The 56,831-nt window shown below is 71.8% G+C and carries 48 protein-coding genes and 1 riboswitch (1 of these 49 running past the window's edge); of the genes, 26 read left to right on the top strand and 22 right to left on the bottom strand.

Translation table 11 applies throughout. From position 1 onward, the window contains the following. Together ACZ5VQ_RS04215 and ACZ5VQ_RS04210 are read left to right on the top strand one after the other, a co-directional pair. Positions 1-481, top strand: the 3' portion of a protein-coding gene (locus tag ACZ5VQ_RS04215; RefSeq protein WP_469103620.1) for an FHA domain-containing protein. It extends 284 nt beyond the left edge of the window; the window shows 481 of its 765 coding nt (coding positions 285-765); its start codon lies off the left edge, out of view; it ends in the stop codon at positions 479-481. Further along, positions 478-2,124 carry a protein kinase domain-containing protein gene (locus ACZ5VQ_RS04210; protein WP_469103619.1) on the top strand — a complete coding sequence of 549 codons (1,647 nt, stop codon included), beginning with the start codon at positions 478-480 and terminating at the stop codon, positions 2,122-2,124. Before ACZ5VQ_RS04215 ends, ACZ5VQ_RS04210 begins: the two co-directional genes overlap by 4 nt. A 14-nt stretch (positions 2,125-2,138) precedes the next feature. On the opposite strand, the gene ACZ5VQ_RS04205 is transcribed toward ACZ5VQ_RS04210, so the two are convergent. Together ACZ5VQ_RS04205 and ACZ5VQ_RS04200 are read right to left on the bottom strand one after the other, a co-directional pair. After that, the gene (locus ACZ5VQ_RS04205) at positions 2,139-2,435 is read right to left on the bottom strand and encodes a DUF397 domain-containing protein (protein WP_469103618.1); all 297 of its coding nucleotides are present in this window, start codon (positions 2,433-2,435) and stop codon (positions 2,139-2,141) included. Beyond that, positions 2,416-3,270, bottom strand: coding sequence for a helix-turn-helix domain-containing protein (locus ACZ5VQ_RS04200; RefSeq protein ID WP_469103617.1), 855 nt, complete (start codon positions 3,268-3,270; stop codon positions 2,416-2,418). The genes ACZ5VQ_RS04205 and ACZ5VQ_RS04200 overlap by 20 nt, the downstream gene beginning before the upstream one ends. 115 nt (positions 3,271-3,385) lie before the next feature. Here ACZ5VQ_RS04200 and ACZ5VQ_RS04195 point away from each other — a divergent pair, with 115 nt between their 5' ends. From ACZ5VQ_RS04195 to ACZ5VQ_RS04165, 7 genes are all read left to right on the top strand, one after another. Continuing rightward, positions 3,386-3,598, top strand: coding sequence for a hypothetical protein (locus ACZ5VQ_RS04195; protein WP_269651203.1), 213 nt, complete (start codon positions 3,386-3,388; stop codon positions 3,596-3,598). Further along, entirely contained in the window at positions 3,595-4,044 is a 450-nt protein-coding gene (locus tag ACZ5VQ_RS04190; RefSeq protein WP_469103616.1) for an ATP-binding protein, read from the top strand. Before ACZ5VQ_RS04195 ends, ACZ5VQ_RS04190 begins: the two co-directional genes overlap by 4 nt. 38 nt (positions 4,045-4,082) lie before the next feature. Continuing rightward, complete coding sequence (locus tag ACZ5VQ_RS04185) at positions 4,083-4,529, top strand: peptidoglycan-binding domain-containing protein (protein ID WP_469103615.1); 447 nt, start codon at positions 4,083-4,085, stop codon at positions 4,527-4,529. A 76-nt stretch (positions 4,530-4,605) separates the two neighbouring features. Beyond that, positions 4,606-5,034: a peptidoglycan-binding domain-containing protein gene (locus ACZ5VQ_RS04180; protein WP_469103614.1), complete on the top strand. Its 429-nt coding sequence runs from the start codon at positions 4,606-4,608 to the stop codon at positions 5,032-5,034. A 67-nt stretch (positions 5,035-5,101) separates the two neighbouring features. Then, positions 5,102-5,533 carry a peptidoglycan-binding domain-containing protein gene (locus ACZ5VQ_RS04175; protein ID WP_266759497.1) on the top strand — a complete coding sequence of 144 codons (432 nt, stop codon included), beginning with the start codon at positions 5,102-5,104 and terminating at the stop codon, positions 5,531-5,533. A gap of 154 nt (positions 5,534-5,687) precedes the next feature. Further along, entirely contained in the window at positions 5,688-6,131 is a 444-nt protein-coding gene (locus ACZ5VQ_RS04170) for a peptidoglycan-binding domain-containing protein (protein ID WP_469103613.1), read from the top strand. A 237-nt stretch (positions 6,132-6,368) separates the two neighbouring features. Continuing rightward, complete coding sequence (locus ACZ5VQ_RS04165) at positions 6,369-8,297, top strand: protein kinase domain-containing protein (protein WP_469103612.1); 1,929 nt, start codon at positions 6,369-6,371, stop codon at positions 8,295-8,297. 81 nt (positions 8,298-8,378) lie between these two features. Here the strand turns inward: ACZ5VQ_RS04165 and purH are convergent, their stop codons facing one another. Both purH and purN read right to left on the bottom strand, forming a co-directional pair. Further along, a complete protein-coding gene (gene purH / locus ACZ5VQ_RS04160) occupies positions 8,379-9,959 on the bottom strand; it encodes a bifunctional phosphoribosylaminoimidazolecarboxamide formyltransferase/IMP cyclohydrolase (protein WP_469103611.1) in 1,581 nt (526 codons plus the stop codon). Beyond that, a complete protein-coding gene (gene purN / locus ACZ5VQ_RS04155; RefSeq protein WP_469103610.1) occupies positions 9,956-10,576 on the bottom strand; it encodes a phosphoribosylglycinamide formyltransferase in 621 nt (206 codons plus the stop codon). The genes purH and purN overlap by 4 nt, the downstream gene beginning before the upstream one ends. A gap of 388 nt (positions 10,577-10,964) precedes the next feature. Here purN and ACZ5VQ_RS04150 point away from each other — a divergent pair, with 388 nt between their 5' ends. After that, the gene (locus tag ACZ5VQ_RS04150; protein ID WP_469103609.1) at positions 10,965-11,867 is read left to right on the top strand and encodes a hypothetical protein; all 903 of its coding nucleotides are present in this window, start codon (positions 10,965-10,967) and stop codon (positions 11,865-11,867) included. Positions 11,868-12,000: 133 nt separating this feature from the next. Continuing rightward, the gene (locus ACZ5VQ_RS04145; protein WP_469103608.1) at positions 12,001-12,987 is read left to right on the top strand and encodes an aldo/keto reductase; all 987 of its coding nucleotides are present in this window, start codon (positions 12,001-12,003) and stop codon (positions 12,985-12,987) included. 6 nt (positions 12,988-12,993) lie between these two features. On the opposite strand, the gene ACZ5VQ_RS04140 is transcribed toward ACZ5VQ_RS04145, so the two are convergent. Next, complete coding sequence (locus ACZ5VQ_RS04140; RefSeq protein WP_469103607.1) at positions 12,994-15,192, bottom strand: cell division protein PerM; 2,199 nt, start codon at positions 15,190-15,192, stop codon at positions 12,994-12,996. A gap of 105 nt (positions 15,193-15,297) precedes the next feature. On the opposite strand from ACZ5VQ_RS04140, the gene ACZ5VQ_RS04135 reads away from it, so the two are divergent. Beyond that, positions 15,298-16,305: a SigE family RNA polymerase sigma factor gene (locus ACZ5VQ_RS04135; RefSeq protein ID WP_469103606.1), complete on the top strand. Its 1,008-nt coding sequence runs from the start codon at positions 15,298-15,300 to the stop codon at positions 16,303-16,305. A gap of 153 nt (positions 16,306-16,458) precedes the next feature. Here the strand turns inward: ACZ5VQ_RS04135 and sucD are convergent, their stop codons facing one another. The 7 genes from sucD to ACZ5VQ_RS04100 all read right to left on the bottom strand — a co-directional run bounded on the left by sucD (position 16,459) and on the right by ACZ5VQ_RS04100 (position 27,786). Continuing rightward, entirely contained in the window at positions 16,459-17,343 is an 885-nt protein-coding gene (sucD, locus tag ACZ5VQ_RS04130) for a succinate--CoA ligase subunit alpha (protein ID WP_200396307.1), read from the bottom strand. A gap of 22 nt (positions 17,344-17,365) precedes the next feature. Further along, a complete protein-coding gene (gene sucC / locus ACZ5VQ_RS04125) occupies positions 17,366-18,544 on the bottom strand; it encodes an ADP-forming succinate--CoA ligase subunit beta (RefSeq protein WP_469103605.1) in 1,179 nt (392 codons plus the stop codon). A 441-nt stretch (positions 18,545-18,985) separates the two neighbouring features. After that, on the bottom strand, positions 18,986-21,004 hold the full coding sequence (locus ACZ5VQ_RS04120) for a phage tail family protein (RefSeq protein WP_469103604.1): 2,019 nt from the start codon (positions 21,002-21,004) through the stop codon (positions 18,986-18,988). Between the two features lie 248 nt (positions 21,005-21,252). Beyond that, positions 21,253-22,374, bottom strand: a complete 1,122-nt coding sequence (locus ACZ5VQ_RS04115) for a hypothetical protein (protein ID WP_469103603.1) — start codon at positions 22,372-22,374, stop codon at positions 21,253-21,255. 278 nt (positions 22,375-22,652) lie between these two features. After that, on the bottom strand, positions 22,653-23,906 hold the full coding sequence (locus tag ACZ5VQ_RS04110; RefSeq protein ID WP_469103602.1) for a VWA domain-containing protein: 1,254 nt from the start codon (positions 23,904-23,906) through the stop codon (positions 22,653-22,655). Next, positions 23,903-26,635: a DUF5682 family protein gene (locus ACZ5VQ_RS04105; protein ID WP_469103601.1), complete on the bottom strand. Its 2,733-nt coding sequence runs from the start codon at positions 26,633-26,635 to the stop codon at positions 23,903-23,905. The genes ACZ5VQ_RS04110 and ACZ5VQ_RS04105 overlap by 4 nt, the downstream gene beginning before the upstream one ends. After that, positions 26,632-27,786 carry an ATP-binding protein gene (locus ACZ5VQ_RS04100; RefSeq protein WP_362072351.1) on the bottom strand — a complete coding sequence of 385 codons (1,155 nt, stop codon included), beginning with the start codon at positions 27,784-27,786 and terminating at the stop codon, positions 26,632-26,634. Before ACZ5VQ_RS04100 ends, ACZ5VQ_RS04105 begins: the two co-directional genes overlap by 4 nt. Positions 27,787-27,920: 134 nt before the next feature. Between ACZ5VQ_RS04100 and ACZ5VQ_RS04095 the strand changes: the two genes are divergently transcribed. The 3 genes from ACZ5VQ_RS04095 to ACZ5VQ_RS04085 are packed head-to-tail and all read left to right on the top strand — an operon-like array spanning position 27,921 to position 31,080. Continuing rightward, positions 27,921-29,273, top strand: a complete 1,353-nt coding sequence (locus ACZ5VQ_RS04095; RefSeq protein ID WP_469103600.1) for an SWIM zinc finger family protein — start codon at positions 27,921-27,923, stop codon at positions 29,271-29,273. Next, positions 29,267-29,428 (top strand): hypothetical protein, encoded by a 162-nt coding sequence (locus ACZ5VQ_RS04090; protein WP_469103599.1) that lies wholly within the window; start codon positions 29,267-29,269, stop codon positions 29,426-29,428. The genes ACZ5VQ_RS04095 and ACZ5VQ_RS04090 overlap by 7 nt, the downstream gene beginning before the upstream one ends. Continuing rightward, positions 29,425-31,080 (top strand): DUF5691 domain-containing protein, encoded by a 1,656-nt coding sequence (locus tag ACZ5VQ_RS04085; protein ID WP_469103598.1) that lies wholly within the window; start codon positions 29,425-29,427, stop codon positions 31,078-31,080. The genes ACZ5VQ_RS04090 and ACZ5VQ_RS04085 overlap by 4 nt, the downstream gene beginning before the upstream one ends. A 162-nt stretch (positions 31,081-31,242) precedes the next feature. Here ACZ5VQ_RS04085 and ACZ5VQ_RS04080 read toward each other — a convergent pair whose 3' ends face one another. Beyond that, positions 31,243-31,644: a cobalamin B12-binding domain-containing protein gene (locus ACZ5VQ_RS04080; protein WP_362072357.1), complete on the bottom strand. Its 402-nt coding sequence runs from the start codon at positions 31,642-31,644 to the stop codon at positions 31,243-31,245. A 611-nt stretch (positions 31,645-32,255) separates the two neighbouring features. Between ACZ5VQ_RS04080 and ACZ5VQ_RS04075 the strand changes: the two genes are divergently transcribed. Beyond that, positions 32,256-33,227, top strand: a complete 972-nt coding sequence (locus tag ACZ5VQ_RS04075) for an esterase/lipase family protein (protein WP_469104049.1) — start codon at positions 32,256-32,258, stop codon at positions 33,225-33,227. A gap of 325 nt (positions 33,228-33,552) precedes the next feature. Beyond that, a complete protein-coding gene (locus ACZ5VQ_RS04070; RefSeq protein WP_469103597.1) occupies positions 33,553-35,274 on the top strand; it encodes a M23 family metallopeptidase in 1,722 nt (573 codons plus the stop codon). Between the two features lie 166 nt (positions 35,275-35,440). Here the strand turns inward: ACZ5VQ_RS04070 and pcrA are convergent, their stop codons facing one another. Continuing rightward, on the bottom strand, positions 35,441-37,954 hold the full coding sequence (gene pcrA / locus ACZ5VQ_RS04065; RefSeq protein ID WP_469103596.1) for a DNA helicase PcrA: 2,514 nt from the start codon (positions 37,952-37,954) through the stop codon (positions 35,441-35,443). A 439-nt stretch (positions 37,955-38,393) separates the two neighbouring features. Further along, positions 38,394-38,565, top strand: a riboswitch (cyclic di-AMP (ydaO/yuaA leader). Between the two features lie 7 nt (positions 38,566-38,572). Here pcrA and ACZ5VQ_RS04060 point away from each other — a divergent pair. Next, positions 38,573-39,724 carry a C40 family peptidase gene (locus ACZ5VQ_RS04060; RefSeq protein WP_469103595.1) on the top strand — a complete coding sequence of 384 codons (1,152 nt, stop codon included), beginning with the start codon at positions 38,573-38,575 and terminating at the stop codon, positions 39,722-39,724. A gap of 44 nt (positions 39,725-39,768) precedes the next feature. Here the strand turns inward: ACZ5VQ_RS04060 and ACZ5VQ_RS04055 are convergent, their stop codons facing one another. Then, complete coding sequence (locus tag ACZ5VQ_RS04055) at positions 39,769-40,122, bottom strand: hypothetical protein (protein WP_469103594.1); 354 nt, start codon at positions 40,120-40,122, stop codon at positions 39,769-39,771. 525 nt (positions 40,123-40,647) lie between these two features. On the opposite strand from ACZ5VQ_RS04055, the gene ACZ5VQ_RS04050 reads away from it, so the two are divergent. After that, the gene (locus ACZ5VQ_RS04050) at positions 40,648-41,715 is read left to right on the top strand and encodes a C40 family peptidase (protein WP_469103593.1); all 1,068 of its coding nucleotides are present in this window, start codon (positions 40,648-40,650) and stop codon (positions 41,713-41,715) included. Positions 41,716-41,956: 241 nt separating this feature from the next. After that, entirely contained in the window at positions 41,957-42,649 is a 693-nt protein-coding gene (locus ACZ5VQ_RS04045) for a hypothetical protein (protein WP_469103592.1), read from the top strand. On the opposite strand, the gene ACZ5VQ_RS04040 is transcribed toward ACZ5VQ_RS04045, so the two are convergent. Then, the gene (locus tag ACZ5VQ_RS04040; protein ID WP_469104048.1) at positions 42,535-44,277 is read right to left on the bottom strand and encodes an aminotransferase-like domain-containing protein; all 1,743 of its coding nucleotides are present in this window, start codon (positions 44,275-44,277) and stop codon (positions 42,535-42,537) included. The two genes, ACZ5VQ_RS04045 and ACZ5VQ_RS04040, sit on opposite strands and share 115 nt — an antisense overlap. A gap of 83 nt (positions 44,278-44,360) precedes the next feature. On the opposite strand from ACZ5VQ_RS04040, the gene ACZ5VQ_RS04035 reads away from it, so the two are divergent. Continuing rightward, complete coding sequence (locus tag ACZ5VQ_RS04035; RefSeq protein WP_469103591.1) at positions 44,361-45,239, top strand: L-histidine N(alpha)-methyltransferase; 879 nt, start codon at positions 44,361-44,363, stop codon at positions 45,237-45,239. A 2-nt stretch (positions 45,240-45,241) separates the two neighbouring features. On the opposite strand, the gene ACZ5VQ_RS04030 is transcribed toward ACZ5VQ_RS04035, so the two are convergent. Beyond that, positions 45,242-46,105 (bottom strand): LuxR C-terminal-related transcriptional regulator, encoded by an 864-nt coding sequence (locus tag ACZ5VQ_RS04030; RefSeq protein ID WP_469103590.1) that lies wholly within the window; start codon positions 46,103-46,105, stop codon positions 45,242-45,244. Beyond that, a complete protein-coding gene (locus tag ACZ5VQ_RS04025) occupies positions 46,102-47,385 on the bottom strand; it encodes an ATP-binding protein (RefSeq protein ID WP_469103589.1) in 1,284 nt (427 codons plus the stop codon). Before ACZ5VQ_RS04025 ends, ACZ5VQ_RS04030 begins: the two co-directional genes overlap by 4 nt. A 211-nt stretch (positions 47,386-47,596) precedes the next feature. Between ACZ5VQ_RS04025 and ACZ5VQ_RS04020 the strand changes: the two genes are divergently transcribed. Together ACZ5VQ_RS04020 and ACZ5VQ_RS04015 are read left to right on the top strand one after the other, a co-directional pair. Further along, a complete protein-coding gene (locus ACZ5VQ_RS04020) occupies positions 47,597-49,063 on the top strand; it encodes a PspC domain-containing protein (RefSeq protein ID WP_469103588.1) in 1,467 nt (488 codons plus the stop codon). Continuing rightward, positions 49,050-49,307, top strand: a complete 258-nt coding sequence (locus ACZ5VQ_RS04015) for a hypothetical protein (RefSeq protein ID WP_362072379.1) — start codon at positions 49,050-49,052, stop codon at positions 49,305-49,307. Before ACZ5VQ_RS04020 ends, ACZ5VQ_RS04015 begins: the two co-directional genes overlap by 14 nt. A gap of 229 nt (positions 49,308-49,536) precedes the next feature. Here the strand turns inward: ACZ5VQ_RS04015 and ACZ5VQ_RS04010 are convergent, their stop codons facing one another. Together ACZ5VQ_RS04010 and ACZ5VQ_RS04005 are read right to left on the bottom strand one after the other, a co-directional pair. Next, positions 49,537-50,070, bottom strand: coding sequence for a DoxX family protein (locus ACZ5VQ_RS04010; protein WP_362072380.1), 534 nt, complete (start codon positions 50,068-50,070; stop codon positions 49,537-49,539). 229 nt (positions 50,071-50,299) lie between these two features. Next, positions 50,300-51,601 (bottom strand): hypothetical protein, encoded by a 1,302-nt coding sequence (locus tag ACZ5VQ_RS04005; RefSeq protein WP_469103587.1) that lies wholly within the window; start codon positions 51,599-51,601, stop codon positions 50,300-50,302. Between the two features lie 302 nt (positions 51,602-51,903). Between ACZ5VQ_RS04005 and ACZ5VQ_RS04000 the strand changes: the two genes are divergently transcribed. Beyond that, complete coding sequence (locus ACZ5VQ_RS04000) at positions 51,904-52,809, top strand: DUF4429 domain-containing protein (RefSeq protein WP_469103586.1); 906 nt, start codon at positions 51,904-51,906, stop codon at positions 52,807-52,809. A gap of 73 nt (positions 52,810-52,882) precedes the next feature. On the opposite strand, the gene ACZ5VQ_RS03995 is transcribed toward ACZ5VQ_RS04000, so the two are convergent. Continuing rightward, complete coding sequence (locus ACZ5VQ_RS03995) at positions 52,883-53,677, bottom strand: class II aldolase/adducin family protein (protein WP_469103585.1); 795 nt, start codon at positions 53,675-53,677, stop codon at positions 52,883-52,885. A 279-nt stretch (positions 53,678-53,956) separates the two neighbouring features. Here ACZ5VQ_RS03995 and ACZ5VQ_RS03990 point away from each other — a divergent pair, with 279 nt between their 5' ends. After that, positions 53,957-54,475, top strand: coding sequence for a hypothetical protein (locus tag ACZ5VQ_RS03990; RefSeq protein ID WP_469103584.1), 519 nt, complete (start codon positions 53,957-53,959; stop codon positions 54,473-54,475). Between the two features lie 70 nt (positions 54,476-54,545). Next, complete coding sequence (locus ACZ5VQ_RS03985) at positions 54,546-55,028, top strand: pyridoxamine 5'-phosphate oxidase family protein (RefSeq protein WP_362072388.1); 483 nt, start codon at positions 54,546-54,548, stop codon at positions 55,026-55,028. Between the two features lie 19 nt (positions 55,029-55,047). Here the strand turns inward: ACZ5VQ_RS03985 and guaA are convergent, their stop codons facing one another. After that, positions 55,048-56,622, bottom strand: coding sequence for a glutamine-hydrolyzing GMP synthase (gene guaA / locus ACZ5VQ_RS03980; RefSeq protein WP_362072389.1), 1,575 nt, complete (start codon positions 56,620-56,622; stop codon positions 55,048-55,050). Positions 56,623-56,831: the final 209 nt, after the last annotated feature.

The raw sequence follows: 56,831 nt of genomic DNA, 5'->3' as shown, positions 1-56,831 counted from the left end.
CCTGGACGCGCCCGTGTCGTTCGAGTTCTCCCGTGTCGTCCTGCCCGCGGCGGGCGAGCTGCTCAGCTTCGACGTGTGGGCGCCGCGCCACAGCTACGGCGCCGCGGCCCGCTCCGGGCTCTCCGGCACCGCCACGGCACCGGCGTTCACCCTCGACCGTACGAAGCGGTACTTCGCCGTGCTCACGGCCCTGTGCGAGCCCCGGCTGCGCGGCGAACCGCACGCCCCGCTGCCCACCGTCGACCAGCTCGTGGAACGCCTGCGCCCCGGCTGGCCCGCGGCGAACCGCTCCTCCGTCTACTGGAACATCGACTACCTGGCGGTCAAACTCCGGCTGCGGCCCGGCCCGGACGCGGCGGAGCCCGGCCCGCGCCTCTACGGCAAGAAGGAGTCGCTGGTCTCCCTGGCCCTGCGTTTCAACCTGGTGCGGGAGGACGATCTGGTCGTTCTCGCGGCGGCCCCGAGCGAGGTGGCGCAGTGAACGGAGGCCCCACCGTCCCCGTTCCGAAGGGCTACCGGGTGGGGCCCTGGGAGGTACGGGAGCTCCTGGCGTCCGGCGCGTTCGGCAGTGTGTACGCGGCCAGGCTCGCGGGTGAGGGCGGCGAGGCGGCGGACCGGACCGCCGGGGCCCGGGAGGGGCCTGCCGGGACCGGGGAAAGGTCCCCCGAGCCCGGCGAGACGTCCCCCGGGGCCGGGGGAAGGCCCCCCGAGGCCGGGGATCGGCCCCCCGAGGCCGGCGAGAGGCCCGCCGAGGCCGGGGACAGCTCCCCCAAGGCCGGGGCGAGGCCCGGCGAGACTGGGGCGAGGTCCGGCGAAGCCGGGGCAAGGCGGCCCGCCGAGGAGACCGCCGCCGACCAAGGCACCGGTCCACTCCCCCGCCACGCGGCGCTGAAGTTCCTGCCCACCGGCACCCGTACCCCGCGTCAACTCCACCACCTGCGGGAACTGGCCCACCGTGAGCAGGAGTTGCTGAGCCGTCTGCGCTCGCCGCGGCTGATCCGGATGTACGACGCCCTCACCGTCGACGACCCGGACCACCCCGAACTCGACGGCGCCACCGTCCTCGTACTGGAACGGGCCGAGGGCTCCATGGCCACCCTGCTGGACCGCTCCCCACGCCCGCCGCACGGCCCCGCCCTGCTGGCCCAGGTCTGCGGGGGCCTGCACCAGCTGCACCACGCGGGCTGGGTGCACGGCGACCTCAAGCCCGCCAACGTCCTGCTGATGAAGGACGGTTCGGCCCGCCTCGGCGACTTCAACATGGCGGCGGAGATGGAGGGCACCCACGCGTACGCGCCCGCCTTCGCCACCCCCGACTACACCGCACCGGAACTCCTCTGGTCCGAGGTCAGCGAACGCGGCACGCAGATCCGCCCGACCGCCGACGTCTGGTCCTTCGGCGTACTGGCCCACCTCGTCCTGACCGGTACGTTCCCGCTGCCCGGCGGCACCACGGAGGCCCGCTGCGACGCGGCGGTGCGGTACGCGCGCGGCACCGAGGAACTGCGCCTGTCCCCCGAACTGCCCGCCGCCTGGCGGGAGATCGTCACCGACTGCCTGGCCCGTACGCACGAGGCGCGTGCCGCCCACGACACCGGCTCGCTGCTGCGCCGGGTGGAGCGGGCCGCGGGCACCTCCCGCTCGGCCCGCCTGCCGCGACTGCGGCCCCGACGCCGGTGGCGCCCGGCGCTGGTGGGAACCCTCGCGGCGGCGGCGCTGATCGTGGCGACGACGGCGCTGGTGTACGCGACGCGGGAGGACGACCAGGGTCTGCCGTACGGCTACCACCGCTGCCCGGCCGACTCCGTCTGCTTCTTCAGCGAGCCCAACGGCTCGGGCGAGATGTGCAGTTGGGACGAGGACGACACGGACTGGCTGTCGGGCCCGGACACCTGCGAGTGGACCGGCAACCAACCGGTGAAGTCCATCTTCAACAACAGCAGCGACGACGAGAACGGCCTCGGCGCGGTGGCGTACTTCCGTGGCCGCGACTTCACCCCGGTCGGCGCGGACGTCACCCGGAAGAACGCCCGCAACCGCACGGGCTGCACGTCCCAACGAAACCAGGGAAACCTGGCAGGCACATACGCCCCGCTGTCCCACAGGTGGATCGCGCGGTGCTGATGCTCGGGTGCCGGCTAACTCGTCGGCGCGCCAGCACCCTTGAGCGCCCCGACGAAGGGGGCCCAGGCGCTCGCGGGGAAGACGAGGGCGGGGCCGGCGGGGGTCTTGGAGTCCCGTACGGGGACGACACCGGGGAGGTCGTCGCGGACTTCGACGCAGTTGCCGCCGTCACCGTTGCTGTAGCTGCTCTTGCGCCAGCGGGCTGCGCCGACGAAGCCCTCGGCAACCTCGACGCAGTCCCCGCCGTCACCGTTGCTGTAACTGCTCTTGCGCCAGACGGCGGCACCCAAGTCAATCTGCCTGCTTGCCATTTCGATAGTCCTCTGCCGCATCCTCGATCATGGCGAGGGACGCCTCAGGCGGCAGTGCGGCGGCCCTGAGCAGATCGTACGACTTGCGGTACTGCTTCACGAGGGCCGGATCGTCGATGGTGTCGCCGCTGTAGGAGGACTCGGTGTACACCAGCGGCGGTGCGTCCGGGAAGGTCATGACCTTGGCGCCGCCGAGCATGAGCGGATACGCCCCGCTGTTCCACGGCAGGACCTGTGGAAGGATCCGCCGACGCCGCGCCAACGCGGCGATGCGGTCGAGCTGTTCGGCCATCTCCTCGGGCGGGAGGATGGGGTGGCGCAGGATCGACTCGTGCAGGATCGCCCAGTACTCGGGGAGCTTGTGATCGTCCTCGAAGAGCCGCGCCCGCGCCATCCGGGCGTTGACCTTCTCCTCCACCTCCTCGTCCGACGCGCTCGGGTGCGCCGCCTGCACCAGCGTCCGCGCGTACGTGGGCGTCTGCAGCAAGCCGGGGAGAACGGCGGGGCACCATTCCTCGATGGCCTCCGCGTGCTTCTCCGCCTCCAGAATCCGCTCAAAGTACCCGGCGTGCCCCTTCCTCTTCGCCTTCCGCACGTCCTCGCACCGTCGCCCGAAGAACCCGTCGGTCTTCAGCACCCGGTCGACGTGATGCGCCAAGTCCTCCGGCATGCGCCGCTGCCCGCGCTCGATCTCGCTCAGATAGGTCGGCGCGTAGAACGAGCCCTCCACCGCCCCCTCCAACGTGAGCCCAACCTCCTCCCGCTTCCACCGCAACTCCTTGCCGTAGAACTCCGGCACGCTCGCCGAACCGTCGATGTCCTTGCGCGCAGCCACCGTTGACCACCTGCTTCCACACCCGGTGCCGTGGACCCCAAAACCCTTCTACGGTACGCCGACCGACGCCAGAGTGTGACGAGTTCGTCACGCAAAGCACAGGAAGGCGTTCCCCATGGCCGACTCCGCCCCCGACGACGTGCACGTCTGCGTAGAACAACTCCGCACCGCACTGGTAGCGAACGGAATCACTCTGCCGTCCCTCGGTGTCGAGTCGATGTCCTTCGCCGCCGCGTACGCCGCTCCGCATCTCGTCGCTCTCGGCAACTGCAACCTGGCCACCGCCCACGCCCTGGCCGCCGCCCTCCACAAGGCGGCAGACCGTTGAAACCGCTCACCCTCGACCTGCTCGCGGTGCCCAAGGCCGTGCCGGAGGTCCGCCGGGCCGTACGTGAACACCTCGGTGTCCCCTGCCCCGAAGTGCAGCTCTGTGTAAGCGAGTTACTGACGAACGTGATCGTCCACGTCGGTGAGGAAACGCCCGTCTCCGTGCGGCTCTCCCACGAGGGCGGCCGTACCCGTTTGGAAGTCACCGACTCGAGCCCTCACGCCTGGCTCATCCTCCGCCGGGCCGACGCCGACGACGAGACCGGCCGTGGCCTCGTCCTGCTCGACGCGATCGCGGTGCGCTGGGGCGTGGAACAGAGCCACCGCGGCAAGACGGTGTGGTGCGAATTTCGCTGTGCCACAAGCGACTTCGGGGCCGACCCTGAAACTTTTGAGGTATGCCGCGGCGCGGCTGCCCCCGAGACTCGTGCTGGCAGGTGCGGCTGAAACACCCACGCCCCACCGCGAACAAGGGGGAGCAACGCATGAAGAAGGTTCATCCGCTGCGTGCCAAGGCGGGGGTCACGGCTGGGCTCATGCTGGTCGCCGGGCTGGGCGTTGCCGCTACGGCCTCTCCGGCGGCGGCTGCCGGCTACTGCGACACCGGCAAGTCGATCATGAAGGGCAGCTCCAACCACATCTTCGTTCCGGCCAACGGCACCAGCACCAGCTGCACCATGGCCCAGGGTGCCGGCGGCAACCATGTCAAGGCGCTGCAGCGGGCGTTGAAGGACTGCTACGACGTGGGTCTGGAATCGGAGAAGGACGTCGACGGGATCTTCGGCCCGAAGACCTACTCGGCCCTGTGGGCCGCGCAGGGAAAGGCCGGCACCAAGCAGGACGGGATCTACGGTCCCAACACCCGCGACGCGTTGAAGTGGCCGCGATACAAGAAGCTGGACGGCAGCTATCAGGGCTGTGGGGCGTTCTGAGCACCGCCCCGCGCTCTTGCATGAGCGCCGGGCCCTCCGGCCCAAATCCATTCACAGCCAACGGGGAGAGTGACGTATGAAGAGGATTCGCACGAGACGCGCCAAGGCGAGCGTAGTAGCGGGATTCATGCTGCTGTCCGGGCTGGGTGTGGTCGGCACGGCGACTCCGGCCGCGGCGGCGAGTTGGTGCAACACCACACAGGGCGACTTCGTCAGCGGCGGCGACCACAGCCTGGCCCAGATCCCCGCCTACAACGCGAATCGGGACTGCATCACCGCCCGGGGAGCATCCGGTTCTCATGTGAAGGCGATCCAGCGCTCGCTGCGTTACTGCCACGGGCGGAGCAGTGTGGCCGTCGACGGCCACTTCGGGGAGATCACCGAAACGCAGCTGAAGATCGTGCAGCGCGCTCTGGGCCTCGATGACGACGGTGTGTATGGCCCGAAGACCCGCGACAAGCTGAGGTGGCGGGCCAGCGACGGCGTCTGCGGGACCCTTCCGTAACACCCCGCAGGTACGTCAGGCAGCAGAACGAGAACGAATGGGGGACTAAAACGTGCAACATACTCGTGTGCGAGCCAAGGTCGGCATCTCCGCCGCAGCCGTTCTACTGTCCGGCGCCGGGCTCGGCCTGGCCACCGCGACTCCCGCCGCCGCCTACGCGGGCTACTGCAACGGGCAGATCGACAAGACGATCTCCAACTCCGGCTTCCACGCGAAGATTCCGGCCTACAACGGCAACGTCGACTGCTACATGAACAAGGGTGCGCAGAGCAAGGCCGTCTCGGCGCTGCAGACAACGCTGAACAAGTGTTACGGCCGCAGCCTGGACGTCGACGGCATCTTCGGCAACGCCACCAAGAACGCTCTGATGCACGCCCAGGACGTGGAGAACATCAGCGCGGACGGCGGCTACGGCACCCAGACGCGCACAAACATCGAGTGGGCCTTCCAGTACAGCGGCAACGGCCGCTGGTCCTGCTTCGACATCACCAATTGGTAGCGCGCTGTGGGGCAGCTTCGGCACAGCCGGCCCTGCCCCACAGCTGTACTGGCCCGCAGGGACAGTAATCCGGGCCGCGTGCTTGCGCCGCGGCCCGGCTCTGCTCAAGCACACGCGCCGGACCGTCCGGTGCAGAAAAGAAAGAGGGGGGACCATGCGAAAGCTCCAAGGGCTGCGCGCCAAGGCGGGAGCCGTCACCGGCCTCATGCTGTTGTCCGGGCTCGGGCTCGGCATCACCACGGCCACCCCGGCCGCCGCGTACGCCGGCTGGTGCAACGACGGCTACGCGAGCAACACCAAGACGATCTCCAGCGTCACCTACACGGCATACCTCCCGGGCTACAACGGCAATGCTGACTGCTACATGAACCCAGGCGCGGACAGCCACTCCGTCGCCATGCTCCAGCGGTCGCTGAACGTGTGTTACGGCCGCAGCCTGGACGTCGACGGCATCTTCGGAACCAACACCAAGAACGCACTCATGTACGCACAGGGCAAGGAGAACATCAGCGCGGACGGCGGCTACGGCGCACAGTCCCGCAAGAGCCTGAAGTGGGAGTACACGCGGGGCGGCTCCTTCAGGTGTGTACGACTCTGAGACACCTCGTCCGCCACTCCGACGAGCACGCTCCGGTCGTCCGGCGCCACGACAGGGAAACCACACCTGCCGCCGCCTTCGCGGATTACTGCAACACCTCGCTGTCCAAAGCGATTTCACTCCATACGCTTCAAGGCAGCGGGACGCAGGACACCGCGATAGCCTCATGGCAACCGAGGGGACGCAGCAGACCTCTGCGAAGGAACGGCTGCGAAAGAACAGCGCATCGGGGGACCCATGCCAGACCAGCGGCCCACGCCGCCGTACTCTCCGGCGTCCGGTGACGCCGCGCTGGCGCAGGCGGGGGCGAGCCCTTTACAGCCGAAGGACCCGGCACGCATCGGACCGTACGTGTCGCTCGGGCTGCTCGGCAAGGGCGGGATGGGGCGGGTCTATCTGGCTCGGCCCGCCGACGACAGCCCGGGGCTCGCCGCGGTGAAGGTGATCCGGCCCGAGTACGCCGAGGACGCCGACTTCCGGCGGCGGTTCGAGCGCGAGGCCGCCGTACACGGTCGGGTTCGTACCCCGCACGCGCCGCGATTGCTGGGCACAGGGTTCCAGGACGAGCTGCTGTGGATGGCCACGCAGTACGTGCCCGGCCTCAACCTGGCGGAGGCCACCCGTGAGTGCGGCGGGCTCGAACCGGCGGGCGTGTGGCGGCTGGTCGGCGAACTCGGGCAGGCCCTCTCCGCGCTGGCCACCGCCGGGATCGTGCACCGGGACCTCAAGCCGTCGAACGTGATCCTTTCCACGTGGGGCGCGCACGTGATCGACTTCGGCATCTCGCAGGCCGCCGACAGCAGCGCGATCACCACCACCGGGAGCCGGGTCGGCACCCCCGCCTTCATGTCCCCCGAATACCTCAGGGAAGGCCGCTGCGACACCGCCTCCGACGTGTTCTCGCTCGCGGGCACCCTCGTCTACGCGGCCACGGCTCGCGCCCCGTTCGGCGACGGCACCGGTGTGGACGTCATGCACCGCGTCGCCTTCGAGGAGCCCAGGTCCGAGATCATGGACGAGCTGTCGGAGGCCGATCCCCCGCTGGCCGCGCTGCTCCTCGCCTGTCTGTCCAAGGACCCGGACGGACGGCCCACGCCACAGCAACTGATCGACGCTGCCCCGGCGCATCCCCGTACGGCGTGCGAGCCGCTTGAGCCCCGTGAATCCGCGTGGCAGGAACCCCTCGACTCATTACTGCTGGCCCGGCGTGCGGCCCACGAAGTGCTGGGGCACGCCACCGCTCAGCAGACGGGCCACTTCCGCGCGCCCGCACAGGGCCCGGCGGCCCCCGGCGCCGTCCCCGTTCCGGCCTTCGGGCCTCCGCCTGCGACTCCTGTCAGCCCGTACGCCGCGTCCACGCCCGTGCCGGCCCCACCTCCCGGGTTCGGCCCGGCCATGGCCACGGCCGGAAGCCCGTCGGCAGACGGCCCGTCGGCAGGCAGCCCGGTCCCCGGCGCTCCACCCGGCCCCGCACCGGACACCACCCGAGGCACGGTCGCCACGCGCCGCAGGAAGCCGTACTTCGTCGTCGCCGCGGTGCTGGCCGTGTGCGCCGTCGCCGTGAGCGCCTTCCTGCTCACCCGCCCGGACACCACCGGCACCGCCTCCCCCGCGCCGACCGCCGAACCCACCGCCTCCGAGGAGCGGAAGAACTCGCCGTCGCCCGACTCCTCCGGCTCTGCGTTCCCTTCCCCGTCCCGCGAGGAGAAGGAGAAGACCGACGACAAGGACGGCGGAGGCAAGGGCGACGCCTCCGGAGCGGGAGGCGGGGGCGACGGCGGTCAGGACAGCGGGCAGGTCGAGCCCACCCGGGCGGAGACCACCGGGGCCGACGGCAACGGCGGAGGCGGATCCGGCGGTGGCGGCAGCGGAAGCGAGCCCACTCCGACCAGGACCACGGCCGAACCGGCCACACCCCCCTGGATCTCCCAGTGCACGTATTACTCCGGCACCCAGCTCACGCAGTCCGGCGACAGGGGCCAGCGCGTCGTACAGGTGCAGTGCATGCTGGACAAGCGCGGCTACGGCGTCGGCGGCGCGGGCGTGGACGGCCAGTTCGGCAAGGACACCGCGGCGGCGGTCAAGGCCTTCCAGAGCGACAAGGGGCTGGAAGTCGACGGCCAGGTCGGCCCGAACACCTGGGCCGCGCTGCGCGGTTCGACGTGACATCGCGACACGACGACAACGGCCCGCCGGTGTACTGGGTGTACTGCCGGCGGGCCGCCTTACGCGTGCGGCTCAGCGGTCTCAGTGGAAGAAGTGCCGCGTCCCCGTGAAGTACATCGTCACGCCCGCCTTCTTCGCGGCCTCGACGACCAGTTCGTCGCGGACCGAACCGCCGGGCTGGACCACAGCCTTGACGCCGGCTTCGGTGAGGATCTCCAGGCCGTCGGGGAACGGGAAGAAGGCGTCCGAGGCGGCGAAGGAGCCCCGGGCCCGCTCGGTGCCCGCGCGCTCGACGGCGAGCTTGGCGGAGTCGACGCGGTTGACCTGGCCCATGCCGACGCCGACGGAGGCGCCGTCCTTGGCGAGGAGGATCGCGTTGGACTTCACCGCGCGACAGGCCCGCCAGGCGAAGGCCAGTTCCTCCAGCTCGCCGGGCGACAGGGCGTCACCGGTCGCCAGGGTCCAGGAGGCGGGGTTGTCGCCGTCGGCCTGGAGGCGGTCGGCGGCCTGGAGGAGCCGGCCGCCGTCGATCTGCTTGACCTCGACGGAGGCGGCCGGGCCCTGGTGGGCGCGGAGCACGCGGATGTTCTTCTTCTTGGTGAGGGCCTCCAGCGCGCCGTCCTCGTACTCGGGCGCGACGATGACCTCGGTGAAGATCTCGGCGACCTGCTCCGCCATCTCCTTCGAGACGGGACGGTTGACGGCGATCACACCGCCGAACGCGGACAGCGGGTCGCAGGCGTGCGCCTTGCGGTGCGCCTCCGCGACGTTCGCGCCGATCGCGATGCCGCACGGGTTGGCGTGCTTGATGATCGCGACACAGGGCTCGTCGTGGTCGTACGCGGCACGGCGCGCGGCGTCCGTGTCCGTGTAGTTGTTGTACGACATCTCCTTGCCGTGCAGCTGCTCGGCGTCCGCGAGACCGCCCGTGCCGTCCACGTAGAGCGCGGCGCCCTGGTGCGGGTTCTCGCCGTACCGCAGGGTGCTGCGCTTCTCGAAGGTCGCGCCGATGAAGTCGGGGAAGTCCGACTCGTCGGCGGGCGCGTACGAGCTCGCGAACCAGGAGGCGACGGCGACGTCGTACGCGGCTGTGTGCTGGAACGCCTCCGCGGCGAGCCGCTTGCGGGCGTGCAGGTCGAAACCGCCGTCACGGGCGGCGGACAGCACGTCCGCGTACCGCTCGGGGCTGGTGACCACGGCCACGGACGGGTGGTTCTTGGCGGCGGCGCGGACCATCGAGGGGCCGCCGATGTCGATCTGCTCGACGCACTCGTCGGGCGTGGCGCCCGAGGCGACGGTCTCGCGGAACGGGTAGAGGTTCACGACGACCAGCTGGAACGGCTCCACACCCAGCTCGCCGAGCTGCTGCCGGTGAGACTCCAGCCGCAGGTCGGCGAGGATGCCCGCGTGCACGCGCGGGTGCAGCGTCTTGACCCGGCCGTCCAGGCACTCGGGGAAGCCGGTGAGCTCCTCGACCTTGGTCACCGGGACTCCGGCGGCGGCGATCCTCCCGGCGGTGGAGCCGGTGGAGACCAGCTCGACACCGGCAGCGTGCAGGCCGCGGGCGAGCTCTTCAAGACCGGTCTTGTCGTAGACGCTGATGAGCGCGCGGCGGATGACCCGCTTGGTGTCCTGCGTACCCTGCGTACCTTCGGCGGTCACGGGATAACTACCTTTCGTCCCTCAATGCGATAGCCGTTGCGGGCGAGCCGCCCCACGACATCGACGAGCAGGCTTCGCTCGACTTCCTTGATGCGCTCGTGCAGAGCGCTCTCGTCGTCCTCGTCCCGGACCTCGACCACGCCCTGAGCGATGATCGGGCCGGTGTCGACGCCGTCGTCGACGAAGTGGACGGTGCACCCGGTGACCCTCACGCCGTACGCGAGGGCTTCGCGAACGCCGTGCGCCCCCGGGAAACTCGGCAGCAGCGCGGGATGGGTGTTCACGATCCGGCCGCCGAAGCGGGCCAGGAACTCCTTGCCCACGATCTTCATGAACCCGGCCGAGACGACGAGATCCGGCTCGTACGCGCCGGTGGCCTCGGCCAGTGCCCTGTCCCACTCGTCGCGCGTGGCGTGGTCCTTGACCCGGCACACGAAGGTGGGAAGCCCGGCGCGCTCGGCGCGCTCCAGGCCGGCGATGTTGTCGCGGTCCGCGCCGACCGCGACGATCTCGGCTCCGTAGGCGGCCGTCCCCTCCGACGCGATCGCGTCGAGGAGAGCCTGCAGATTCGTACCTGATCCGGAGACCAGCACGACGAGGCGCTTGGCCTTGGCCACGGCGGGGCCCTTTCTCGGGGGTTCTCGGGGTTCTTGTGGTTCTCGGGGGGTTCTTGGGAGGCGGTTCTCGGGGAGAGTGCGTCCGCGGTCGGCGTTTGTACGGTCGTACGAATGCATCGAGCCCCCGGATACGGGGAAGTCTACGAAGCGGCCGACCGTCAGCAACGATACCGGCACACCGGGCGGCCCCCACGGGACGGGGGCGTGGCCGGAAGGTAGCGTCTGGGGAGGATCCGCCCGGGGAACACGGTGCGCACTGGGGAACGCCTTTTGCGCACGGGACGTTGACCAGGGACGGGTACGAACGCTTGGGCGCGAGCCCCGGACACGTAACCAGCTCTGTGGACACGTTGCCGCCAGAGACCATCAAGGGGAAGACGCACACCTGATGCCGGACCGCAGTCTCCGACTCCCTCCACTCCTGCTGCGCGAGCGGCGCCCTTCTCCCACTCCGCCGCGGGAGAGCGACGACGTGCCCGAGGGCGGGCAGGGCTCAGCGGGCGGCCAGGGTTCCGCAGGTGGGCAGGGCTCCTCGGACGGCCGGGGCGGCTCCGGTGGCGCGGGCGGCTCCGGCGCGCCCGATTCCGGCCGACGGCCCGAGCCGCCGCAGCCTCCCGCCGACGACAACCCCTTCGCCCCGCCGCCCGAGGGCACGCCCGACCGGCCCTGGCAGCCGCGGCGGCCCGCGGGCGGACAGGGCGAGGGCCAGGACGGCCGGGGCGAGGGCGACGGCTCCCCCTGGGGCAGCCAGTGGAGCGACCGCCAGCCGGGGCCCGCGCAGGGCGGCCGGTTCGGTGACCGGCCCGGTCCCAACGGCGGCTCCGGCGGCTCCGGCGGTGGCCAGAACGGTCCGGAAGGGCCCGGCGGCCCAGGCACCGGAATGCGCTGGGACCCGACGGACCCCGCCCAGCGCCGCGCCCGGTTCGCGCTGCTCTCCGGCATGTGGGCGTTCTTCTTCGCCCTCTTCAGCTGGCCGTACGTGGCGCTCCTGCTCGGCGCGCTGGCCATGTACTGGGCGATCAGCGCCCTGCGCAGCAAGCCGCCGCGCGCACCGGATCCGAACACCCCGGCGCCGCCGTCCTCGGGCGCCAGGCCCCAGACCACGGCGGCGATCAGCGGCCTGGTCACCGCGTCCCTGGCCCTCGCCATGGTCGCGGCCACCTTCACGGCACAGTTCGTGTACCGCGACTACTACACGTGCGTGAACGACTCGCTCACGAACACGGCGAAGAAGTCCTGCGACAAGCTCCTGCCGGAGGAGCTGCGGGGGCTGCTGGGGACGCAGGGCTGACGGACCCGCGCCGTACGTGCTGCGGTAGTTGGGCCTTACGTGGTGCGGCCGTGGGTTGACTTGGAGTGCGCTTCAAAATCCATGCTCCTCTCGACGCCCGCCGCTCGGCGGGCCGCAAGGGGAGGACACCCGCATGCGCTACCGCACGATCGGAACGGCCCCCGGGACCCGCCGTGAGGTGAGCGTCCTGAGCCTCGGCGCGATGCTGTTCGGGACGGTCACGGACGAGGCGACCTCGTTCGCGATCCTCGACCGGTTCGTCGAGGCGGGCGGCACGTTCGTCGACACGTCCGACAACTACGCGTTCTGGGTCGACGGCACGCAGGGCGGCGAGAGCGAGGCCCTGCTCGGCCGCTGGCGGCGCAGCCGTGGCATCGGCGACGAGATCGTCATCGCCACGAAGCTGGGCGCACGGCCGCTCGCGCCGGGCACGAGCTACACCAACAACCCGGAGGGGCTGTCCGCCAAGGCCATCCGGGAAGCGGTGGAGGGCAGCCGCGAGCGGCTCGGCGTCCCGAAGCTGGACCTGCTGTACGCCCACATCGAGGACACGACCGTGCCCCTGCGGGAGACCGTCGAGGGCTTCGCCGAACTCGTCGCCGAGGGCACGGTCGGGCTGCTCGGCGCGAGCAACCACTGGACCTGGCGCCTGGAGCGGGCCCGGAGCCTCGCGGCGGCGGCCGGCCTGCCGGGTTACGAGGTCCTCCAGTACCAGCACAGCTATCTGCGCAAGCGCGCCGACCTGCCCGGACAGCTCTCGCCCGACGGCGACCAGGGCGTGACCGGCGGCGACCTGCTCAGCTATCTGCGCGCCGACCCGTCCCTCACGCTCGTCGCCTACACCCCGCTCCTGTCCGGCCGTTACGTCCGCGAGGACAAGCCGCTCGGCCCGGAGTTCGACCACGCGGGCACCCCGGCCCGGCTGGCCGCCCTCCGCTCGGTCGCCGAGGAGACCGGTGCGACGGTCAACCAGGTCGTCCTGTCGTGGCTGATCGACGGCGAGGTCCCGGCGATCCCCCTCGTCGGCTGCTCCTCGGTGGCCCAGCTGAACGAGAACCTGGCAGCGGTCGACCTGGAACTGACGGCGGACCAGCGGGCCCGCCTGGACGCGGCCCACTGACCCCCGTCAGCCCCTCCGGTCCCCCCGGTCCGGGGGATCGGTCGGCCCGGACGCCTGCTTGAGAGCGGCCCAGCGCGCCTCACGCGAGACATCGTCGTGCCAGAGCGAGCCGAAGGAGTCGGAGGGGGGCAGGAAGTCGTACGGCTCGAAGTCGGGGTCCGGGGTGGCGCGGCGACGCTCGACGGGGGTGACGGGCGCGGCGGGCGGCGTCTCCGGGCGCCGCCGACGCCGTACGCGCGAGAACCAGCTGTTTCTCGGGGTGCGCTGAGTGTCCTGGGTGCGCGGGGGCGGCGGGGGTTGCGTGGGGAGTTCGGGGGACATCCGGAGGTGGAGGGGGGATGCGGGCTCGGGGGCGAGGGGCTGGTGGGCGAGGGACTCGGGGGCGATGGACTCAGAGTGAAGGGTCTGCTCGGGGGGCCCGGCTGCGGGGCGAGGGGCCTGCTCGGAGAACTCAGAAGAGTCCGGCTGCTGGGCCTGCTCGGAGGGCCCGTCGGCCGGGAGCACGGCTCCTGACCGCTCGAAGTCCGGAAGGTGTGCCTGCGGCTCATTGGCCGACGGCTCCCCGCCCACAGGCTCATGCACCGGAGCCACCCCGTGCTCAGGCTCATGGGCCGAAGGCTTCAGGCCCGCCTGTGTCTGGCCCACATGTTCCTGAACCCCGTTCTCCTGAACCCCGTGTTCCTGGACCAGCGGTTCCTGGACTCCCCTCTGCCGCGTCCAAGGCCTCCGCGCCCAGGAAGCCCACCCCCAGCGCCCACCCCCACGCGCGGCCCGTACGCGGGGCGCCCTCGGCACCCGTACCCGCGGCTGTCGCAGCCGCCAGGTGCGCAGGACCAGGGCCACCGGGACGCCCACCACCGCGGTCCACCCGGCTGCCGCGGGCCCCGTCTGCCACCAGACGGGACCGAAGTCGGCGAGGGCACCCGTGCCGAGGGGGCCGCCGGACAGGGCGGCGAGCACCGTGAGGGCCAGTCCGCAGAGGAGGGCCGCGAGGGTCGCGTTCCCGGCGGTCCGGCCGGGTGACCAGGCCTCACCGCCGTGGGCCGCCACCGGAACCCGGACCCTCCCCTTCCCACTTCCCCCGTCCCCTGTCCCGCCCTCCCCCGCGTCCTTCCGGCCCGGCACCCCCGCCCTCACCGTGAACCAGGCCACCACCACGCCCGCCACCAACGGCACTGCCCCCGCCGCCCAGTTCAGCGGAGTGCCGGGGCCCGCGCCCGGAACCGCCGCCAGCAGGGGAAAGGGCGGCAGCAGCGGACCCGGCGACGACATCAGGGGATCGGCCGCGTGCCCCGCGCCGAGTACGAAGCCGGGTCCGAGGGCGTACGCGGCCCCCCACACCGCCGCGTTCGGCACGAGGACCAGTGCCAGCAGCAGTACCGCGAACCGTCCCGACCAGCTCTCCGTGAGATGCAGGAACGACTCGCGGGCCAGACCTCCGTGCCACACCAGTGAGGCGCCGACCAGCACGGCCCCGCCCCCCACCAGCACCGCCGCACCCGCACTCGCAGCGCGCACGGCGGCCGGGAGCCGGACCCCGGGGACGGAGGAGACGGAGGAGACGAAGGAGGCGAAGGGGAGGGCGCGAAGAGACCGGCGCACGGGCGGCGGCAGAGGCCCCCGGGGACGCCCGTACGCCGTCCACGCGCCCACCCCCGCCGCAGTCACCGCGAGCAGCGGCAGCCATACGGCGACCGACGCCCAGGACGGACTCAGCGCACCGCCCGAGGCGTACAGGGCCGCGGCCGTGCCGACCGTCAGATAGCCCGCGACGACACCGCCCCACGCCGTGCGGACGGCGGGCGGCGCCGACTCCTCGTCGCCGTCCGCCGCGTCGCGCCCCGCACGGTGCAGCAGCCACGCGGGCAGCACGACCAGGAGCAGCGGGGTCACGCCGACGGGCGCGGGTACGCCGGACAGCGTGTCCGTGCGGACGAGTTCGCAGCCGTGCGCGAGGAGCCACAGCCCGGCGGCGACATGCAACGCCCCGTCAGGACCGCTGTCCGGATAGGGCGAACTGATCCAAAGGACCGTCACGAGTACGGTGAACGCCGCCAGTCCGAGCCCCGCCGCGAGCGCGCCGCCGACCAGGCTCGCGGCCAGTCCGGGCGACCTCCCCCGCCATCGGGCCAGCAGGGCCGGCTTGGTCGGCAGGGTCGGCGGGGACGGGCTGCGGTCCGGACTGCGGTCGGTCGTCTGGGTCACGCCGCCATGCTCCCAACGACACGCGCTTTCTCCTCGTAACAGGCGAACCCCGGATGTGTCGCTCAATATACGTTTTATGTACTTTTACGTGCGAAGGGGCGCCCGGTGACGCAGACTCCTGCCTGCCCGCCGCCGCTTCCGGAGGCCGAGGACGAGGACGGGACCGAGGTGAAGACCGAGGCAGAGAACCAAGCAGAGAACCAGGCGGAAAACACGGCGGAAGACCAGGCGGAAGACCGGGCAGAGAAGCAGGCGGAGCACCCGGACGGGACCGAAGCAGAGGCCGACTTCGAACTCGCGCCCCCCGCTCCCGCCCTGACGCCAGGTCAGGCGTTCGACGCCCTCTACGCGTTCGCGGCCCCCGCCCTCGTACGACAGGCCTATCTGCTGACCGGGCGGCGCGAGTTGGCGCGCGAGTCCGTGGAGCGGGCCTTCCAACTGGCGTGGCAGCGCTGGCCGGAGGTGGCGGTCGACCGGGATCCGGCGGGCTGGGTGCGGGCGGCGGCGTACGAGTACGCGATGTCTCCCTGGCACCGGCTGCGTCTTCGGCACCGGATTCCGGAGCCACCGCCCGCCGCCCTGGACGACCGCCGGCTGCTCTCCGTACTGCTCAGCCTGCCGCCCGCGTACCGCCGCACGGTGCTCCTCCACGACGGCCTGGGCATCGGGCTGCCGGAGACCGCGGCGGAGTCGGAGGCGAGCACGGCCGCGGCGGCGGGCCGGCTGCTGCACGCGCGTGAGGTCGTCGCCGCACGTGTGCCCGAGCTGGCGGATCCCGAGGAGCTGCGGCTCAGGCTGACGGAGCTCGGGAGCAAGGAGTCGCTGCGGACCGCCGCGAAACCCGTCGTGGTGCGGTCGGGAAGTGAGCGCCGCGCCCGGCGCTGGACCCGCGCGGCCATCGCCTTCACGGTCCTGCTCATCGGGTCCACCGCGTTCACGCTCCGCACGGCTCCCGACCACTACGAGGCCCCGCAGGCGCCCGCCGCGACGATCAGCGGGGTTCCGCCGCGGTCGGGCTCCGGTCCGCTGTCCGCGGAGGAGCAGCAGGTCCGCGCCAAGCTCCGCTCGACGTTCCAGAACGGTCCGGAGAGGCTCCGGCCGGAACCCCGCTGAGGAGCGTGGGCACGAGAACCTCCTGGCATACGGCGACGCGGACGGGCCCGCACCCCTGGAGAAGGGGTGCGGGCCCGTCCGCGTACAGGCTGCGAATCAGCTGCCCGGGAACCGTGCCGGGTGCTGTGCCGGAAGCCGTGCCAGGTGCCGTGCTCAGCCGGCGAGGATGGCGCGGGCCAGCTTGGCCGTCTCGGTCGGGGTCTTGCCGACCTTGACTCCGGCGGCCTCCAGGGCCTCCTTCTTCGCGGCGGCCGTGCCGGAGGAGCCGGAGACGATGGCGCCGGCGTGGCCCATGGTCTTGCCCTCGGGCGCGGTGAAGCCCGCGACGTAGCCGACGACCGGCTTGGTGACGTTGGCCTTGATGAAGTCGGCCGCGCGCTCCTCGGCGTCGCCGCCGATCTCACCGATCATGACGATCAGGTCGGTGTCGGGGTCGGCCTCGAACGCGGCGAGCGCGTCGATGTGCGTCGTACCGATGACCGGGTCGCCACCGATGCCGACGGCCGACGAGAAGCCGATGTCACGGAGCTCGTACATCATCTGGTACGTCAGCGTGCCGGACTTCGAGACCAGGCCGATGCGGCCCGGCTTCGTGATGTCGCCCGGGATGATGCCGGCGTTGGACTGGCCCGGCGTGATGAGGCCGGGGCAGTTCGGGCCGATGATGCGGGTCTTGTTGCCCTTCGACTTCGCGTACGCCCAGAAGGCGGCGGAGTCGTGGACGGCGATGCCCTCGGTGATGACGACCGCGAGGGGGATCTCGGCGTCGATGGCCTCGACCACGGCGGCCTTGGAGAAGGCCGGCGGCACGAAGAGGACGGACACGTTGGCGCCCGTCTTCTCGATCGCCTCGGCGACCGTGCCGAAGACCGGGATCTCGGTGCCGTCGACGTCGACCGACGTGCCGGCCTTGCGCGGGTTCACACCGCCGACGATGTTCGTGCCGTCGGCCAGCATGAGCTTGGTGTGCTTCATGCCCGTGGAGCCGGTCATGCCCTGGACGATGACCTTGCTGTCCTTGTTGAGGAAGATAGCCATGGCTGTGGTTTTCCCTCGTCCCTTACTTGGCCGCGGCCAGCTCGGCGGCCTTGTCGGCCGCGCCGTCCATGGTGTCCACGCGCTGCACCAGCGGGTGGTTGGCGTCGGACAGGATCTTGCGACCCAGCTCCGCGTTGTTGCCGTCGAGACGGACGACCAGCGGCTTGGTGACTTCCTCGCCCTTGTCGGCGAGCAGCTGCAGCGCCTGGACGATGCCGTTGGCGACCTCGTCACAGGCGGTGATGCCACCGAAGACGTTGACGAACACGGACTTGACGTCCGGGTCGCCGAGGATGATCTCCAGGCCGTTCGCCATCACGGCCGCGGACGCGCCGCCGCCGATGTCGAGGAAGTTGGCGGGCTTGACCCCACCGTGGTTCTCACCGGCGTACGCGACGACGTCGAGGGTGCTCATGACGAGACCCGCGCCGTTGCCGATGATGCCGACCTCGCCGTCGAGCTTGACGTAGTTGAGGTTCTTCGCCTTGGCGGCGGCCTCCAGCGGGTTGGCCGCTTCCTTGTCCTCGAGCGCCTCGTGCCCGGGCTGGCGGAAGTCGGCGTTCTCGTCGAGCGAGACCTTGCCGTCCAGCGCCAGGATGCGGCCGTCCTTGGTCTTCACCAGCGGGTTGACCTCGACGAGGAGCGCGTCCTCGGCGACGAAGGTGTCCCACAGGGTCACCATGGCCTCGGCGACACCCTCGGCCACCTCGGCCGGGAACTTCGCCTGGGCCACGATCTCGCGGGCCTTCTCGATGTTCACGCCATCGACGGCGTTGACCGGGACCTTCGCGAGGGCCTCGGGAGTCTTCTCCGCGACCTCCTCGATGTCCATGCCGCCCTGTACGGACGCCATGGCGAGGAAGGTGCGGTTGGTGCGGTCGAGGAGGTACGAGACGTAGTACTCCGCCTCGATCTCCGGGGACAGCTCGGCGATCATCACCTTGTGGACCGTGTGGCCCTTGATGTCCATGCCGAGGATGTCGGTCGCACGGGCGACCGCCTCGTCGGGGTTGGCGGCGAGCTTGACGCCGCCGGCCTTCCCTCGGCCACCGACCTTCACCTGGGCCTTGACGACGGACTTGCCGCCAAGCCGCTCGGTCGCCTCGCGGGCTGCCTCAGGCGTGTCGATCACTTCACCGGCCAGCACCGGTACACCGTGCTTGGCGAAGAGGTCCCTCGCCTGGTACTCGAACAGGTCCACGCGCGTCCGTCCCTATCAGGTATCTCGCGGTTCGTTGTCTGCGTGGGCGTGCCGCGAAGGGCAACGTGACTGCGCGGTCACAAGGAAGGCGTGGGCACGGTGGCCGGCACGCGGCATGTCCGCCTCGCAGGTTATCCCCGCTCGTGGTGGGGTCGTAAATCGCAGATCACACCTGGGCGGTGATTACGGTCACAGATTGCCAGTTTAAAGGGCCTCACCAGGCTGGGGTTTGCCTGGTGAGGCCCCTCGAACAGCCCCTAACAGTGACCTAAGGGGCGTAGGGCGGCCGGTCCCCACCCCAATGAGGACCGCCCGGCCCTGACCGCAGGGTTCCGGTCGCACGGACCGACGGATTTCGGCCGTACGTGGCCGTCGCCCTGCGGGGTCGGGTGGATGCCGTACGACCGGCCGCCGGGCACGGTCGTACGGCGGGGGCGTCCGTCAGACGCCGTAGGGGGAGCCGTGCTGCCCGTACTGCCCGGACTGGGCGGTCGGCGCGTGGCTCCCGGTGAGCCCGTGCTGAGCGGTCGGCGCGTGGTTCGGGTTGGCCGCGTACTGGGCGGTCGGCAGGTAGCTCGGAGTGACGGACTCGGCGACGTCCTCGACTCCGCCGACGGCGTTTCCGGCCAGCGGGCCGGCGGCCGACCCGACGGTTCCGGTCACGTTCCGCGCGAAGGGCCCGACCTGTCCGGTCACGTCGGCCGCGAACGGGGCGACCTCGCCGACGACTCCGTCCGCGAAGGGGCGTACGTCGCCCGTGACGCCGTACGCCAGCGTCGTGGCACTGCCGCCGACCCCGTCCACGACGGGCCGGACGTACTGGACGACCGTGTCCACGACCGGCCGCACGGCGTCGGTGACGCCCTCGGCGAAGGGCGGCACCTGGCCGACGACACCCTGCGCGAACGGGTCGACCTCGCCGACCACGCCGTACGCGAGCGGCGGCACCTCTCCGACCACGCCGCCCACGAAGGGCCGCACGTCGCCGACGACGCCGTCGGCGAGCACGGTCGCGTCACCGACCGCCCGCCCGGCGACGGGCACCACACCGTCCACCGCCGTGGCGGCGACGGGCGGCAGGACGGAGTCGACGGTCTCGTCGGCGACCTGGGTGACCACGGCGGTGGCGTACGGGGCGACGTCCGCGACCACGCCGGTGGCGTACGGGGCGACATCGCCGACGACGCCGGTCGCGTACGGGCCGACGTTCCCGACCACGCCCGTCGCGTACGGGGTCACGTCGCCGGTGACTCCGTCGGTGTACGTGCGGACGTCGGCCACGACCTCGTCGGCGAGGCCGGTCGCGTTGCCCACGGCCTGACCGGCGACCGGGACCACTCCGTTCACGGCGCCGGTGGCGACCCCGGTGACTCCGGTCACGGCCTGGTCTGCGACGGGGGTGACACCGGCGACGGCCCGGCCGGCGATCGGGGTGACGCCGTGCACGGCCGTGGCGGCGACGGGCGGCAGCACGGTGGCGGCCGTCTCGTCGACGACCGGGGTGACGGTCCCCTGGATGCCTCCCTGGATACCGCGGACGGTGGAGGGGAGGGCGGTGACGGTGGCGGCCGCGTCGGACTTCACGGAGGTCACGGTGGCCTGGGCCCGGCCGCCGAGCGTGGCGACGGTGCCGTGGACTTCGGTGGTGGTGCCGTGGACCTGGGTCCTGGCCCCGGTGACCGTGTTCTGGAGGTGGGCGGGAGTGGTGTCGAGGGTGCCCTGGAGCTGGGCGGGCACGCCGTTCGCGGTGTCGCGGGCGCCGGGGACGGTCCGGCCGACGGTGGCACCGGTCCGACCTGCGGTGGCGACGGTCTGGCGGACCTCGGCACGGACGCCGGAGGGGACGCCGGTGGCGGTGCGCCGGGCGGCCCCGAGCTTCGTCTGCGTGGCGGCGAGGGCCTGCTCCAGCTCCGGCGCGAACGCGGAGAGAGGGCCGAAGAGGTAGTCGACCTCGCCATGGGGGCGGGGGCGGGAGCCAGTGGCGTCGGTCGGCGTGTCGGCGGCCGTGGCGGTCACTTCGGAGGTCGGGGTGGGGGTCAGGTTAGGGGTGGCCGTCCGCACGGTCTCGGCGACGGGGGTGGTCCGGGCGCCGTGGGCGACGGACTCGGTGCGCGCGACCTGCTGCGCCGGCAGTTCGGCCTCGACGTACCGACGGGCCTGGTCGGCCGCCTTCGTCTTCGCGTCGACGGTCGGCTTCGCCTTGGCAGTGGTGTCGGCCACGGTGTCCTGCGCCTTGACGGTCGTACCGCTGGTGACGTCGGCGACGTCGGCGAGGGTGTCCGCGGTCGTGTCGGTGACCGTGCCGACCACGTCGTTCACGTCGTCCACGGAGAGGGACGCGTCGGGTACGGAGGCGGACGTGGCGGGGAGTTCGTCCGCGCTGGCGACGGCTGAGCCGAGCGCCCAGGCGCCGGTGACACCGGCGGCTATGACGATGGAACGGCGAATGTTCTTGTGCATGCGTGCGTCAGTCCTTTGGAAGACCGGGAGTTCGGGACGTTGTGTGGGGAGGGGCCGGACGTCCGGAGGGGCCGATGCGCCGCGCCGGTGAGGGGGGTCGAGCACCGACGGCCTTGGCAGCGGCCCGCGTCCGGGGTGTGTCCGGCCGATCGCGTCCGGAGACATCGGAGGGATGTCGGATGTCCGGACGGGCACGGGCAGACCTGTTCCGCCCCCGCGCGGCAGGTCTCAGCGGGGGAAGGCCGGCCCTAGCCGGGGAACGCCGGAATGTCCCGGTGCCTGTCCCGGGTCCCGGCCGCGGTGACGTCCGCGGCCGCGCCGGGCACCAGCGTCGGCCGGGCCCTCTCGTTCAACGCGGCGGCCTGCGCGTCGCCGTGCCGGGGCGAACCGTTGTCGACCGCGGAATGACGCCCCAACGCACCCGTGGGGTCGCCGTCGGGAACCTGGTGCACGGGTGCCTGCACGGCCCGCGTGTCCCGGGTGTCCGCGTGGTGGCGCACGTCGTCACCGGCCACCGCTGGGCCACCGGCGAACTGCGGCCCGTACGCCGTCGCCGCACTGTCATCGCGGGCATCGCGCGACTGCTTCTCGGCCGCCCGGTGGTTGTCCGTCGCCCCGCCGGACTGCTGCGGCGCCGTACCGGCCGGCAGGGTCTGACCGGGAACCGCCGGCAGCGGCAACTCCGGCAGCCCGGGAAGGCCCGGCAGCGTGGGCAGTTGAGGCAGCGACGGCCACCACTGCGGCGGGGCCGGCCGCTCGCCCATCCCGCCGGTCACCCCGCCCGTGACCTGATCCACCAGATCACCGATGGGCCGTACGACATCCTCGGTGACCGGGCGTACCACCTGCTCGGTGACCGGCCTTACGACGCGGTCGGTCACCGGCCGCACGACAGGCTCGGCCACCGGCCTTACGGCTCGCTGGGCTTCGTCGGTCACGGGCGTGATCGCCTCGGGGAGCCCAGGCTGTTCGGAGCCGGAGCCGGAGCCGGAGCCGGAGCCCGGGCCGGTGGCCGCGGTGGAAGCGGTCGGCAGCGGGGCGGTCGGCGATGGCGAGGCAGCCGACGAGGCGGTCGCGGGCCGGGAGTTCGAGTCCGGGGACCGCTCTCCGATCCGCGGCTGCTCCGTGCCCTTCGCCGGCTGGAGCCGCAACTGCGTCTGCGTCTGCTCGGCCGAACTCGCCACCGCCCGCACAACCTCTGGTGGCTTCGAGGCCGGCACGACACCGTCCGCCGCGCGCGCCTGCTCCCCGCAGAGGAATCCCAGCACGAACAACCCGCCCACCAGCAGCGCCAGTTGCAGCGCACGCCGCCCCGCCACCGTGCGCGTCACGCGCAGAGCGGCATCGGGCAGTACGGCTGACAGGGCCAAGGCGGGAAGAGCCTCCCGTGCGGAGGGACGAGGTGAAGCGAGAGGGGACGAGGTGAAGCGAGAGGGGGCTGGGCGGGCGAGGCGGGGCGGATTGGGGCAGATTGGGGCGCGGCTACGAGGCTGCGCGCCCCCCGAAGACCCGCCGATCCTTGCACGAGACTCCCGAGGTCGCGCAAGTCCCCTGTTACCGATGGATACTCATGTCCGCTTTTTCCGTCGCCTTTCGGCTCCCCCGCGTCCGCCCCATGTCCGCCCCGCGTCGGTCCTCGCTCCCGCCTCTACTGCCCCGGGCTCCCGGTGTCCGGTATCGGCAACGGGCGCTTCTCGATCGCCGCCGCCATCACCTCCGGGAAGAGGTCGGGCGTACAGGCGAACGCCGGTGCGCCCAGCGCCGCGAGCGCCGCCGCGTGCTCACGGTCGTACGCGGGAGCACCCTCGTCGGACAGCGCGAGCAGCGTCACGAACTGCACCCCCGACGCCTTCATCGCCGCGACCCGCTTCAGCATCTCGTTCCGGATGCCGCCTTCGTAGAGGTCGCTGATGAGGACGACCACCGTGTCGGCGGGGCGCGTGATCTGCGACTGGCAGTACGCCAGCGCCCTGTTGATGTCCGTACCGCCGCCGAGCTGCGTACCGAAGAGCACGTCGACCGGGTCGTCGAGCTGGTCGGTGAGGTCGACGACGGCCGTGTCGAAGACCACGAGCCGGGTGTTGATGGACCGCATGGAGGCGAGGACCGCGCCGAACACCGACGCGTACACGACCGACGCCGCCATCGAACCCGACTGGTCGATGCAGAGGACGACCTCCTTCTTCACGGACTGCGAGGCCCGCCCGTACCCGATGAGCCGCTCGGGCACGATCGTTCGGTACTCGGGCAGGTAGTGCTTGAGGTTGGCCGAGATCGTGCGGTTCCAGTCGATGTCGTGGTGGCGGGGCCGGTTGATACGGGCGCTGCGGTCCAGGGCTCCGGTGAGCGTGGCTCGGGTGCGGGTCGCGAGCCGCTTCTCCAGATCCTCGACCACCTTGCGCACGACCGCCCGTGCCGTCTCCTTGGTCGTCTCCGGCATGGCCTTGTTGAGCGAGAGCAGCGTGCCGACCAGGTGGACGTCCGCCTCCACCGCCTCCAGCATCTCCGGCTCCAGGAGCAGGGTGGACAGGCCTAGCCGGTCGATGGCGTCCCGCTGCATGACCTGGACGACGGAGGACGGGAAGTACGTCCGGATGTCCCCCAGCCATCGGGCGACGGACGGCGCGGACGCCCCGAGCCCCGCCGAACGCTCCCTCCCCGCCCGCGCCCTGCCCCCCTTGCCGTTTCCGTACAGCGCGCCGAGCGCCCCGTCCATCGCGGCGTCCTGCCCGGTGAGCGAGCACCCGGTGCCGTCCGCGTCCTCCCCGCCGAGCACGAGCCGCCAGCGGCGGAGCCGTTCGCCGCCGGCCGGATCGGGCGCGCTGCCCGGATCGCGCACGCCACCCGGCTCGGGCTCCTCGGCTCGGTCGGTCGCTCCCGTGTTCACCGCTCCCACGCTCATCGGCCCACCCCCACAAGGTCGTTGTCATCGGCGCCGTTGTCATCGGCGCGGGTGCCGTTGGTGCCGGTGCCGTTGGTGCCGGTGCCGTTGGTGCCGGCGGCGTTGGTGCCGGTGCCGTTGGTGCTGCTGGCGTCGCCGGCGGCGTCCGCGGTTTCGTCCGGACCCAGCAGCAGGCGCAGCACCGGCAGCACCGCGTCGGCTCGTGCGGCGTCGAGGTCGGGGGCGAATCCGGGTATGCCGGAGGCGGTGGCCGTGGCGCTGCCGCGGGTGCCCGGTCCGCGCCGGACCAGTTCGCCGAGGGTGCGGCGCACTCCGGGCTCGTACGCCGAGAAGGTGCGCCTCAGCAACGGCAGCACGTCGGTGAACGCGTCCCCCGGCACCCCGGTCAGCCAGGTGTCGACGAGCCCGAGCAGCCGCTCGTCGTGCACGAGCAGCATCCCGCTCCCGGAGCCCCCGCCGACGAAGCCCTCGATCCACGCCGCCGCGTCCGCCGGTTCCGTCCCCGGTGACAGCACGAGCCCCATGAGCCGCGCCGCCTCCTCCTGCCCCAACTCCCCGTCGTCCAGCAGCAACCGCACGGCCCGCCCCCGGATGATCCCGGGAACCGTGTCGCGCCTGGAGAGCGTGCGCAGAACACCGTGCCAACGGCCACGTATGCCGCCACGGGGGCCTGGATGGGATCCGGGACGGGGTCCGGCCGAGCCTCTCGACACGCCTCCCTTCGACCCATCGACTTCCTCTGGCCCTTCTGGCCCTTCTGGCCCCTCGGAGCCCTGCTGGCCTCGCGCGGAGCCCACCTCGCCTCGCGCGGAGCCCACCTCGCCCCGCGCGGAGTCGTCCTCGCCCCGCGCGGAGTCGTCCTCGCCCCGCGCGGAGTCGTCCTCGTCCCCCTCTCCCTCCCCCAGCAACCCCACCGCCCCGTGCACCGCGTCCACATGCCCGCGCATCTCCTCCGCGGCCTCCGCGTCGAGTGCGGCGCAGGCCGGGGGCAGCCCCACGAAGACACGCTCGGCGAGCCCCGCGGCGACCTCGGCCAGGGCCTGCGTACCCGTGCCGCGCACGTCGCCGTAGCGGAGTGAGCGGACCAGGGCGGGAAGCGCCTGGGCGAGGTGCCCGACGTCGGCGTCCAGGGCGGCGCGGTCGGCGAGGATCCGCATCACCACCGGGAGCGCGTCCGGGAGTTCGGCGAGGAGGCAGCGCTCGGCGAGGCCCGTGACGTCGGCGAGGGACCGGGCGCCGACGGCGTCCGTCTCGGCCTTCGCGGTCGCGGCGGCGAGCACGGTCGTGCCCCACACGCCGGCCTCTGCGACCCGCACCGCCAGCTCCGGCTCCCAGCGCAGCCGCCAGGTCTCCCGGAACGTACCGGTGCTGCCGCGCGACGCGGCCGGCTCGCCCCACTCGATGCCGAGGAGCCGCAGCCGGTGGAGCAGCCTGCTGCGCCCGGCGTCGTTCTCCTTGCGCAGGTCGAGCTCCAACTCCCGCTCCTGCGCCTCCGGTTTGAGCCGCAGCCGCCGCTGGAGCCGGTCGAGGTCGCGCTGCAGCGGCACGGCGGGCGCCGCCGCGGGCACCTCGCCCAGGACGTCACCGACGACGAGCCGGTCGTGCACGAGCGCGAGCGGCACGTCCGAGCCCTCGCACATCACGGCCCGTACGGCGTCGGTGGTCTCGGTCAGGCCCGGCAGGGGGCGGCCCCGCATCGCGGCGAGCGTGTCGGCGAGCCGCACCGCCTCGATGACGTGCGCGGACGAGACGAGCCGGTCCTCGTCACGCAGGAGCCGGGCCACCTTCGTCATCCAGCGCTCGATCGGGCGGTCGGCGGCGCCGAACAAGTGCCCGTACCAGCCCGGTGAGTCGATCCCCGCGCCATAGCCGCTCATCCGCGACAGCCGCCGGTGGGTCCAGGGCACCCAGGTCATGTCGGCCTTGGCCTTGGGCAGCCCCTTCAGCAGTGCCCGGTCGGCTGCGACGGCGGTCCTCTGCCGCAGTGCGGGCACGTGCCAGGCACCGCACACCACGGCCACGTCGTCCCCGAACTCCCGCTGAGCCGCCCGCACCTGGAGCCGCATGTACGCCTCCCGAACGAGGTCCCGCTCGTGCCCCCCGGTCCCGAACGCCTCCCGCAGCGCCCCCATCGCCTCGCCGAGCACCTCGAAGGGCGCGAACGAGTCCCCGTCGCTCGCCCCCCGGTGCTCGATCACGTCCTCCCACCACCGCTCGGCGTCGTCGTATCCGGCGGTCTCGGCGAGGACGGCGAGCGGGTCGATCCGCACGGCCTCCTCGGGCCCGGACGGAAGTCCGCCCGGCTCCCCCTCCCCCTGTTGCTCCCTCCTCTCCGAGGATCCCTCCTCCGATGCCTCCTTGTCCTCCTTGTCCTCCTTGTCCTCTCGTCCCCATGCCAGCGTGTGCGTGGCCGGGAGGTCGATGAAGCGGGCCGGCACCCCGTGCTCCAGGGCCCAGCGGATGGCCACCCACTCCGGCGAGAACTCGGCGAGCGGCCAGAAGGCCGACCGCCCCGGCTCGTCCACGACATGCGCGAGAAGGGCGACGGGCGGCCGCATGTCCTCGTCGGCGGCCAGCGCGATCAACGCGTCGGCCTCCGGCGGCCCTTCGATGAGTACGGTGCGCGGGACCGCCGCCTCAAGCGCGGCCCGTACGGCCCGGGCCGAGCCGGGCCCGTGGTGGCGCACCCCCAGCAGCAGGGGCCCGGTCCCCCCGTCGCGGTCGCTCACGCGCTCACCTCCCGGCAGGCGCGGTAGAAGTCCTTCCAGCCGTCGCGCTCGCGGACGACCGCTTCCAGGTACTCCTGCCAGATGACGCGGTCGGCCGCCGGGTCGCGGACGACGGCGCCGAGGATGCCCGCGGCGACGTCGCCGGCGCGCAGGACGCCGTCTCCGAAGTGAGCGGCGAGGGCCAGCCCGTTCGTGACGACGGAGATCGCCTCCGCGGTGGACAGCGTGCCGCTGGGCGACTTCAGCTTCGTACGGCCGTCGGCGGTGATGCCGTCGCGCAGCTCGCGGAAGACCGTGACGACGCGGCGGATCTCGTCGACACCGTCGGGCACCGAGGGCAGGTCGAGGGAGCGGCCGATCTGGTCGACACGGCGCGAGACGATGTCGACCTCGGCGTCGGCGCTCTCGGGCAGCGGCAGGACCACCGTGTTGAAGCGGCGGCGCAGGGCGCTCGACAGGTCGTTCACCCCGCGGTCGCGGTCGTTGGCCGTGGCGATCAGGTTGAAGCCCCGGACCGCCTGTACCTCCGAGCCCAATTCCGGTATCGGCAGGGTCTTTTCCGACAGGATCGTGATGAGCGAGTCCTGTACGTCGGCGGGGATGCGGGTCAGCTCCTCGACCCGGGCCGTCATCCCCTCCGCCATGGCCCGCATGACCGGGCTGGGCACCAGCGCGTCCCGGCTCGGGCCGTTCGCGAGCAGTTGCGCGTAGTTCCAGCCGTAGCGGATCGCCTCCTCCGGTGTGCCGGCCGTGCCCTGCACGAGGAGGGTGGAGTCACCGCTGACCGCCGCGGCGAGGTGCTCGGAGACCCATGTCTTGGCCGTACCGGGGACGCCGAGCAGGAGCAGGGCCCGGTCGGTGGCGAGTGTGGTGACGGCGACCTCGACGATGCGGCGCGGGCCGACGTACTTCGGCGTGATCACCGTGCCGTCCGGCAGCGTGCCGCCGAGCAGGTAGGTCGCGACGGCCCACGGCGACATCCGCCAGCGGACCGGGCGCGGGCGGTCGTCCTGCGCGGCCAGCGCCGCGAGCTCGGCGGCGAACGCGTCCTCGGCGTGCGGCCGCAGCGCCTCACCCTCCGCTGCTTCCCGTGTGTGCGCGGAGTGGTGCTGGCTCGGTTCGACGGACGTCGGGTCGACGGACACGGACATGGAGCGGTCCCCCTTGCGGCTCGGCCGGTTCGGATCTGGTTCCACCGTGCCCTACGCCACTGACAATCGGCTCTGACCTGCGAAAACTCGCTCGCCGCGGTCGATTGTCAGTGGTGGGACCTACCTTCGATGACATGACTCAGCAGGGGGTGCGCTGGACTGCGGATCAGGTGCTGGCACTGGCGCCTGACGCCGCGTCACGCAAGGCGGGCAGCAAGCTCGGCGCGGCCGGGCCGTGGTCGGAGGCGGGCAGTTCTGACGAGGGGACGGTGTGGGGACTGTGCAGGGGAAGCGGCAGCAGGCCGTATCGGACGGTGATCGACATCGCGGACTCCACTGGGCCCGCGTACAAGTGCAGTTGCCCGAGCCGCAAGTTCCCGTGCAAGCACGCGCTGGGGCTGCTGCTGCTCTGGGCGGGCGAGGACGGCACGGTGCCGCGGGGACAGGTGCCGGACTGGGCGGAGGAGTGGACGGAGGCGAGGAGGAAGCGCGCGGACGACAAACGGGCGGCGAGTGCGGCGGGTTCCCCGGCCCCGGGTGATCCGGAGGCCGCGCGGCGCAGGGCGGAGCGGCGGGCCGAGCACATCACCGCGGGGGCCGCGGAGTTGGAGCAGCGACTGGCCGATCTGCTCCGGGGCGGTCTGGCCACGGCGGAGCAGGCGGGGTACGGGCTGTGGGAGGAGACGGCGGCCCGGATGGTCGACGCGCAGGCGTCCGTACTCGCTGCGCGCGTGAGGGAGTTGGGGTCGATACCGTCGTCGGGCCCCGGCTGGCCGGTTCGGTTGCTGGAGGAGTGCGCGCTGCTCCACCTCCTCGACCAGGGCTGGCTGCGCCGCGAGCGACTGCCTGACGGCCTTGCCGCGACGGTCCGTTCACGGATCGGGCTGACCGGCTCGGCGGACGGCCCACCGGTCCGCGACCACTGGCTGGTCCTGGCCCAGTACGACACGTCGGACAGCCGCCTCACCACCCGTCGCATCTGGCTGCACGGGACGGAATCGGCGCGCCCGGTCCTGCTCCTGTCGTACGGGGCGGCCGGCCGCACACCCGAACTGGCCCTGCCGGTCGGCCTCGCGCTGGACGCCGAAGTGTCCGCGTATCCGGGCGCGGGACAGCTGCGGGCCGCGCTCGGCGAGCAGTTCACACCTCCGGCTCCCACGACGATCCGCCCGCCGGGGGTGAGCGTGGCGCAGGCGGCGGCCCGTTACGGCGAGGCGCTCAGGGACGACCCGTGGCTGGACTCCCACCCGGTGACGCTCGGCCGCGTCATACCCACCCCCGACGGCGACACCTGGCAACTGGCCGACGCCGACAGCGAACTGGCGCTGCCGCTCACCCCGGCGGCCCGGTCCGGCTCGGGCCTGTGGCGCCTGGTCGCCCTCTCCGGCGGCACACCGGTCACGGTCTTCGGAGAGTGCGGCCACCGCGGCTTCACGCCCCTCACGGCATGGCCGGAGGGCCCGGGCGAGGCGGTGCCCCTGTGCTGACGACGGCACCCGACACCGCTCCCGGCCCTGCGCGGCCCACGGACCTGACCGACCCGGCCGAGTTGACCGACGTAACCGACGTGACCGACGTAACCGACGTGATCGACGTGATCGACGTGACGGACCTGGTGGATCCATGGAAGGGACTCACATGAGCAGGACCCCCGCTCCCACCGACACGGCCTCAGACACGGCCCCCGCGGACGCGTCCGGCCGGAGCCGCTGGGAGGAGCTCGTGACCGCGGCGCTCCTGGGGACCGCGCGGCGTACGCCGTCGGGGATCCCGGCCGGCCGGGAGGCGCCGACGGCTCTGCTGGACGCGGCGGCCGTGGAAACCGTGCGGCGGCGGGCCGGTATGCGGCCGGGGCGGGCTGCGGCCCGGGTGGAGCCCGCGGCGGCGGACCCTCGTCCGCCGTTGCCGCCCGCGGCCGCGCGCAGACTCGCGATGCTGCTCGCCGACCGGCCCGGGACGGGCGGCGGCAGTGGCGGCCGCAGAGGGTCGGCTCCCGATCTCATGGAGCTGCTGCCGCAGTGGCTCGCCACGGCGAACCGGCGTGGGTTCGCGCCCCGCCCGGAGGCACTGCCCGCGCTGCTGGACGCGGCCCGGGGGCGTACGGATCTGCGGCCGGCGGTGCTGGCGTTCGCGGGGCCGCGCGCGCTGTGGCTGGCCCGGCTGAACGCGGACTGGCGGTTCGCGCTGCGCTCGACGCCGGGCGGCGGGGCAGCTCTACCCGGGCCCGAGGAGCCCGATCGCATACGGGAGTTGTGGGAGGAGGGGCTGTTCGCCGAGCGGGTCGCGCTCCTCTCGGGGATACGGGCCCGGGACGCGGCGGCCGCGCGGGACCTGCTGGCCACCACGTGGGCGACGGAGCGGGCCGAGGACCGGCTGATGTTCCTCGACTCGTTGCGGACGGGGCTGTGCGCGGCGGACGAGCCGTTCCTGGAACGGGCGTTGGCCGACCGGAGCCGCAATGTGCGGGCCACGGCGGCGGAGTTGCTGTCCGCACTGCCCGGTTCGGCGCTCGCCGGGCGGATGGCGGAGCGCGCGGTGTCCTGCGTGGCCGTCGACCACACGCAGAGCACGCCGACGATAGCGGTCGAGGCGCCGCACGAGTGCGATCCGGGCATGGAGCGGGACGGAGTCGTCCCCAAGGCTCCGGCAGGGCGCGGTGAACGGTCCTGGTGGCTGGGCCAGTTGGTCGAGGCGGCACCGCTCGGTACGTGGTCACGGCGGCTCGGGGGACGTACGCCGGAGGAGATCGTGGCGTTGCCCGTTGCGGACGACTGGCAGGGCGAGCTGCATGCCGCGTGGTGCCGGGCCGCGGTGCGCCAGCGCGACCCTTCCTGGTCCAGGGCGCTGCTCGGAGTTCCCGCCGCACCGGAGGCGGGCGGACCGGGTGCGGTGTCGCTGGCCGAGCGGGCCAAGCTGCTCGGCATGCTGCGGGCCGCGGAGCGGGCCGACTGGGTGGCCGGATTCATAGCCGTGCACGGACTGTCCGAGGCGTTCCAGCTGCTCGGAGTATGCACGGTGCCCTGGTCGGGGCCCTTGGGGCGGGCCGTGGTCGACGCCCTCAACATCGCGCGCGACGCCGGCAGTTATCCATGGAGTTTCAGCGGAGTCATGGGCCTGGCCGAGCGCTGCCTGGACCCGTCGGAGGCCCCCCACCTCGAAACCCTCACCGCCATCCCCGACGAACCGGAGAACGCGGCGCCCGGCGCCGGCGGCTACTGGGCGGAGTCCTTCCAACGCCTGGTCACGACCTTGCGCCTACGAGCGGCGATGCAGAGAGAACTCGAGGAGGAGTAAGCGCCGAGGCGTAGCCGGAACCAGGGCAGAGACTCACAGCACCTCGTAACGCCCTCACCCCTCCCACCCTCAAGGGGCGCGGGGAACTGCGCACTCCACCCCCACCAACCCGCACCCACAACACACCTCAAGCCCCCAACCCCCGGCCCACCCGGCGGAGCCCTACCGCACGTTCGCGCGCACCCATTCCACGATCGATGCCGTCGTCGCCCCGGGCGTGAAGATCTCCGCCACACCCAGCTCCTTCAACGGCGCGATGTCAGCTTCCGGAATGATCCCGCCACCGAACACCTTGATGTCCTCCGCGTCCCGCTCCTTCAGGAGCCCGATCACCGCGGCGAACAACGTGTTGTGCGCGCCGGACAGGATCGAAAGCCCGATCGCGTCGGCGTCCTCCTGGATCGCCGTGTCCACGATCTGGTCGGGCGTCTGGTGGAGGCCGGTGTAGATGACCTCCATACCCGCGTCCCGCAGCGCCCGCGCGATCACCTTCGCCCCGCGGTCGTGGCCGTCGAGCCCCGGCTTGGCCACCACCACGCGGATCGGACCGGCTGCCACACCCATCACTGCCTCCATGAACCGACTGCACCGATGTCCGATCACCGATCTACCGATCTACCGACCCCGCACAGTCCGCGGGGACACACGGATCTCCGCGGGTGCCCGCAGGTGCCCGCGGAGATCCAATCGGACCTGTACCGACTGATAGCACCCGAGGGCCGAGACGGCGACTCGCCGCCACCGCCCTCACCGTCAGATATGCCCCGGTGGCACAGCTGCCCCGCGCGACACGGCCCGGGAAAGTGAACGAACGTTATGGCCACCATCCCGCAACCGGCAGTTTCGCGGTGTGGACCGAGGGGGAAATCACACGGTGGGACAAGTTCGCCGCGCACCGGTCCCGCATCACGCGGCACATGGGCCGCAGCCCGCGGTCGATGGACCGCAGCCGAACCGGGCGCAAGGGGAGCCGCTACGAGGTCGCCGCACCGCCGCGCCGTCAGCCGCGCGGCACGGTGGTGCGGCGCATCGGCGATCGCACGACGACGGGCATGCCCGTCGCTCCACCGGCGTCACACACGCCGCACGTGCACCTCGCCTTCCTCGTCACCGGCTTCTCACTAGGGCACACGGGGGACGGAGTCGTCCTCCCGTGCGCCGACGGGAGGTCGGCCATGAAGGTCACCAGGGCAGTGTCGCCCCTTCTTCCGCTCTGCCAGCGCCTGCTCCCCGGCAGAATTGCCGGACTCTCGCTGGCCCTCCTGAAGGCGACAGCCCTGGAGATCGCGATCCTCGCGGGCCACCTCCTCCTCTACCCCACCGGCATCACCCCCGAGCGCCGCCCGGCCCCGAACCCGCCCGGGACCCCGACCGACCTGACCGACACAGACACAGGGCCAGGGGCAGGGACAGGGACAGGGACCGGCACACGTACGGACACAGGCACCGGCGACACCTCTGACACCACTCGCCTGCCCACCCTCACCATGCCCCCGGTCGTCCTGCTGCACGGCTTCATCGACAACCGCTCCGTCTTCGTGATGCTGCGCCGCTCACTGGCCCAGCACGGCAGGCAGCAGATCGAGTCGCTCAACTACTCCCCGCTGACCTGTGACATACGGACCGCCGCCGAGCTGCTCGGCCGGCACATAGAGGAGATCTGCGAGCGCACCGGCCGTCACGAGGTGGACATCGTCGGGCACAGCCTCGGTGGACTGATAGCGCGGTACTACGTGCAGTGCCTGGGCGGTGACGTCCGCGTCCGGACCCTCGTCACGCTCGGCACGCCGCACTCGGGCACGCGGGTCGTCCCGCTGATGAACGCGCACCCGATCGTCCGCCAGATGCGCCCCGGTTCCGGCGTGCTCGACGAGCTGTGCCGGCCGGCGCCGCACTGCCGTACCCGGTTCGTGAGCTTCTGGAGCGACCTCGACCAGTTGATGGACCCGCTGGAGACCGCGTGCATCGAGCACCCGGACCTGCTCGTCCAGAACGTGCGGGTGAGCGGGATCGGGCATCTCGCCCTCCCGGTGCACCCGGCCGTCGCGGCCGGCATCCGGCAGGCCCTGGACGCCGAGGAGACGCAAGCCCGCCCGGCCGCCGCTCGCCAGGCCGCCGCCCACGCCGACGGCCTGACGGTGGCGTGACCGACTGACGATGGCGTGACCGACCGACGATGGCGCGCCCGGAGGAGTGAGCCAACCGGAAGCGGCGGAGCGCAAGCGGCGCAAAAGGGAACCGGCACAACCGGAACCCGCCGCCGAACCCGTTCAACGGGCTCCGAGGACCGACGTTTCTTCGAACATTCATCGAACGCCAGGCCAAAGCTGTGCCCGCCCTCCGCCGAAAGACGGCCGAATGCCCGTTTCCTGAGAGGAGGAAAGCCGCCGAAGATTGTCGCGCCCTCGTACCGCCGGGTACAGTCGCCGCACTGCTCTGCCAGCCCCTGTCGTCGAGGCGAAAGAGAAGTTGGTGAACGACCGTCACCCGTCGGGGACCGCAACTCCCCCGGCTCCGGCTCCCGAGGCCGCCTCGGCGCATTACGCGTCCTATGGCGAACAGGGCGTCCAGTACGGCGACTTCACCACGTACGACGGCTACTCCGCCACCGGTTTCGACGCCAACGCCTCTGGTATGTACGGCGCGACGGGCAGCTACGACACGACGGGCGCCTACGCGACGACGACCTTCGACACCGACCCCCTGTTCGGTGACCTCCCCGGCAACGGCGGCGGTGGAACCGACGGCAGCGGCGCGGGCACGGGTTCGTACGACGCCACCCAGTGGGCCACCGGCAGTCACCAGACGCTGAACTACGACCCTTACGCGGCCCAGCACCACGCCGCGTTCGAGACCGGCAGCTATGACACGAGCGGTGTCTGGCAGAACTCCGGTTACCAGCAGCTCGGCGAGATCCCGACGCAGGCCGGGAGCCCGGACGCCAGCGGCCAGTGGGACGCGAACGCCTGGCTCCAGGCCGATCCGGTCGACCCCACCCAGCAGTGGACCGCGCCGACCTTCGAGACCGGCACGTACGACGCGACGGCGTGGAACTCGGACGGCGGCGACCAGAACCAGCACAACCAGAACCAGACTCAGGTCCAGCCCCAGATCCACCATCAGGCGCAGGCCGAGCACGAGTCGTATCCGACCGACCAGCACACGTCGGCCGTCCCGCACACGTCGTACGACCACCACGAGGCCTACGACCGGCACGAGTCGTACGAGCAGCAGGCCACCACCACCTTCGAGCAGGTCCCGTACGAGGAACAGGCCACCGCGGACGGCGAGTTCACCCCCTCCGACGACGCCGACGCGGACTCCGGTACCGGTGGCCACAGCCACACCCACGACGAACCCGCACCCTCCGACGACGTCGAGGAGACCACCTCCGTCGCCACCGCCGCCCCGGCCGGCCGCTCCGCGTCACGTGCGGCCGGCCGTTCCGCGCCCCGCTCCCGCCGCCGCACCCCGCCGAAGCGTTCCGCCCTGTTGACGGTCGCCGTGCCCTCGGCGTGTGTGATGGGCGTGGCCGGAATCGCCGCCGCGTCCGTGACCGGCGGAAGCAGCAGCAACGACGACGTGCGGACGACGGCCGCCGCGCCCGACGCGAGCGCCGTGAAGCCGGCGGCCGCGAACAACCAGCTGGACACCCAGCTGGAGAACCTCTCCGCGGACGCGGACGACTTCGCCGACCGTGCGAGCCGTACGCAGGAACGTATCGACTTGAAGGCCCAGCAGGCCGCCCAGAAGCAGAAGGCGGCGGCGGAGGCGGCCCGCAAGGAGCGGCTGCGGCCGAAGTTCGCGCTGCCGGTCGCGCAGCACGGCCTCAGCGCCTACTACGGACAGGCCGGCATCAACTGGATGTCCGTCCACACCGGTATCGACTTCCCCGTCTCGTACGGCACGACGGTGATGGCCGCGACCGACGGGACCGTCCGGACGGAGTGGAACAGCGCGTACGGGAACATGGTCATCGTGACGGCCAAGGACGGTACGGAGACGTGGTACTGCCACCTCTCCACGTACAAGGTCGCCTCGGGTGCGGTCGTGAAGGCCGGGGATCCGATCGCGTACTCCGGGAACTCCGGCAACTCGACCGGTCCGCACCTCCACTTCGAGGTGCGTCCGGGTGGTGGCTCGGCGATCGACCCACTGCCGTGGCTGCGCAGCCACGGGCTGGACCCCTCGTAAGGGAGCACCTGTTGAGGTCGGAGTCCTGGGGGCTCCGCCCCCAGACCCCGAATCGGCCTGAACGGCCTCGTCCTCAAACGCCGGACGGGCCGAAAGTGATCGGCCCGCCCTCAAGCAGTTCCCAGTAGCCGTTGTCCCTGGGAACTGCAAGGCTCGCCCTTGGGCGCTACAGCTTCTCCACCGGTGCGTACCGCAGCAGCAACCGCTTCGGCTTCTCCTCGCCGAAGTCGACCGTCGCCTCCGCGTTCGCCCCCGTGCCCTTCACGCCGACGACCGTGCCGAGGCCGAACTGGTCGTGGGTGACGCGGTCGCCGACCGCGAGGGACACCACCGGCTTGTCAGTGGCACCGCGTCGGGTGGCGAAGCCGGACGCGCCCGAGGCGGCCGAGCGGGAGCGCGAGGAGGAGAGGGATGCCGCCACGCCTGACACCGGGCCGGAGGAGACCGGGCCCAGGGAGCCCGTGCGCTTCCACTCCAGGTGCGTGTCCGGGATCTCCTCCAGGAAACGGGACGGCGGGTTGTACGAGGGCTGGCCCCAGGCGCTGCGCATCGAGGAGCGGGTCAGATAGAGCCGCTCCCGCGCGCGGGTGATGCCGACGTACGCGAGCCGGCGCTCCTCCTCCAGCTCCTTGGTCTGGCCGAGGGCGCGCATGTGCGGGAAGACGCCGTCCTCCATGCCGGTCAGGAACACCACGGGGAATTCGAGGCCCTTGGCGGTGTGGAGGGTCATCAGCGTTATCACGCCGGATCCGTCCTCCCCCTCGTCCGGGATCTGGTCGGAGTCGGCGACGAGTGCGACCCGCTCCAGGAAGGCGGAGAGCCCGCCCGGCGCCTCGCCCTCGCCGGCCTCCTGCTCGAACTCCAGGGCCACGGCGGCCAGTTCCTGGAGGTTCTCGATGCGGGTCTCGTCCTGCGGGTCGGTCGAGGCCTGCAACTCGGCGAGGTAGCCGGTCCGTTCGAGTACGGCCTCAAGGACCGTCGCCGGGCCGGCGCCGGACTCGACGATCGTGCGGAGGTCCTCCATCAGCGTGTTGAACTTCCTGACGGCGTTCGTCGAGCGGGACGCCATGCCGTACGCCTCGTCGACGCGGCGCAGTGCCTGCGCGAAGCTGATCTTCTCGCGCTGGGAGAGCGCGTCGATCATCGCCTCGGCGCGGTCGCCGATGCCGCGCTTGGGGACGTTGAGAATGCGGCGCAGCGGTACGGAGTCCTCGGGGTTCGCGAGCACGCGCAGGTACGCGAGGACGTCGCGGACCTCCTTGCGCTCGTAGAAGCGGACGCCGCCGACGACCTTGTAGGGCAGGCCGACGCGGATGAAGACCTCTTCGAAGACACGGGACTGCGCGTTCGTACGGTAGAAGACCGCGACGTCGCCCGCCTTCGCGTCGCCCGCGTCCGTGAGCCGGTCGATCTCGTCGGCGACGAACTGGGCCTCGTCGTGCTCGGTGTCGGCGACATAGCCGGTGATCTGGGCGCCCGCGCCCGCGTTGGTCCACAGGTTCTTGGGGCGGCGCGACTCGTTGCGCTCGATGACCGCGTTGGCGGCGGTGAGGATCGTCTGCGTCGAGCGGTAGTTCTGCTCCAGCAGGATCGTCGTCGTGTTCGGGTAGTCCTCCTCGAACTGGAGGATGTTGCGGATGGTCGCGCCGCGGAAGGCGTAGATCGACTGGTCCGCGTCACCCACCACGCACAGTTCGGCCGGCGGGAGGTCGTGCTCGCTCGGCGGTACGTCGACCGGGTGCTCGGAGGTGCCGACGAGCTCCCGGACGAGGGCGTACTGCGCGTGGTTCGTGTCCTGGTACTCGTCGACCAGGACGTGCCGGAAGCGGCGGCGGTAGTGCTCGGCGACGTCCGGGAAGGCGCGCAGGAGGTTGACCGTCGTCATGATCAGGTCGTCGAAGTCCAGCGCGTTCGCCTCGCGCAGGCGTGACTGGTACATCGCGTAGGCCTGGGCGAGGGTCTTCTCGAAGCCGTCGGCGGCCTGGGCGGCGAAGTCCTCCTCGTCGATCAGCTCGTTCTTCAGGTTCGAGATCTTGGCGCTGAACGACTTGGGCGGGAAGCGCTTGGGGTCGAGGTCCAGGTCACGGCAGACCAGGGCCATGAGGCGCTTGCTGTCGGCGGCGTCGTAGATCGAGAAGGAGGAGGTGAAGCCGAGCTGCTTCGACTCGCGCCGCAGGATACGTACACACGCGCTGTGGAAGGTCATCACCCACATCGCGTTGGCGCGCGGGCCGACGAGCTGCTCGACGCGCTCCTTCATCTCGCCCGCGGCCTTGTTCGTGAAGGTGATCGCGAGGATCTGGCCCGGGTGCACCCTGCGCTCGCCCAGCAGGTGGGCGATCCGGTGCGTGAGCACACGGGTCTTGCCGGAACCCGCGCCGGCCACGATGAGCAGCGGCGAACCGTGGTGGACCACCGCCGCGCGCTGGTTCTCGTTCAGCCCGTCCAGGAGCGCGGCCGGGTCCACGTGCGGGCGGGGCGCGCCGTCACGGTAGTACCCGTCCCGGCTCGGCGGCACGTCGAAGTGGCCGCCGAACAAATCGTCCGGAACGGGCTCCGACTCCTGCCCCTGGTCCTCGGGCGGCGGCGGGGGCTCGTCCTCGGGCGGCGGGGGCTCCTCCTCGTGGGCCCGCGAGGGCTTGAGGTCCGCCAGGAAGCTGTCATCAAAGAGGCTGCTCATCGCTCTCCGAGTCTAGGCGCCCCCACTGACAGCCCGCCGCCACCCTGGAAACTCGACGGGGTCGCTCCGCGGGGGTGCGGGTTTCTGTGGCTGCTCGCCTCGGTTTCGTCACCCTCCGGTGGGGGTTTGCAGCGGTCCGTGATCAGGTGGTCGAGCTGCGGCTTCGGCTGGGATTCGGGAGCGCCGTGTCGTGGGTGCGGGTCGGCTGTGGTTGGCGTGCGCAGTTCCCCGCGCCCCTGGAGGGGCGCTGCAGTGGGCCGGGCTTCATCCAGTGGACAACTCGGGCCAGACCTATCCGAATTGGCTACCGCGCGTCGAGCCCAAGGCTAAGGTCACGAAAATGTATCGGGCATATCGCGCATCAAACTTCACAGGGGCCACAGGAATTGGCTAACTTTTATGTGGGCCGCACGACCCGCACCGGCGAACACGCCGGGCCGAGCGGCCTCCGCCGAATCCGGCAGGCCCTCGTGGCCGACGGAGCCGGGGACCCAACCGACCTTGGGGTGAATCGGTCCAACTCCCTTCGGGGAAACGGACCGTAGGGCAAACCTTCCGGAGCACCCGCCCGAACCCGACAGCTAACTCGGTAGGCGGATGACGGAAGGAGACGCCCTCGTGGCGCCACACCGCAGGTCCCGGCCCCCCAGTCCCATGGGCATACGGACTCCGGCCATCGCCACCGCGGCCCTGACCTCGGTGGCCCTCCTCTCCCAGACGGCGAACGCGTCCCCCTCCGAGGAGCCCAGGCCCAGCCTTGAGGAAGTCGAGAAGAAGGTCGACGACCTCTACCGCCAGGCGGAGACGGCCGGCGAGAAGTACAACGCGGCCAAGGAGAAGACCACCAAGCAGAAGAAGCGCGTCGACACCCTGCTCGACGACGTGGCGCGCCGCACGGAGAAGCTCAACGACGCGCGTGAGGAACTCGGTACGTTCGCCGCCGCGCAGTACCGCACCGGGGCCGCCGCCCCCGACACCGCCTCCCTGCTCCTCGCGGACAACCCGCAGGACTACTTCGACCAGACCCAGCTGATGGACCGGTTGACCAGCCGCCAGAAGCAGTCCGTCGACGACTACGTGACGCAGCAGACCACCACGACGGAGAAGCGGCAGGAGGCGTCCGAGAGCCTGGAGACGCTGACCAGGACGCAGAGCTCGCTGAAGACGTCCAAGGCGGACGTCCAGCGGAAGCTCGCCACCGCGCGCGACCTCCTTTCGAAGCTGACCGCCGAGGAGAAGGCGCGGCTCGCCGCGATCGAGCGGAAGAAGCAGGAAGAGGCCCAGCGCAAGGCGGACGAGCTGGCCCGGCAGCAGGCGGCCGACGCCGAGCGGCGGCGCCAGGAGGCGGCACAGGGCGCCGGGACCTCCATGGGCTCCGGGAGCGCCGCGGGGACCTCCGGGTCCGGCTCCGCCGCCTCCACCGCCAAGGCCGACAAGGCGCTCGCCTTCGCCCGCGCCCAGACAGGCAAGCCGTACGTCTGGGGCGCGAGCGGCCCCGGCTCGTACGACTGCTCCGGGCTCACCCAGGCCGCCTGGAAGGCCGCCGGCGTCACACTCCCGCGTACCACCTGGGACCAGGTCAAGGCCGGCACGATGGTCTCCGTGAACAGCGCCCAGCCCGGTGACCTCGTCTTCTTCTACGACGACATCAGCCACGTCGGCATCTACATCGGCGACGGAATGATGATCCACGCGCCCAAGCCGGGGGCGTACGTCCGCGAGGAGTCGATCTACTACATGCCGATCCACAGCGTGGTGCGCCCGGCGTGAGGGGCTTTTCGCAGACCTGAGTGGAAATGGGAGCCTGTTTCCGCTCAGGTCCAGAGCACCGCGATGAAGATGTTCACCGTGGTCAGGCCGCCCACCAGGCCGAACAGGCCGTTCTCCACCTTTTCCTCGTCCCGTTTCACGTACACGAGGCCGAGGATCACGACCAGCAGGGCGAGCTTCACGCCGATCTTGATGTTGTTGACGGTCTGGTCGTCGGCCTGGTTGAGGCCGACCAGGATCGCGCCGGTGACCAGCATGGTCAGCGCGCCGTGGAGCATGGCGGGGCTGAAGCGGGCCGTGCCGTCACTCATGGCCTTCAGCTGCGTGAGAAAGCCGCCGAGGAGGGACGCGATGCCGATGATGTGCAGGGCGACGAAGACATGAATGAGTACGTCCATGAGCCCGGACACTAACCAAACGCCTCCGCACCACCACGCACCGCCCCCGGCCTCGCACACCCGCCCCCGCCGGCCCTGTGCACCCCGCGCTGCCGTACCCACACGCCCGGCCCCGCCCGCCCCACGGGCCCCTGGCAGCTCCCGCACCACACCCCGGCGGAGCCCATAGCATCGGATCGCCGCCCGTTTCCCCACAACCCGCGCTTCGGTCACCGCACCACGCCAAGTCGGCGGCCCCGGGTCCGGATCGTGGTCGTACCCGGTCAGCTCATGTCCGAGTCCCACCACTTCCGTACATGCCGTTACCCCCGCCGCGGTCCCAGGTTTAGCGTCCTTCACCAGGTGACCGGCTCCCCACCACCGCCCGGGTCAGGGGCGGCATCCGGACACCACCGCCGAGAAAGGTCCGGCGGCGGCCCGCTCCCCCTGTGCGGGCCGCCGCCGGACGTGCAACCGGCCCCTGAGGGCCGCCGCCGCGGGACGCACCAACTCCTCGGCGGCCGTACGGAAGGACGTGGATCGCACGTGGCAGCGCACCGCAAGCCGAGACAGCGCTCAGTCGGCGGCAGTACGGCCCGCACCGCCTTCACCATCGCGCTGGCGGGCGCGGCGAGCGCGACCGGGTTCGAGGGGACGGGAACCGCCGCCCCGGAGCTGACTCCCGCTCAGGTCAAGGCGAAGGTCGACAAGTTGTACCAGGAGGCGGAGGTCGCCACCGAGAAGTACAACGGGGCGAAGGAGAAGTCGACGAAGACACGGGGCCGCCTGAACACCCTGCAGGACGAGGCAGCGCGCAGGACGGAACGGCTCAACTCCGAGCGGGACGCGCTCGGTTCACTGGCGGCCGCGCAGTACCGGGACGGCGGCGTCGACCCCGCGCTCGGGCTCATGCTCTCCTCCGATCCCGACCAGTACCTGGAAGGGGCCGCGTTCGCCGAGCGGGCCGGCAGCAGGCAGGCCTCGAAGGTGTCGCGCGTACGCCGACAGCTGCGCGAGATCGAGCAGCTGCGCGGGGCCGCCCATGTCGAACTCACCTCGCTCAAGGAGCGGCAGGCGGAGCTGAAGCGGCACAAGACGACCGTCACCGGGAAGCTGGGAGAGGCACGGGATCTGCTGTCGCGCCTGTCGGACGCGGACCGGGCCCGCATCGGCGCCGACGACGCGGACACCGCCCGCGCCTCACGTTCCGCCGCGGGCCCGCGCGATCTGGGCGGCGGCGCCGGTTCGTCGGCCACCGCCCCCAACTCCCGTGCGGCAACCGCCATCTCATACGCGTACGGGAAACTCGGCAGCCCGTACGTGTGGGGCGCCACCGGACCCGATGCCTTCGACTGCTCGGGGCTGATGCAGGCCGCGTACCGCGCCGCGGGGATCGAACTGCCCCGCACGACGTACGCGCAGATCAACGCGGGCCAGCGTGTGTCGCGGTCCGAACTGCGCCCCGGTGACCTGGTGTTCTTCTACTCGGGCATCAGCCATGTGGGGCTGTACGTGGGCAACGGGCAGATGGTCCACGCGCCCAATCCGTCGGCGCCGGTGCGGGTGGCGCCGATCGACGAGATGCCGTTCGCGGGGGCCACGCGCGTGGCGTGAGCGGGCCGGCGAACCGGCAGGGGTTACGGGCAGGGATTAAGTGAAGAGAGCGGGGGAGTTCAAGCCGTTCGGGCATCGGTCCGGCTTGGATGGGCATCGCATGGGTACTACGGCGGGGTAGCGTCGGCGTGGCACTGTTCGACATGCCGCACCGCACGGTCGCGATCCGCTCCGGTCCCATCCGCCTCGCTCTCTTCCGTCCCGTTCCGCCTGGTTCGCCGTCGCCCTCCCGAAGGATTCGATGCCCGGCCCCACGCTGCCACCTCCGCCGCCGCCCGCGTACACCAGCGGCTGGCCGGACAGGTCGGCGCTGCTGGCGGACCGCGGGCGGGCGTTGGAGGAGTTGCGCAGACGTAGTCTCGGGGTGCACCGGGTGCTGCTGCTGTGGCTGCTGGCGGTCGCGGCGATCATCGGCTGGGCGCTGCTGGTACTGCCGTTGCAGCAACTGGAGCAGCGCGATCCCACCGGGTTCATCCTGGGTCCGCTCTTCGCGGTCCTCGGTCTGGCCTCGCTGGCGCCCTCCGTCGTGGCCGTCGTCCTCGCCGTCCGGCGGGACCGCCATATCAGCCAACTTCTCGACGCCTGGCTGCGGTTGGACAGCCATCCGCCCACCGACGACCGCCTGCGCTCCTCCGGCCTGAGTCTCTTCTGGCTGCTCTCCTCGCTCACCGTCTGCGCGTTCGGGCTGTGGACGTCGTTCGCGGGGGTGGCGGAGGCGAAGCCCGGACATGACGCCTACAGCGACGTGGTGCTCGTGATGGGGATCGGCTTCATCCTCTGGCTGACCGGTCTGATCGGCGTGGTGAAGGCCGTACGGCACTATCGGTGGGCCGTGCGGGTGTTGGGACCCCGGGTACCGGCCGAGCAGCGGGCAACGGCCTCGCCCAGTACGGCGATCCCCTCCTCGATCGCCGACACCGAGGACGCCGCGTAGCCGAGCAGCAGCCCCCGCGGGCCGCCCGGCCGCTGACGGTGCCAGGAGAGCGGGTGCACCTTGACGCCGCGGGCCAGCGCGGCGGCGGCGAGATCGGTATCCCTGAAGTCCCCGGTTCCGGCACTGTCCCCGGTTCCGGCACTGTCGTCGATTCCGACAGTGCCGTCGATTCCGGCGCTGCCGTCGGTTCCGACAGTGCCGTCCCCGCCGAACGTGATCAGCAGATGCAGCCCGGCCGCGGCCCCCTGCACCACCGCTCCCGGAAGATGCGCCCGTATCGCCGCGATCATCGCGTCCCGCCGACGCCGATGGCGCCGCCGTACGAGCCGCAGGTGCCGTTCCAGTTCCCCCGACTCCATCAGCCGGGCCAGCACGAGCTGGGGCAGAACCGCGTTGCCGAGGTCGGCGTACCGTTTCGCGGCGACCAGTGCCTCCCGGTACCGCGCGGGCGCCACGACCCACCCCATCCGCAGGGCGGGCGCGAGCAGTTTGGACACGCTTCCGGCGTAGCAGACCCGCTCCGGGAGCATCGACCGCAGCGCGGGCACGGGCGCCCGGTCGTAACGGTGCTCGGCGTCGTAGTCGTCCTCCACCACCAGCCCGCCGTCCCCGGCCCATCGCATCAGCTCCCGGCGTCGCGCGCCCCCGAGCACGACCCCCGTCGGAAACTGGTGCGCCGGGGTCAGCAACACGGCCCGGTGGGCCCGCAGTTCGGAGACGAGGACGCCCTCTCCGTCGACCGCCACCGGCGGGGTACGCAGCCCCTGGTTCCGCAGATGCTGCCGGACCCCGAGCGACCCCGGGTCCTCCACGGCGATCTCCTCGATGCCGTCCTCCCGCAGCACCCGCCCGATCAACGCCAGCGCCTGTGCGGTCCCGGCGACGATCAGTACGTCACCGGCCTCGACCCTGATCCCCCGATACCGCCCCAGCCATCGGGCGACGGCACGCCGCAGCTCCTCGGTCCCGCGCGGATCCCCGTACCCGAACCCGCCCGCCGTCAGCTCCCCGAACACCCCACGCTCGGCCCGCAGCCAGGCCGCCCGCGGAAACGCCGCGAGATCCGGCACCCCGGGCGACAGATCGATCCGCGCGGCCGCCGTACGGATCAGGTCGAAGATGTCATCGCCGGGCGGGCTGCCGAAGGGGGAGGAGGGAGTGGGCGGGGACGGGGGCGGGCCGTACGGGGATGGAGTGGACGGGATCGCGGCGTACGGAGGCGCGGAGTATGCGAGTTGCCCCGATCCGACCGCACGCCCCTCGGCGCCCGAACCCACGGCCCTCGCTACCCCCAGCCCCGCTGCCCCCGGCCCCGCCACGACCACCGTCCCGCCCCTCCCCCGTCCCTCCACCTGCCCTTCCTCCGAGAGCCTCCGGTACGCCTCGGTCACCACCCCGCGCGAGACGCGCAACTCCGCGGCGAGCACCCGAGTCGCCGGAAGCCGGCTGCCGACCGGCAACCGCCCGTCGGCGACCGCCTGTCTCAACTGCCCGGCCAGCCACTCGGCCCGCCCGCCGAACGGCGCCTCGCGCACATCGAGTTGGAGAAAGTCGGAGCCGGAGACAACCGAACCGGAAGCGGAACCCGACCCCGAACCGGGGCTGACCGAACCCGAACCCGAGCCCAACTCCGAAGCCCGGCCTATGGCCCCTTCAACAGCACCCTCTTTGGACCTGTCCACAGGACCATTCTCGGACGAGGCTCGCCATCATGACCACAACCACCGACACCAATGCCAACGCCATCGACTACGTCCACGGCTACTCCCCCCACGAGTCCCGCCGTCTCGGCGACCAGGCCGACACCCTCGCGTCCCTCCTCCACTTCGGCACGGCCTACCCCGAGGGCAGCAAGGTCCTGGAGGTGGGCTGCGGAGTGGGTGCCCAGACGGTGCACCTGGTCGCGGCGAGCCCGGAGGCCCGCTTCACGGCGGTGGACATCTCGGCCGCCTCGCTGGCCCAGGCCCGCTCCCGCGTCACGGCCAGGTTCCCGGACGCCCTGGTCACCTGGCACCACGCCGATCTCTTCGAACTCCCTTTCAAGGAGGCCGAGTTCGATCACGTCTTCGTCTGTTTCGTGCTTGAGCACCTGCCCGACCCGCGGCGGGCTCTCACGGCACTGCGCCGCGTCCTGCGCCCCGGCGGCACCCTCACCGTCATCGAGGGCGACCACGGCTCGACGTTCTTCCACCCCGACAGCGCGTACGCCCATGCCGCCATCGACTGTCAGGTCCGACTCCAGCAGGCGGCGGGCGGAAACGCCCTGCTGGGCCGTCAACTGCACCCGCTGCTCACCGCCGCCGGGTACGACCGCGTCGACGTCCGCCCCCGTCCTGTCTACGCCGACAGCTCCCGCCCGGCCCTCGTCGAGGGCTTCACCCGCAACACCTTCATCGCGATGATCGAGTCCGTACGGGAGGACGCCCTGGCCGCGGGGCTCATGACCCCGACGGACTGGGATCACGGTCTGGCGGACCTGCGCCGCACGGCGGACCCGGACGGCACCTTCCACTACACGTTCTTCAAGGCCGTTGCCGTGAACCCGTCGAACGCGGCCATGAACCCCCGGAACGTGACCGTGAACCCCTGACGTCAGACCAGCCGTCGCGCCGTCGCCCACCGCGTCAGCTCGTGCCGGTTCGACAGCTGCAGCTTCCTCAGGACCGCCGAGACATGGGACTCGACCGTCTTGACGGAGATGAACAGCTGCTTGGCGATCTCCTTGTACGCGTAGCCGCGGGCGATGAGGCGCAGGACCTCGCGCTCGCGCTGGGTGAGGCGGTCCAGGTCCTCGTCGACGGGCGGGGCGTCGGTGGAGGCGAAGGCGTCGAGGACGAAGCCGGCCAGGCGGGGCGAGAAGACCGCGTCGCCGTCCTGGACGCGGAAGACGGAGTCGACGAGGTCCGTGCCGGTGATCGTCTTCGTGACATAGCCACGGGCGCCGCCCCGGATCACACCGATGACGTCCTCCGCGGCGTCCGACACGGACAGCGCGAGGAACCGCACCGGCTGCTCGGCGTCGGCCATCAACGGCGAGCAGCGGCGCAGGACTTCGACCCCGCCGCCGCCCGGGAGGTGCACGTCGAGGAGGACGACCTCGGGGCGGGTCGCCGTGATGACCGTGACCGCCTGGTCGACGTCGGCGGCCTCGCCGACCACCTCGACCCCGGTCCGCTCGGTCTGCCCGATCTCCGCCTGGACCCCCGTACGGAACATGCGGTGGTCGTCGACGAGGACCACGCGCACGCGTCGTCCGGGCGCGGAGCCCGCCGGACCGGGGGCAGCCGCGGGGTCGTTGGCCGTGGCGGCCCCGGACGGCGCTTCCGCTCCCGACGGCGCGTCGGCTCCGGCCGAACCGGCCGCACCGGTCGCCGCGGCAGGGCCGCCGGCCGTGCCCGCGCCGGTCGTGCCGGCGTCCGGCTCGGCCGCTCCGGTCGGTTCGTTCGCGTCGCTCATGTCTCCGCCCTCTCCATCTCCAGCTCGACCTCCGTGCCGCCGTCCGGCACCGCGCGCAGCCGCGCCGTACCGCCGTTGCGCTCCATGCGGCCGATGATCGATTCTCTGACGCCCATGCGGTCGCCGGGTATCGAATCCAGGTCGAAGCCCGGACCGCGGTCGCGGACCGACACGAAGACGGTCCTCCCCTCGACCTCGGCGAAGACCTGCACCGCGCCGCCCTCGCCACCGTACTTGGCCGCGTTCACCATGGCTTCCCTCGCGGCCTGCATCTGGGCGGCGATCCGGTCGTCGAGCGGGCAGTCGCCGACGACCACGACCTCGATGGGGACGCCGTGCTTGTCCTCCACCTCGGCGGCGTTGCGCTTCACGGCCTCCGCGAGCGTGCCGGGCTCGTCGTCCTCGTCCTTGCCGGTGCCCTCGGGCTTGTAGAGCCAGTTGCGCAGGTCGCGCTCCTGGGCGCGGGCGAGGCGTCGTACCTCGTTCGCGTTCTCGGCGTTCCGCTGTATCAGGGTCAGGGTGTGCAGGACCGAGTCGTGGACGTGGGCGGCGACCTCCGCCCGCTCCTGGGCGCGGATGCGCATCAGGCGCTCCTCGGAGAGGTCCTGGGTCATGCGGACGAGATACGGGCCGGCGAGCAGCGCTATGCCGACGAGGACCGCGAGCGCGGCCTGGAGGACCGATCCGAGGTGGGCGGCGGAGCCCTGCAGGACGAAGATCGCCGAGACGCCCGTGGCGACGAGCAGGACGCCGGCCGCGGAGCGGAGCAGGGTGATCGTGCGCTTGCGGCGGCCGACCTCCATCCAGCGGGCCCGCCGCGCGTTGTCCGCCTGGCGCCAGACCAGGGCGACGCCCGCGCCCACGAGGACGGTGGGCCAGAGGTAGGCCTTGGCCCCGCCGCTCAGGTCCACGTTGCCGACGAAGATCAGGGCCACCACGACCATGGCGAGCAGCGCGACGATCTGGCCCTTGTCGGGCTTGCGGGCGACGAGTCTGCGGCGGCCGTCGGGCGCGGTCTCGGTGGCGAGGGCGGGGGGCCTCTCGGCGTCCACACCGCCGATGCCGAGCGGGACGAAGAACCAGAACGCCGCGTACAGCAGCGCGCCGAGGCCGTCCGCCATCATCAGGCCGACGAAGACCAGCCGCACCCAGATCACGGGCAGCCCGAGATGGCCCGCGAGCCCCCGCGCCACCCCTCCGAGCCAGCGTCCGTCACTGCTGCGGTAGAGCTTGCGCGGCGGCCGCGGGTCCTCGACGGTCAGGGTTGCGGCTTCCGGCATGCCATCGATGTTCACACGCCGGACGGCGCCGGGCATCAGGGTCGACCCCCTAGACTCCCCTGATCTTCGAATCGGCTCGGGGGTCTCCTCCGAAACGGCACGGCGTCCCCTCGGTGATCACCGCGTGAGGGTCCGGCCCAGGGTCGATTTCAGGGTTCGGCCAGGGTCGTACCGACTCCCGTCCGGCCGTCGCGGCCGTCACCATGGACACATGACAGATCACCAGCACGCCGCGCCGGGTCCGGGACCCGGCTCCGGCCCGGCCGGGGGCTCGATCCCGGGGGCGGAGCCGCAGGACACCGTGCCCGCGGCGGGCGCCCGGGCGACCGCGGGTGAGGAGCCGCGCGCACCCGGGGAGCCGCCCACGCCGGGGAGCCCGGTCCCGCCCGGGGAGCCCGGTGTTCCCGAGGTCCCGCGGAAGTTCCGGCGCGACCCACGGCACAAGATGGTGGGCGGCGTGTGCGCGGGGCTCGGGCGGCAGTGCGACATGGACCCGGTGATCTTCCGGATCGTGCTCGCCGTGCTCTCGGCGACCGGCGGCCTCGGCCTCATCTTCTACGGCTTCGCCTGGCTCTTCGTCCCGAACGACGACGAGGACGAGAACGAGGTGCGCAAGCTCCTCACCGGCCGGGTGGACGGCCAGGCGCTGGCGGGCGTGCTGTTCGCCCTGGTCGGCTGCGGTGTGTTCCTCTCCATGCTGAGCAACAGGGGCGTGCTGACGTTCGCGACGACGCTCTCGCTGCTCCTCGCGGGTGCCGGGTACTGGTCGCGGCAGCGCGCCACGGAGGACCCCGACCCGCTCGCCGCGCAGGCCGTCGCCGACGCGCCGCCGGAGGCGCAGGCACCGCCCGTCCCCGCCTCGTTCCCCTCCTGGTGGCGCGAACCCATCGTCAAGGACGGCACGTATGTGGGCGGCACGGGCTATCTGTGGGGCCCCAAGGACGTGCGTGACCGCGACATCGCGGCGGCGATCACCATCGCGCAGGGCGGCGGCCACGTCCGGGACATACGGACCAGGGCGCCCAAGCCGCCGGGCCCCCGCGGCATCGGTGGCCGGGTGTTCCTGTCCGCCCTCGCGGCGGGCCTGCTCGGTACGCGCCTGACCTGGGACGACCGCGCGCTGGGCGCCAGCCTGCAGACCGGCCTGGCCTGCGCGCTCGTCGTGCTCGGCCTGGGCATCGCGGTCAGCGCGTTCCGGGGGCGCACCGGAGCGGGCTCGATCTTCCTCGCCATCGTCACGGCGGGCCTGCTGGCATGCTCGGCGGCGCTGCCGAAGGACATCAGCACCCACTGGGTGCGTACGGACTGGACACCCGCCACGGCCGCCGCCGTACAGGAGCACTACGACCTCGGCACCGGTGTCGGCACGCTCGACCTCAGCCGGATCGACCTCGCCAAGGGCCGGACCGTGACGACGAACGCCGAGGTGGGTTTGGGACAGCTCAAGGTGATCCTGCCCAAGGACGTGACGGTGAAGCTGGTGATCGAAGTGGGCGTCGGCGACATCCAGTTGCCGGGCGACGACAAGCAGGACGTGGACGTGGCCCCGGGCAAGCACAAGCAGCTGACGCTCTCCCCCACGGGAGAGAGCACGGACAAGGCCAGGGCCGGCGGCACCCTCGACCTCACCCTCGAAGTCGGCATCGGACAGGCGGAGGTCACCCGTGTCACGTCATGAGTTCCAGCCCGGCCGGCTCATCGCGGGCTTCTTCCTCACCCTCACGGGCGTCGTCTACGCCGGAGACGCGGGCGATGCCTGGGACACCCCGTGGTTCGTGGTGATCCCCCTGGTCACGGCCGGCCTCTGCCTGGCAGCCGCGGCGGGCAGCCTGGCCCACGGAATCCGACGCCGGCGGCGCCGGGCGCTCCTCGCCCGGGAGACGCAGGGCTCCCGGGCGGACGAGCAGATACCGGGCCGGTAGTCCCTCGCGCAGCCCGGCGCAAGCACAGCGACGCGCCAGCGCCGGCGGCTGCCGGCTGCGGCTGTCGGCTGCGGCTGTCGGCTGCGGCTGTCGGCTGCGGCTGTCGGCTGCGGCTGCGGCTGTCGGCTGCGGCTGCGGGGAATGCGGTACCGCGCCCCTTCAGGGGCGCGGGGAAATGCGCGACCAGCCCCCACCGGCCCGCGGGTTGATCACCTCGCCGACGGAGCGCCTAGTAGGCGCTGCTGGTCCGGCGCCTCCGCCGGGCCCGAAGCATCGCATCCACCGAGAACACCGACGCACCGGCGAGGACGATCGGCAGCCAGGCCATCAGGTAGGGGAGGTCGTTGCCGTAGTAGTACGGGTCAGAGGCCCAGCTCACCGTCAGCCAGAGGCTGAGGGAGATCAGGGCGCCGCCGAACGCGGCGAGACGGGCGAGGAGTCCGATCAGCGTGCCGATACCCACCGCGAGCTCACCGAACGCGATGGCATAGCCGAAGCCGACGGGATTCTTCAGGGCGAGATCGACGAGCGCCGGAATGGCCGACGAGTCGCGCACGGTCCGCATCAGGTCGCCGACCGAACCGGCCCCGGCGTCGTGCATGAAGGCGCTGTCGGTCAGCTTGTCGATTCCCGCGTAGATGAAGGTGACACCGAGGAAGACCCGCAGCGGAAGCAGGGCGTACCGCGTCGCGGTGTCCCGCCAGTCACCGCCGCCGTCGTCCATGTACCCGGAGTGCGTGTCCATTCGCATGCCGTGAGCCATCGCTCTCCGCCGCCTCTCGCCCGCCGAACGGTTCACCCCTCAACAGACGATACGTACGACGGCGAGGTCCCGCTCAAGAGCGGACGCACAAATTTTCACCAGGTCCCCCGGAACATCCCTTTTGAGACCGTACGGGAACGGAGGATCCGCATCCGCGGGCCGCCCTCCGCGGAGACGTCCATGTGAGTGGTGCGGGCGGGAGCCGTGGGCCTGGCGCAGGGCGCTGCGGTCACTCCGTCACATCGATGCCCACCCGGTTCGTCTCCAGCCCCGCCGCGGTGACGACCTGTACGTCCACCCGCCCGGGCTCCACATCCGCCGGCACCGGCACGGTGAGCACCGCGTCGGACGGGTTGCTGAACCCGCCGGGCACCGGAACCAGTGGCACATGCACGTGCACGGCCCCGATCCGCACCACCATCCGCGACAGCCGGTCCGCGCCCTGTGCGCCGGGCGGCACGAATCCGGCGCCCCGGATCTCGATGTCGTCCCCGGTCCGGATCGGCGCGTCCAGATCCCCCGCCTCCCGCGACCGCACGACCGAAAGAATCACCGGCCGCCCGCCCTCCGCGTACTTTCCGGCGACATACGTGGCGGCCGACACCAGCACCATCACCGCAAGACCCCACGGCAGATCGGGCAGCTGCTCGGGCCGCCGGGCCAGCCGCACCGCCGCGAACACGAGTGCGACGGCGCCCACGACCACGTACTGGATGTCGGCGAAACTGCCCCGGCCGGAGTCGTCGGTGAGCAGATCCGCGGCCCGGGGCCGGTCCGCCCGTACCTTCTGCAGCCGCTGTCCGAGGACGCGCAGCCCCACGACCCGCCGCACGAGCACGGCGATCGCGCACACGACGGCGAGCACGGTCACGATCCCGGCTCCCCGCGCCAGTTCGAGCCCGGCGATCAAGGAGTCCCGCTCGTCGGGGGAGGACGCGCCGGCCAGCCGTCCCGCCAGCACGAGCACGGCGTAGACGACGAACAGCACCCAGCCGACCGCCACAGCACGGGAGGTGGACAGCCGGTTGTCCTCGCCGATGACGGGCGCCAGCACCCCGCCCCGCGCCCGGTGGAACCACGAGGCCCCGGTCAGCAGTCCGCTCACGACCACCGCGGCCACCAGCCCCGCGGTCCGCGCGGCCGTCCAGCCCGCTCCGATCGCGGTGAGCGTCTGCACCAGGAGCAGCACGAGGACGACTCCCCACACGGCGATGACGGTTCGCCGCCACACCAGGCCGAGCCAGACCTCGCCCTCGGCCCGCCCGCGCTCCGCGACGACGTCGGCGGACTGGGTCAGCTCGTCCGACACCCACTGCCTCGACGCCCCGGCCGAGTACGCGACGGCCGCGGGCAGCCCCCGCCCGGACGCCAATTCGTCCCGCTTGGAAAGGAATTCGGCAACGGCACGCCGATGCCCCTCGCGCGCCCCGTGCGGGCAGTTCCCGCAGGTGCAGCCCCCCTCGTGCCCGCTCCGACCGGCGCCGCGCCCGGCGTCACGCCCCGCGCCCTGTCCAGTCTCCTGCACCGCCACGCCCGTTGCCGCCTTCCAGACCATTGGGTCGAACCCTCATTTGCCGCACGCCCCCACGAACCGACCGCACGCCCTACCGATATGTCACGTTCGCACGCCGCCGCCGCACCACGGACAGCGGCACGACCACCGGCCCCAGGGCCACCGGTCGCACAATCAACCCCCGCACATCTGCGCAGCCGCACAAGTGCCTCGCGACGACAGCGCATTGTGCCGTACCCCACACCCCACGCGTCCGCCAGGTCTGGTCAGCGCGGGTGAAGCACCCACCCCCGTGTTGACCCGGCTGCGAGAATTCCCGTATGGCCGAGATCATCCAGCGCGACGGGACCTGGGCCTTCGACGGCAGCACGGTCCGGATCACCCCGGGACTGCACCGCTCCGTGCCGCTGTTCCGGCAGACGTACGGAGAGATCGCCGTGCCCCTCGAAGCGGTCGCGGGCGTCGCCTACGAACCCGAACGCAAGCGGGGCCGGCTGCGCCTGCGACTCCGCGAGGGCGCCGACCCGCTGCTCCAGGCGACCGGGGGCCGTCTGCCCGAGCCCGCGGACCCGTACCGGCTGACGGTGGACATCGACCGCTCGGGCGTCGCCGAGTACGTCGCCGAGGAGATCCGGCGCGCCCTGCTCCTTGAGGAGATCCCCAAGGAACCGGCCAGAACCTATCTCCTGCCCGGCCCGCCCGTCCCCGTCTCGGTACGTTCCAGCGACGGCACGGTGTCCTTCGACGGCACCCAGGTCCGTATCGACTGGAGCGACACCTCGGACCGGGTGAAGCGCGCGACGGGCCCGCGCATCATCGAGCTGCCGGACCTGGTCCAGGTGGAGTGGCTGCCCAACTCCGGTTACGAGGACGGGTTCCTGCGCTTCGTGACCCGCGACTCGGTGTTCTCCAAACTGCCGCCGGAGAAGGACCCGTTCGCCCTCGACCTGTGGGGCAGTGCCCGCCGCGATCTGCTCACGGCGCTGGTCGCCACCGCGGTCATGGCCCGGCTCCCGCACCCGTCCACGCGGTCCGGCGAGTACGCCCAGGGCGACCCGCCCCGCCTTCCGGCCGCGCCCGAGGACGCCGTACCGCAGCTGCCCCGGCAGGGTCACCACGACGTGCTCCTGCGCCGCCTCAGGGAGTTGGGCGAACTGCACCGCGACGGTGTGCTCACGGACGAGGAGTTCGCGACGACGAAAGCGGCGGTGCTGCGGGACTTCTGACACGGGTGACTCGGGAATTCCGATTCGGGCCTTCCGACTGGGGAGATCGGGCTGAGGGGCTGAGGAGACCGGGCTAACTGAGGAGATCGGGTTCGCTGCGGCTGATGTCCTGCCACAGCGGCTGGTAGTTGATCCACGCCACCAGGTCCCCGCCGAGCTGCTCCCGCGTGGCGACCGCCTGCTTGTGGTCGATGAGCAGGGGACGGCCCGCCGCGCACGCGGTCAGCTGCACCTGGCACGAGCGCTCCATCGACAGGAACCACCAGGCCGCCGCGTCCACCGAGTCGCCGACGGTCAGCAGCCCGTGGTTGCGCAGCACGAGCGCCTTGCGGGTGCCGAGCGCGGAGGCGATCCGCCGCCCCTCCTCGGCGTCCACGGCGACCCCCGAGTACGCGTCGTACAGCGCGTGGTCCTCGTAGAACGCGCAGCTCTCCTGGGTGATCGGGTCGAGCAGGTCGCCGAGCGCGGACAGCGCGCGGCCGTGCACCGAGTGGCAGTGTGCGACCGCGACGACGTCCGGCCGGGCGGCGTGCACCTGGGCGTGCACGGTGAACGCCGCCTGGTTCACGTGATAGCGGCCCTCGATCACCTGCCCGTCCTCGTTGGCCATGACCAGGTCACCGACCGTGACGTGCTTGAACGGCATTCCGAACGGATTGACCCAGAAACAGTCGCTGTACTCCGGATCGCGCGCGGTGATGTGACCGGAGACCCCGTCCTCGAACCCGAGCCGGCCGAAGAGCCGCAGCGCGCCCGCGAGGCGTTCCTTGCGGTGCCGCCGTTCGTCGTCGAGCGACTCGTGCATGGGCGGCATGGCGAACCGCAGCCGGTCGGTGGGAAGCGGCAGGGGCGGTGTGGGCCCGTGCATATGTCCTCCAGCCCTGAGGTACGGACTCCGTACGTGTTTACGGGCGGGAAGTTACCGGCGGTCAGCGCAGGAGAACAGAGATGTTCGTGAAGAGAGTGCACAACCGTTGCACGGCGTCGCTGGTCTGCCTGTCCGGAGCCAACTATTCGGTCGGGCACCTGCACCGACGCCCCCTGGAGGACCCCCCGTGCGCAGTCACCCCCCTACGCTGCGCGGACCGCGTCCAGCGACCGCACCCCCCACCCGCCCATGAAGAGAAACGAGCGCCTTGTCACAGGCATGCTCAGACAGATCGCCACGCGCGACGTGGTCGTCCTGGACGACCTCGGCGGATCCCCCCGCCGCCTCGCCGCGCTCACCTACATCGCCGTGCAGTACGGCTTCCGATACGAGGAGACGAGCAGACTCGGCCAGACGCTCCAGGTCCGCCTGACCCGCGACCCCCGCCCCGAGGCCCGTGAACGCAGCACGGCGGCCCTCGGCCGTCTGGCCGCCGGCCGCGCTCCGGGCATGCGCCCTGGCACGCTCAAACCACTGCCGGACGTGGCGCCCGCGGTGGGGCTGCTCAAGGCCCGCATCGAGTTCGACGCGCTGTCCGACGACCTGGACTGGCGCCGCAAGGCCGTCTTCATGACCGCCAGTGCCGCCCTCATGGCGCTGCTGCTGATCCCCGCGGGCTGGAGGGCCTCGCTCGCCGCGAGCGCCACCATGGCCGTGGTGTTCGCGGTCTTCCTGCGCCTGGAGGTGTTACGGAAGGACCGGCTGGCCCGGCGGCTGCGGTCGGCGGGGCTGATCTGAGAGACCCGCCGGAGAAGCCTCCGCCGCAAAGGCGACAGCAGATGTCGGGTATCGGCGACAGACTCGTCGTATGACTCGCACGACATCGAACTGGGCAGCGATCACCGCCGCGGAACCGGACCTCGCCAAGACCGTCGAGGACCGGTTCGCGGCCTTCACGCACCACATCGTGGCGACCCTCCGCAAGGACGGGTCGCCACGTACCTCGGGACTCGAAGTCCGCTTCCTGAACGGGGAGTTGTGGCTCGGCATGATGCCGGACTCGCTCAAGGCACTGGACCTGCGCCGCGACCCGCGCTTCGCCCTTCAGGCGAATCCGGGTCCCGGCACGGAGATGGCGGGCGGCGACGTACGGATCGCGGGCCGGGCCGTCGAGGTCGAGGACCCGGCGGAGCGCGCCCGGTACGCCGAAGAGGTGGAACCGCCGGAGCCGTTCCACCTCTTCCGCACCGAGCTGACGGAGGTCGTACGGACCTACGTCGAGGACGACACGTATCTGGTCGTCGAGATCTGGAAGCCCGGAGAGCCGGTGCGGACTCTCAAGCGGACGTGATCTTCAGCAGCCCCGGGGGCTACTCCCACTCGATGGTGCCCGGCGGCTTCGACGTGACGTCGAGGACGACCCGGTTGACGTCCGCGACCTCGTTCGTGATGCGCGTCGAGATCTTCGCGAGGACGTCGTACGGCAGGCGCGACCAGTCGGCGGTCATGGCGTCCTCGGACGAGACGGGCCGCAGCACGATCGGGTGGCCGTACGTCCGGCCGTCGCCCTGGACGCCCACGCTGCGGACGTCCGCGAGCAGCACGACCGGGCACTGCCAGATGTCGCGGTCGAGGCCGGCCGCCGTCAGCTCCTCGCGGGCGATGGCGTCGGCCTCGCGGAGCAGGTCGAGCCGCTCCTTGGTGACCTCGCCGACGATACGGATACCGAGGCCGGGGCCCGGGAACGGCTGGCGCTGGACGATCTCGTCCGGCAGGCCGAGCTCCTGGCCGACCATCCGGACCTCGTCCTTGAAGAGCTTGCGCAGCGGCTCGACGAGCTCGAACTCGAGGTCCTCGGGGAGCCCGCCGACGTTGTGGTGGGACTTGATGTTCGCGGTGCCGCTGCCGCCGCCGGACTCGACCACGTCGGGGTAGAGCGTGCCCTGGACCAGGAAGGACACCTCGGGACCCGCGTCCGCGATGATCTCCGCCTGCGCCTGCTCGAAGACCCGGATGAACTCGCGGCCGATGATCTTCCGCTTCTCCTCGGGGTCGCTGACCCCCTTGAGGGCGGTGAGGAACCGCTCCTCCGCGTCCACGACCTTCAGCTGGACGCCGGTGGCCGCGACGAAGTCCTTCTCGACCTGCTCGGTCTCGCCCTTGCGCATCAGACCGTGGTCGACGTACACGCAGGTCAGCTGCGATCCGATGGCCTTCTGCACGAGGGCCGCGGCGACCGCGGAGTCCACGCCGCCGGACAGGCCGCAGATGGCGCGCTTGTCGCCGACCTGCTCGCGGATCACCGCGACCTGCTCGTCGATGACGTTGCCGGTGGTCCAGGACGGGGTCAGGCCCGCGCCCCGGTACAGGAAGTGTTCGAGCACCTGCTGGCCGTGCGTGGAGTGCATGACCTCGGGGTGGTACTGGACCCCGTACAGCCGCTTCTCGTCGTTCTCGAAGGCCGCGACCGGGACGACGTCCGTGGAGGCCGTGACCGAGAAGCCCTCCGGGGCCGCGCTGCACGCGTCGCCGTGGGACATCCACACCGACTGCTCGTCCGGGGTGCCCTCGAAGAGGGTCGAGCCCGACTTGGAGACGTGCAGCGGCGTACGGCCGTACTCGCGGGCGCCCGTGTTGTCGACCGTGCCACCGAGGGTGGTCGCCATCAGCTGGAAGCCGTAGCACATGCCGAAGACCGGGACGCCGGCCTCGAAGAGCTCGCGGTCCAGGCGGGGGGCGCCTTCCGCGTACACCGACGAGGGGCCGCCGGAGAGGATGATCGCCGCCGGGTTCTTGGCGAGCATCTCCGCGACCGGCATGGTGCTCGGCACGATCTCGCTGTAGACCCGGGCCTCGCGGACTCGGCGGGCGATGAGCTGGGCGTACTGCGCACCGAAGTCGACGACCAGGACGGTGTCGGGGGCGACGGGGGACGCTTCTGGCACGGTTTGCCTTCCGGCGGTGAGCAAGGGGTGTGTGCTGCCGAGTCTACCGGGGGGTCGAGGGTGGGGGGCCTACGACCTTTTCTCGCCCCCGCCGCCCCTACCCGTTCCCATCACTACTCGGGGGGGGGGGGGGGGGGGGGGGGGGGGGGGGGGGGGGGGGGGGGGGGGGGGGGGGGGGGGGGGGGGGGGGGGGGGGGGGGGGGGGGGGG

The organism is Streptomyces sp. NPDC033178, assembly GCF_055577685.1.
The sequence above is the reverse complement of the archived record's forward strand: the minus strand, read 5'-3'. Positions and strand labels throughout refer to the sequence as shown.

Excerpts from the sequence above, each read along its gene's own strand:
- ACZ5VQ_RS04170 (WP_469103613.1), top strand. The coding sequence starts at position 5,688 with ATGCGAAAGCTCCAAGGGCTGCGCGCCAAGGCGGGAGCCGTCACCGGC.
- ACZ5VQ_RS04095 (WP_469103600.1), top strand. The coding sequence starts at position 27,921 with ATGACTCAGCAGGGGGTGCGCTGGACTGCGGATCAGGTGCTGGCACTG.
- ACZ5VQ_RS04100 (WP_362072351.1), bottom strand. The coding sequence starts at position 27,786 with ATGTCCGTGTCCGTCGACCCGACGTCCGTCGAACCGAGCCAGCACCAC.
- pcrA (WP_469103596.1), bottom strand. The coding sequence starts at position 37,954 with ATGAGCAGCCTCTTTGATGACAGCTTCCTGGCGGACCTCAAGCCCTCG.
- ACZ5VQ_RS04195 (WP_269651203.1), top strand. The coding sequence starts at position 3,386 with ATGGCCGACTCCGCCCCCGACGACGTGCACGTCTGCGTAGAACAACTC.
- ACZ5VQ_RS04030 (WP_469103590.1), bottom strand. The coding sequence starts at position 46,105 with ATGAGCGACGCGAACGAACCGACCGGAGCGGCCGAGCCGGACGCCGGC.
- ACZ5VQ_RS04180 (WP_469103614.1), top strand. The coding sequence starts at position 4,606 with ATGAAGAGGATTCGCACGAGACGCGCCAAGGCGAGCGTAGTAGCGGGA.
- ACZ5VQ_RS03995 (WP_469103585.1), bottom strand. The coding sequence starts at position 53,677 with ATGCACGGGCCCACACCGCCCCTGCCGCTTCCCACCGACCGGCTGCGG.
- ACZ5VQ_RS04000 (WP_469103586.1), top strand. The coding sequence starts at position 51,904 with ATGGCCGAGATCATCCAGCGCGACGGGACCTGGGCCTTCGACGGCAGC.
- ACZ5VQ_RS04020 (WP_469103588.1), top strand. The coding sequence starts at position 47,597 with ATGACAGATCACCAGCACGCCGCGCCGGGTCCGGGACCCGGCTCCGGC.
- ACZ5VQ_RS04165 (WP_469103612.1), top strand. The coding sequence starts at position 6,369 with ATGCCAGACCAGCGGCCCACGCCGCCGTACTCTCCGGCGTCCGGTGAC.
- ACZ5VQ_RS04085 (WP_469103598.1), top strand. The coding sequence starts at position 29,425 with ATGAGCAGGACCCCCGCTCCCACCGACACGGCCTCAGACACGGCCCCC.
- ACZ5VQ_RS04025 (WP_469103589.1), bottom strand. The coding sequence starts at position 47,385 with ATGCCGGAAGCCGCAACCCTGACCGTCGAGGACCCGCGGCCGCCGCGC.
- sucD (WP_200396307.1), bottom strand. The coding sequence starts at position 17,343 with ATGGCTATCTTCCTCAACAAGGACAGCAAGGTCATCGTCCAGGGCATG.
- ACZ5VQ_RS03985 (WP_362072388.1), top strand. The coding sequence starts at position 54,546 with ATGACTCGCACGACATCGAACTGGGCAGCGATCACCGCCGCGGAACCG.
- ACZ5VQ_RS04075 (WP_469104049.1), top strand. The coding sequence starts at position 32,256 with ATGAAGGTCACCAGGGCAGTGTCGCCCCTTCTTCCGCTCTGCCAGCGC.
- ACZ5VQ_RS04120 (WP_469103604.1), bottom strand. The coding sequence starts at position 21,004 with ATGCACAAGAACATTCGCCGTTCCATCGTCATAGCCGCCGGTGTCACC.
- ACZ5VQ_RS04150 (WP_469103609.1), top strand. The coding sequence starts at position 10,965 with ATGCCGGACCGCAGTCTCCGACTCCCTCCACTCCTGCTGCGCGAGCGG.
- ACZ5VQ_RS04055 (WP_469103594.1), bottom strand. The coding sequence starts at position 40,122 with ATGGACGTACTCATTCATGTCTTCGTCGCCCTGCACATCATCGGCATC.
- ACZ5VQ_RS04045 (WP_469103592.1), top strand. The coding sequence starts at position 41,957 with ATGCCCGGCCCCACGCTGCCACCTCCGCCGCCGCCCGCGTACACCAGC.
- ACZ5VQ_RS04010 (WP_362072380.1), bottom strand. The coding sequence starts at position 50,070 with ATGGCTCACGGCATGCGAATGGACACGCACTCCGGGTACATGGACGAC.
- ACZ5VQ_RS04145 (WP_469103608.1), top strand. The coding sequence starts at position 12,001 with ATGCGCTACCGCACGATCGGAACGGCCCCCGGGACCCGCCGTGAGGTG.
- ACZ5VQ_RS04205 (WP_469103618.1), bottom strand. The coding sequence starts at position 2,435 with ATGGCAAGCAGGCAGATTGACTTGGGTGCCGCCGTCTGGCGCAAGAGC.
- ACZ5VQ_RS04110 (WP_469103602.1), bottom strand. The coding sequence starts at position 23,906 with ATGAGCGTGGGAGCGGTGAACACGGGAGCGACCGACCGAGCCGAGGAG.
- ACZ5VQ_RS03990 (WP_469103584.1), top strand. The coding sequence starts at position 53,957 with ATGCTCAGACAGATCGCCACGCGCGACGTGGTCGTCCTGGACGACCTC.
- ACZ5VQ_RS04080 (WP_362072357.1), bottom strand. The coding sequence starts at position 31,644 with ATGGGTGTGGCAGCCGGTCCGATCCGCGTGGTGGTGGCCAAGCCGGGG.
- ACZ5VQ_RS04185 (WP_469103615.1), top strand. The coding sequence starts at position 4,083 with ATGAAGAAGGTTCATCCGCTGCGTGCCAAGGCGGGGGTCACGGCTGGG.
- ACZ5VQ_RS04035 (WP_469103591.1), top strand. The coding sequence starts at position 44,361 with ATGACCACAACCACCGACACCAATGCCAACGCCATCGACTACGTCCAC.